We start from the raw sequence: 47,301 nt of genomic DNA, 5'->3' as shown, positions 1-47,301 counted from the left end.
GGCGGGATGCTGTTCGGGCTCAGGCGTCTGGCGAAATGACCGGGGCCGGGCGTTTGCGATCCTGCAGGCCCCGAACAACCAGGTACAACAACGGCCCGACTGATACAAACACCGCCGTCAGCAACAGATACGGCACCACCGACCAGCCCGACTGCCCACGCTTGCGCGCGTCCTTGTACATCCAGACGCCCGCCAGGGTTGCCAGCAGATAGAGATCGATCACCACCTGCGCAGTGTCGGGCCGAGACATCAGGCTGATGCCGAAGTCGATCAGCGACTGCTCGGCTTGCAGCATCACGGAAACGGTATAGCCGCTGAAGGCGATCAACGCGGTGAGGGGCAGGGCGATGGACATCATTAAATCCTTCCTTGGTCAGATGAATCGGAATTTCCAGCCGCGTAGCTGTCAGCCGTTGGCAGTTGCCAACGGCCTTGAAGTGTTCAGGGCAGCAGCGGACGCAGAAAACTGCGCTCGTAGCTGACGATGAATTTCTTTTCCAGCAAGTCCGCCACCAGTGCCGTGCTTTCCGGGTCTGTCAGTGCGATGTGGCGATAGCTTTCGTAATCCGCCAGCGACGGGAAACTGAACAGGCAATACGCGATGTTGCTCGCGCCTTCAGAGGGCAGGAAGTAGCCGTGATGGGTTCCGCCCAGCCGCTCGACAATGCCTAGCCAGGTCTTGGCGTAGGCTTCGAATGCGTCCAGCTGGTAGGGATCAATCACGTATCTGACGTGGCAAGTAATCAATGCCGATGCTCCTTGGTCAGTTACTCGGGAATGGCCACGCCAACCTTGTCCGAGGCCGACCAGATGCGGAAGCGCACTTCGACGTCCTGCGGTGCGTAGATCACGATCGGCAGCTTGCTGTTGTAGCGCACGGTGAAACCGTCACCGATCACCGGCACGAATGCGCGTTTTTTCTGGGTGCCGGGCGGGCAGGCCATCAGCGTGCTCATCGGGCCGCTGACTTTTTCCAGGCGGTAGAACGGATAGCCCCAGCCTTCGAGGTTTTTCTCTTCGAGGGTGCCGCCCAGGCGTTGGCGGTTGCAGTCGACTTCGAGGGTCTTGCCAGCGAGGATTTCGACTTTGAAGTTTTCTTCCTGGGCCTGCTGCGGCAGGTGGATGACTTGGCGAGTGAAGCCCGCTTCGGCCTTCGGATAAGGCGCGGTGTCTTCAAGTTTGGCGGCGTGGGTGAGGGTGGACAGGCTGGCGAGCATCAGGCCGGCGGTCGCGTAAACAGTGAAATTTCCCATTGAAGCCTCCTGGCGGGTGTACGTTGGTTGACGGGCATTCTCACTGCCAAGGGCGATGAATGCAAACCGCCAGCCGCATGCAAATTGCAGTGCCTGCACGAGCGAATCTTGCATTTTGCAACTGGCCAGTGGCCTGCCTTTTTCCCAAGCCTTTGATTTGCAAGGAGGTGAATGCAACCTGATGAAAGGCACGTTTTATGCGTTGATTTGGTGCGGCGCACCGAGTTCGGGCGCCTACACTCCAATGGGCATTTCGCAGTACAGCCGCTTGTCACAACCCAAGGATTCAGCGGGGACACACCCGTGGGAAGCCGTGGCAACGGTCGACGTGAATACTTGATTGGCAGTCTCACAGTAAGGAGAGGTTTCGCCATGTTTCTGTCTGCCTTGGAACTCCGCAACATCATAGAAAGCAGTTTTCTACCGAAACGCTGCCAATGCACGCTGTCCCCGGATCTGTCGATGACCGTCAAAGTGTATGGCGATCACCAAACCGATCAGGTTGAGCTGCAGGTGAGTGGCATCGATGCCAGTAATTTGAACAGCTGTCGCGAAATCAACGGCCTGATCGCCGGGTTGCGCTCGGATCTTGCGCAACAAACGGCAATCCATCATTCAGTGCCGCGATCCCGAGTCGTCTAACCGACTGTTTCACCCAGTTCGACCGTCACGCGCCGGGCCTGCAAGAAGCCAAGGCCCAGCGCGAACTCGACCAGCACCGCGAGCAGAATCCCGGGGCCGGCGTGGCCGTTGAGCCATTCAGCAAACCCCAGCACCGCCAGGCCAAAACAGCCGACGATAAAGCCGTTGCTCAGCGCATTGCGCGCGATCGACACCGGCGCGTTGCGCACCAGATAAAACATCACCCCCAAGGCTGCAAACAGCACCGCACTGCGCCGTGCGACAAATCCAGCTGCTTCCGAATACTCGATGCTCCAGATCGCCAGTAACATCTGTGGCGCCAGACCCCACGCCAAGGAAAGCAGAAAACACAGGCAGAAGGTGAGGGTCGAGAGCGTGCGGAACGACAACTGCATGGCGAATCCTTGCGGCAGTGAGGAGGGCCCCGAGCATACTCTTCGAGACCCGTGCTCGCCTACCGCAAAGCCGCAAATCAGAGCTTTCTGTCAGTTCTGGAAGCTGCACGCGTCAGATAATTTCCGATAACTGATTTCTTCCGGTTTGCCGGTGTTGTCGAGGTACTTCATGTCGGCGGTGATGACCTTGCACTCCTGCGTCTGCGGCTCGGTCAGGGAAACCACTTTGGCGACATGCAGCGGCATGCCGTATTCATAGGGAACAGCCTTGGAGGTGTCATTGGCCTGGGCCAGCCCGGCAAACGCGGTGCAGGCGAGGGCGGTGGTGAGCAGGAACGGACGAATGTTCATGATGGACTCCGGTGCGACGGAAATTGAGTTTGGCGGATTGCCAGCCAAACCTGCCGCACTCGGCGTCAGCCAGGGGCTGAGGGTGTGCGGTTCAGTAGAGTTTTTGACCGCGGCGTTAAGCGATGGTTAACCGGGCTGAACGCCGGCTGTCCGGGCGGGGATTGTTTCGCGGGGGAGACTCGGCGGATTCCTACAAGGGTGGATGCCTTGTCTGCTTTCGGGGGCTGGAGTGGGGCGGTTATGGTTTGGCGTCGCTGCAAAATCAGCGGCTTAGGTTTGGTCACCTAACGTAATCACCTGTGCATGTGTGCCATTATTCGCCCCGACGAACATTCGTGTCCGTGGAGTGCATTGCTGTGGCGGCTGTGTGCAGGGTCGCCTTCGGGCGAGCCGAGTCAGGTGGTTCTCGGTTGACCAAGCCTGTACACAGTCCGCCTCCCCATCGTTTGGTCACGGTGCTGGCGGTTACTTTCAAGCTGCCTTGAGTAATTCCAATGCCAATCCTGAAATTAAGCTCCGCCCGCTATCTCCCGCTCAACAGCGGCGTCACCGACAGCGCACCGCTGGTCATCGACACCCAAGCCAACCCGAAAGACCTCTTCGAAGCCGCCGTGCAACGCATCCGCGCCGCCAGCGACCTGCTCGAAACCTTGCACTGCCTGTGCTTCAAACACGCCGACGTCCAGGACATCCCCCACATCACCCATGCGCTGTACCTGCTGACGCAGGATGGCAGTGATTTGCTTCAGGTTGCGCAGCAGAAAATGTTGAACTGGCAGGCGCCGGTTTGATTTTTAGAGCGACGGCCTAGCATTCACGGGCAGAAAACTTGAATTATCTGCCCGTGCCTATGCCGGTTCAAAGTAGCTAGCAGAGTAATTTGGACTCTCACGGGGAGTGACCTTCTGGTCGACAGAACGCGAAGCCCAACGCAGAGTCATTATTTGAGATCGATGACTTTGAAACCTTTTTTATCGGGTACCGTATTCACTCCCTTGGGTTCTTCCGGCTGGCCTTTTGGGGTGATGTAGTCGTAAACGACAAATTTTTCGGGGATTTCATAGCCATCGTTGGGAATGACCAGGCGCATCTCCCGAGCACTCAGGTACAAAGAAACCGGCAGGGCCTTTTCGGCAAAATCGATGCGTTCCAGCGTTCCGCTGTCTGGATTCTTGCGTAAAACGGCGCCCTTCAAATAGGGAGAGCCATAGTTCATGGCGTAGATCAAAACGGAGCCCGTGCATTTTGCCAATGCAATTTCACCGACGAAGTCCGAGTCGGGCATGTCAGTGAAGGCAGTTTCTGTCTGGTTATTGAGTTTTACGAAGAGTCGCTGCCCGTCCTCACTTGAAGTGGACAGCAGTGAGGCAGTGGTTCCATCTGAAAGCGGGCAATCCAGTAGCGTTTTCTTCGTTTCGGCGAAAGCAGGAAGGCACACTAGAGCGAGGACAAAAGCGAATCCGGCTTTTATCATTTCAATGTATTCCTCAGAACATCCATCGAGTTGGGATTGGCGTCCAGTTTTTTGGCACAGTCACTGATTTTGCGGTAGTAAACGCCATTCGATTTCCCTCGATACTTCTTGTAAGCCTCCTCAGTGGAACTTGAGATGTCGAGCCAATATTGCATGTACTCCGTGCCGATCTTGATGTTCTCGGCCTCGTCCCAAATAGAAGGCGATGCGTAAAAAGCAGCCCCTGCACTGAAGGCCTCGTCTGTCTGGGCTTGGTTGGGCATCCGACCGAGCTCTTTTTTCTTTCGGTATTTATAGACCTGCTTGACCGCAGGCTCCTGCATTTGCATGAGGCCTCTGGCTGAGTGCTTACCACGACCGGCTTCGGGGTCGAAATGCGATTCCATGTATATCTGGCAGATCACCGTGTTGGTGTCGATCTTGGATTGATTATTGGCTTCCACCAGTTTCCGGATTTCTTTCAGGCGTCGGCTGTCATCCACAGCAACCTTCGCTGACGCCGTATCAGCTTTTGGCGTGAGTGGTTTCTGAGCGGTAGTCAGTGGCTTGTTCTTGGCCATTTCAATCGTCCCATCCAGGGTTAATAGGCGGAATATCGTCATAGACTTCAATGACGGCCGTTTCCGCTTCCGTGCTAGAGATTTTTGCTGTTCTTCCCTCATCGTTCGTTCGACCGACAATGCTTTTGCCGGAGGAGGTCTTAATCACGTAGGGGAAGTTCTTCAGTGGTAACCCTGTCTCTTGGCTGGTTACAAGGAAGTCCAGGTCGTGTTCGGTTTTCTCTGGAACGATTTTTCGCTCTAAAAGCTGCCCAACACTTCCGATGGCGGCAGCAATGGGAATGACGGGGGCCAAGATATTGATCCCAGTACCTACCCCTGGAGCACCGCCGGTGTTGGCCTTCACCTCGGCACCGCTGATGGTCACACCACCGGCATCAACCTTGACGAAACTGCCGCCAGCCTTGGCCGTGAGTTCCATGCCACCCTCGATCACGACCTTGTCGCCGGCGTGGTAGTGAATCTCCGTGCCCGCTTCCACGAACTGACCGGTGCCGACCTTCACATGCTGTGTCACGCCCACGGTCAGGTGGTCGTTGGCGCGCATTTCGCTCTTGCGGTCTAGGTGGGTGATGCGGTGTTCCTCGACCTTGAATTCACTTAAAACATTGGCTTCGACGGTGTCATGCCGTTCGTTGCCGACGCGGATCTTCTGGTCGTGCTCGATGTTTTCGTCCCAGTCGCGCTGGGCGTGGATGTAGATCTGCTCGACGCCTTTCTTGTCTTCGATACGGAACTCGTTGTAGCCCTTGCCGCCCGGTGAACTCAGGGTTTTGAAGGTGCTGCGGGTCTTGTTCGCCGGCAAGTCGTAGGGGACGACGTTTTCCTTGTGGTACAGGCAGCCGGTCACCAATGGCTGGTCGGGGTCGCCTTCGAGGAAGGTCACCAGCACTTCCATGCCGATCCGTGGAATGGCGATGCCACCGTAGGCTGCGCCGGCCCAGCCGCTGGCGACGCGCAGCCAGCAGGTGGTCTTGTCGTCGGCCTGGCCTTCTCGGTCCCAGTGGAATTGCACTTTCACGCGGCCGTACTGGTCGCAGTGGATTTCCTCGCCGGCGGGGCCGGTGACGATCGCGGTCTGGCTGCCGAGGGCTTTCGGTTTCGGGTGCTCGAGGGCAGGGCGGTAGTGGGCGTCCCACGGGGTGGCCACGAAGCTGTTGCGGTAGCCCTGGTGGAAATCGCTCTTGTTGTCGGTGACGTCGCTGGTGACGTTTTCGCCCAGCACTTGTGGCTGCTTGCCTTCGTGGAAGACTTCCAGCAACAACCACAAGTCGTTCCACTCGGCGCGCGGGTGTTCGGCCAGGGTCATGAAGTGGCCGCTGGTCAGGGTCGGTTCGTCACCCTTGCCTTCGGCGAGTTTGTAGTCGCTGCGATGACGTTCCAGCGCGCGGGTCGACAGGAACTTGCCGCGCTCGCGCGTGGTGAAGCGGCCGGGGTAGTCGTAGTCTTCCAGGTCCGGCATGAACGCGGATTTGGCCGCGCCTTCAGGCAGAATCTTCGGTTTCTCGAAATCATAATCGCGGCGGCTGACGCGGCTGGTGCGGGTTTCCAGGCGCAGATTGAAACGCTTGATCACCGGTTTGTCGGCGGTCATGCCCGAGTCTTGCTGGTAGTTGACCGGTTTCAGTTTGCGGAAAACGGTCTGGTCGTCGCCGAACACCAGTTTGTGGCCGCTGCTGCTGTGCTGGAAGTGGAAGTGGATGCCTTCCTCCTCGCACAAGCGCTGGATGAAATGCAGGTCGGACTCGTCGTACTGCACGCAATAGTCGCGTTCCGGGTATTCGGCGCTGAGCTGGAAGCTATAGGCGTTGGCCAGAACCCCGCGATCTTCCAGAACCTGGGCAATGATCTTCGGCACCGTCAGTTGCTGGAAGATCTGCTGGTCATGGTTGTGCCGCAGGTAGGCCAGTTGCGGCACCAGACTGATGCTGTAACGGGTCAGGGTCTTGCCGGAATCGCCTTGCTCGATGCGATACACCAGACCGTGAATCTTGCCCTCGCCGGTGGCGCCGAAGGTCAGGCAGCCGGGCTTGTGCAGGAGTTCTTCAAGTTTGAGGTCGGGGCGGGCGCTGACCAGTTCGATGTCGAAACGGAACGGCTCGTTGAGGGCTTCGCGACCGGTGAAGCTGAGGACTTGCAGGTCGGCGGAAGCGCCTTCGAGCGTGAGGGTAATGTGGGTAGCGTTGGCGTCCAGCATGCCTTGATTTCCGTCCTTTGGATTAGCGTGGGCGGATGGTGCAGGATTAAATCGCCTCGTTCAAGGCGCAAATGCCGTAGAGGCAGTGGTCAGAACCCATAGGGAAAACCCTTAGGCCCACGGTTTGGCCCAGTAAAACAGGCACTTGCGGACGAACCAATCTGTCGCGAACGCCGAATACCGCGTCCTGGAACAACCAGTCAGTTTCAGACTAAAGTCGCCTGTAGCACGTCAAAGCCATCTGCCATCATTGCCGCTCACCCCGCGTGTTCACTGCCTCCCGGTTCTTTATCGACCTGGGACGGGAGCTATTTCTGGTTGTTTGCGCCTCTGCGCAATCGTTGTTCTGTTGGAGTTTTCAATGCGTCCCCCATTTTCCCTCATCACCCCGCACCAGTCGCTTGGCTTCGGAGCCTTTGTGCTGTGCGCCGGTTTTACCGCACAGGTCCAGGCCAGCGGTTTTTTCGAAGACACCACGGCGAAGATCGAATCGCGCACGGTTTACTTCAACCGCGATTTCCGTGACGGGCACACCTCCAGTGATCAGGGCGCGTCCAAGCGCGAAGAGTCGGCGCAGGGCTTTATTCTCAATCTGCAATCGGGCTACACCGAAGGCACCGTGGGTTTCGGGATCGATGCGCTGGGCATGGCGGGTTTCCAGCTTGATTCCAGCCCGGATCGCAGCAACAGCGGCCTGCTGCCGTCCAGCGGCGACAACCCGCGCGGTTCAAAAGGTCAGTACGCGAAGATGGGTCTGACCGCCAAGGTCAAAGTTTCGGACACCGTGCTGAAGTACGGCGCGCTGCTGCCGGATCTGCCATTGCTCAAGTACAACGACGGCCGCCTGCTGCCGACTATGTTCAACGGCGCGATGCTGACCTCCAAAGAGGTGAAGGACCTGACCTTCATGGCCGCGCGTCTGGACAAGTACACCGCCCGGGACTCGACCGATTCGCAAGACATACGCGTGCACTGCAAGAACAAGCGTTATGCGTGCAACACCACCGCCGATCATTTCGACATGTACGGCTTCGACTACAAGATCAACGATCGCCTGACCGCGCAGTATCACTACGCCGAACTGGAAGACATCTATCGCCAGCACTTCGTGGGTCTGCTGGCCAATCAGCCGCTGGGTGACGGTGTGTTGAAAGCCGATCTGCGTTTGCTGAAAAGCGCCGACAGCGGTGATGCGAAAGCCGGTTCCATCGACAACCGCGCGTTGAGCGGCATGCTGTCCTACGGCATCAGCGGTCATACCTTCAGTGCCGGTTGGCAGCGCATGAACGGTGACAACTCGATGCCGTATCTGGATGGCAGCAACCCGTATCTGGTGAACTACGTGCAGGTCAACGACTTCGCAGCTGCCCAGGAGCGTTCCTGGCAGCTGCGTTATGACTATGACTTCAAGGCGATCGGCATCAACGGCCTGAGCTTCCTGACCCGTTACGTGAACGGCGATCACATCAAGGTCCCGGGCAGCGATCAGGATGGCAAAGAGTGGGAACGTGACAGCGAGCTGAAGTACGTGATTCAGACCGGGACGTTCAAGGATGTCAGCCTGCGGTTGCGTAATGCGACTTACCGCACCAACTACGAGAAGTTTGCCCGGGATGTGGATGAGACCCGTTTGATTGTGAGTTACAACTTTTCGGTGTTGTAACCCATCGGTTGGCGGTGTCTGAGCTGACGCCATCGCTGGCAAGCCAGCTCCCACAGGTTTCCTTGGTGACCACAATTTCGTGAGCACCGAGGAAACCTGTGGGAGCGACGGTGCGACGATTCGACTTGCTCGCGATGGCGTCCTTAAGAGCGCTGAGGATCAGAGCCAATGCCAGAACCGGCTCCAGAACCCGCGATTCAGATCATCCTTGCACGCCGCGTATTGCTGACCGTACATGTCCGAGCGGTTCTGCACCTTGCGCGCCACCGGCGGCAGCCACGCCTTGCTGGCGTAGGTCTTCTGGCGGAAACCGCCCCAGCCTTCGTGGTAATTGAGGTATTGGTTGTAGGCGTCGTACTTGTACACGCCGTTGATCGAGGTGGTCTTGTCCATGTACCAGCCGACGAAGTCGATGGCGTCGTCGAAGTCCTCGCGGTCGGCGCCATATCGGCCGGTGCTTTTCTGGTAGTCGGACCAGACTTCATCCTTGGCCTGCGCATAGCCCGAGGCCGTCGAAACCCGGCCCCACGGGATCACCCACAACAGGTATTTGCGCGGCGTCTTGGCGTCGTAGCGGTAGCCGGACTCCTGATACATGATCGCGAACGGCACCTGGATCGGTACGCCCCAGCGCTTTTGCGTGACTTGCGCCGCGTCGTACCAATCACTCTTTTCGCGGAAAATCTCGCAGAGGTTTTCCGGCGAACGCGGCGGCGATGTTCCGCAACCGCTCAACAGTGCCGCCAATACCAACAGTCCAACCGTGCGCCGCGAATTCAAAAGCCGTCATCCCGTCGTGCAAAAAAGGGCGCCAGTCTACGCGGTCAGGTCAACTGGTGGCGATAAGGCAAATCCGGACCTGTTTTACTGCATGTAAGGGCGGCGGCCTGTACGGCAAACCTGAGCATGCCGTCGATCTGCTCGCGGCTGAGGTGCTGAACGCCTTCCACCGAATCCAGCTCATGCTCGGTCAGCCAGGTGATCAGCGCGGCCTGGAAGGTATCGCCGGCGCCGACGGTATCGGCAATCTTCACCGAGGTTGCCGGTACCGACCATGAACCGTGAGCGCGACTGAACACGGTCGCGCCTTCACCGCCACGGGTCAGGAAAACGACCTGGCAGCGATGCTGCAACCAGCCTTCGATGACGCGCGCCGGATCTTGTTCGGGGTACAGCAGGCTCAAGTCTTCGTCGCTGACTTTGATCAAGTCCGCCAACGGCACCAGCGTAGCGATTCGTTCGCGCCACAGGTCGATGTTCGGCTCGGGGTTGAGGCGCACGTTCGGGTCGAGGCTGATCAGGCGTTTGCCGCTTTCACGCTGCACCAGCGCAAGCAAGGTATCGGCAATCGGCTGCACCACCAGTGAGAAGGAACCGAGGTGCAAGCCGCGCACTTCAGGGTCCAGCGTCGGCAGGTGCGCCAGGTTCAACTGGCGGTCGGCGCAACCCTCGCCACGGAAGCTGTAATGCGGCGAGCCATTGGCGCCCACCGCGACCATTGCCAGGGTGGTCGGCGCGGCGAAATCCACCAGGTAATCCGGGCGTACGCCTTCATCCTGCAGCACTTGCTGCAAGCGCCGGCCGAGGTAGTCGGTGGACAACCCGCCAAACAGCGCCGAATCCACGCCCAGTCGGCGCAAACCCACCGCCACGTTGAACGGTGAACCACCGGCAATCGCCTTGAAATTGACTTTCGATGCCTGTCCGCCGGCATCGTCTTCGCTGAAGAAATCGAACAGCGCTTCGCCACACACCAGGTACATAGTTGTTTGCTCTTTATAAGGTTGCGACATGCAGTCGATAGCGTTCATAGGCCTGCTGGAACGCCGCGACATTCGCGGCAACCGGCAGGGTTTCACTGTTCAGGTCGAGCTTCACGCAGCGTTCGCACAGATCGGCCAGGGTGTCTTCGTGGCCGTTCGACCACGACTTGCACCACGCCGCCTGAATCGCCGCGCCCAGGGCTGCGGCTTCGCTTTGCTCGGTGCAGATCACCGGGGTGTTCATGATGTCGGCGACGATCTGCCGCCACACCGCACTTTTCGAACCGCCGCCGATCAGGCAAATGCTGCGGCTTTGTAAACCATTCTGGCGTAGCAGATCCAGTCCATAACGCAGGCCGAAGGTGGTGCCCTCGACGGCGGCGCGGCACAGATTGGCCTGGGTCAGGTTATCGATCGTCAGGCCGTGCAGGCTGCCGGTGGCGTGGGGCAGGGGCGGCACGCGTTCGCCGTTGAGGAACGGCAACATGCTTACGCCTTCTGCGCCGATCGGGGCCTGGTCCACCAAGGCATTGAAGGCGTCGAGATCGAGGTTGAACAGTTCGCGGATCGCGCCGGTGGCGTTGGTCAGGTTCATGGTGCAGATCAACGGCAGCCAGCCGCCGCTTGACGAACAGAAGGTCGCGACCGACGCGTCCAGGCTGACCTTCGGTGCCTCGGCGTAGGCGTACACCGTGCCGGAAGAACCGAGGCTCATGGTGATCGCCCCCGGCTGAATATTGCCGGTGCCGATGGCGCCCATCATGTTGTCGCCGCCACCGCTGGACACCAGTGCGTTGGGGTTGATGCCCAGTTGTTCGGCGACCGCCGGCAGAATTGTGCCGACCGTTTGATGGGCATCGATCAGCTCTGGCAGCGCGGATTGCAGACGACCGCTGGCGTCGATGTCGCGCAGCAGCTGCAGATCCCATTGACGGGTGCGCACGTTGAAATAGCCGGTGCCGGACGCATCGCCGTATTCGCTGCATGCACGACCGGTGAGCCAGAAATTCAGGTAGTCGTGGGGCAGCAGAACTCGCGCGATGCGCGAGAACGCGTCCGGATGTTGTTCCTTGGTCCACAACAGTTTGGAGACGGTGTAGCCCGGCGCAATGACCACGCCAAGGCGTTCCAGCGAGCCTTGTTCACCGCCCAGGTGAGTCAGCAGGCGATCGTTTTCAGGCGTGGTTTCGGTGTCGCACCAAAGCTTGGCCGGGCGCAGGACCTGGCCTTGATCGTCGAGCAGCACCAGGCCGTGTTGCTGGCCGGAAACGCCAATGCCCTGGATCGACTGGCCGTCGACATTTGCCGCCAATAAAGCGCGGCGGGTGGCGAGGGCGAAGGCTTCCAGCCATTGCGCGGTGTCTTGCTCGCGACGGCCGTTGGCGCCGCTGATCATCGTGTGGGCGGCGGCGCCCTGGCCGAGAACCTGACCGCTGACAGCGTCGAGGATGATGGCTTTGGTGCCTTGGGTGCCGCAGTCGATGCCGAGGAATAGTTGTTGGTTGTTCATGAGTGAACCTGTTGATTCGCGGTGAAGATCAAGGGCCACCCCTCACCCCAGCCCTCTCCCCAGAGGGGAGAGGGGGGAAAGGGAGCAGATTTGTATCGGTTTCAAAACCTGAGTTCGACTCAAAACGTTCAGGTCGATGTACCTCAACAGTGCGCCTCGGTCGGCTCCCTCTCCCTCTGGGAGAGGGCTGGGGTGAGGGGCTTTTCAGGCCAGAATACGCTCGAGAGTCCGAGTGACGCCTTCTTCACGCAAGCTATTCAGGCACCACTCAAACGCCGCAACAAAATCTGGCGAACGCGGTATCGCCACGCCGAAAATCTCCTCAACCCCCAACAACCGCTCAGTAATCAGCGCATCCTCCGCCACCAACGCCTGACAAAACGCCGCCCGAGGATCCGGAATCGAATAAGTGTCACCATTCTCATCCACACCCTTCAAGTAAAGCGCCCAGGCCGCCACCACCAACGCTGCCCGTTTGGTCTCCTGCCCATCGGCAATCAACCGATTGATCGTCGGAATGGTGAACTTGGGAAACTTCGAAGAACCATCCGAACATACCCGCTCAAGCTGATCGGCAATCGCCTGATTGGAAAACCGCGCCACCAGCGTGTCCTTGTACTCGGTCAGGTCGATCCCCGGCACCGGCGCCAGTTGCGGGGTCACGTCCAGGTCCATATAGGCGCGCATGTAGCGCACGAACAGCGGGTCGTTCATGGTCTCGTGAACGAAGCGGTAACCCTTCAAAAAGCCCAGATAAGTCAGGGCCAGGTGACTGCCGTTGAGCAGTTTGATCTTCATCTCTTCGTAGGGCGAAACATCATCGGTGAACTGCACGCCGACCTTTTCCCAGGCCGGGCGGCCGTTGACGAACTTGTCTTCCAGCACCCATTGCACGAACGGTTCGCACACAACAGGCCAGGCGTCGTCGACGGCGTGTTTGTCCGCCAGTTGCAGGCGATGCGCGGTGCTGGTCATCGGCGTGATGCGGTCGACCATGGCGTTGGGGAAGCTGACGTTGGCGTCGATCCACTCGCGCAAGTCCGGATCCAGCAGCGCGGTGAACGCCAGCAGTGCCTTGCGGGTGACGGCGCCGTTGTGCGGCAGGTTATCGCAGGACATCACGGTGAATGCCGGAATGCCCGCCGCACGCCGTCGGGCCAGTGCGGCACAGAGGAAACCGAACACGGTTTTCGGCTGTTGCGGGTAGGTCAGGTCGTGCTGAATCTGCGGCAGGTGCGCCATGAACTCGCCGTTGCTGTCGTCGATGCAGTAACCGCCCTCGGTGATGGTCAGCGAGACGATGCGGATCTGCGGATCCGCGAGTTTGTCGATCAGCACCTGGGCGCTGTCCTCGGCCAGCAGCATGTCGCGGATCGCGCCGATGACGCGGACTTCGGTGTCGTCGCTGTCGCCCAGTTCGAACAGGGTGAACAGGTAATCCTGCTCCTTGAGGTCGTCCCGAGCGCGGCGGTCTTCGGCGCGCAGGCCGACGCCGCAAATGGCCCAGTCCAGCGCTTCACCGGTGTTCATCAGCGCATCGGTGTAATACGCCTGATGCGCGCGATGGAAACCACCGACGCCAATGTGTGCAATGCCCTGGCGGGTGTCGCTGAGGCTGTAGGCCGGAAGCTTCACTTCGGCGGCCAGGCGGTTGAGGTTTTGCTTGTTCAGTTTCATCGGGTCAGTCTCGAAATCAGGCGGCCGCGCGCAGCGGGCGGGTCAGCGCCACGCCGTCGGCATCGAACAGATGGCAGTGGGCAGCGTCCAGGTGCAGGTTCAGTTGTTCGCCGTAACGGCTCGCCAGATCACCGCGCACGCGCATGGTCAGGGCTTCGCCGGCGTTGGTCTTGACGTGGCAGAAAGTGTCGCTGCCCAGCCGCTCGCTGACGTCGGCGGTGACTTGCAGGGTGCAGTCGCCTGCTTGTGCCAGTTCCAGATGTTCCGGGCGAATGCCCAGGGTCACGGCGCTGCCGACGCTCAGGTTCGACGCGTTGAACGGCAGGGTGATGCGGGTACCGGCCTCCAGCGAGACTTCGCAGCTCGCGCCATCGATCCGCACGATCTGGCCTTTGAGGAAGCCCATTTTCGGCGTGCCGAGGAAGCCGGCGACGAACAGGTTGGCGGGGTGGTGGTACAACTCCAGCGGCGAGCCGACCTGCTCGATCTTGCCGCCATTGAGCACCACGACCTTGTCGGCCATGGTCATGGCTTCGACCTGATCGTGGGTCACGTAGATCATCGTCGCTTTCAAATCTTTGTGCAGGCGCAGCAGTTCCAGGCGCATCTGTACCCGCAGGGCGGCGTCGAGGTTGGACAGCGGCTCGTCGAACAGGAAGATTTTCGGGTTGCGCACGATTGCCCGGCCGATGGCAACGCGCTGACGCTGGCCGCCGGACAGTTGTTTCGGCTTGCGTTCGAGCATCGGGCCCAGTTCGAGTATGCGCGCAGCTTCGCCGACTTTCTTCTCGACTTCAGCCTTCGGTACGCCGGCCAGATCGAGGGCGAACGACATGTTTTTCTTCACGGTCATGTGCGGGTACAGCGCATAGGTCTGGAACACCATCGCCAGATCACGTTTGGCCGGGCTGACTTCGGTGATGTCTCGTCCGTCCAGTTCGATGGTGCCGCCGCTGACTTCTTCAAGACCGGCGATCAGTCGCAGCAGGGTGGATTTGCCGCAGCCCGACGGGCCGACGAACACCACGAATTCCTTGTCGTTCACCTCAAGGTCGATGCCCTTGATGATGGAAAAACCTTCGAAGCCTTTTTGCAGATTCTTGATTTTCAGGTTGGCCATGATGGCGCTCCTTTTGCGAATTCTTATTTGACGGCGCCGAACGACAGGCCGCGAACCAGTTGTTTCTGGCTGATCCAGCCGAAGATCAGGATCGGTGCGCAGGCCAAGGTTGAGACGGCCGACAACTTGGCCCAGAACAATCCTTCAGGGCTTGAGTAGGAGGCGATCAGCGCGGTCAGCGGCGCGGCTTTGGACGAGGTCAGGTTCAGCGACCAGAACGCCTCGTTCCAGCACAGGATCAGCGACAGCAGCACGGTCGAGGCGAGGCCGCCCTTGGCGATCGGCAGCAGCACGCGGAGCATTTCCTGGGCGAGGGTGGCGCCATCGAGGCGGGCGGCTTCGAGGATGTCCTTGGGGATGTCCTTGAAGTAGGTGTAAACCATCCAGACCACGATCGGCAGATTGATCAGCGTGTAGATCACGATCAGCGCAATGCGCGTGTCGAGCAGGCCGAAACTCTTGGCCAGCAGGTAGATCGGCATCAGCACGCCCACCGGCGGCAGCATCTTGGTGGAGAGCATCCACAGCAGCGTGCCTTTGGTGCGCTGGGTTTCGTAGAACGCCATCGAGTAGGCCGCCGGCACCGCAATCAGCAGGCACAGAGCCGTGGCGCTGAAGGAAATCACCACCGAGTTCCAGGCGAAACTGAAGTAGTCGCTGCGCTCATTGATGTGCAGGTAGTTCTCTAGCGTCGGCGTGAAGATGAACTGCGGCGGCGTTGCGAAGGCGTCGATTTCGGTCTTGAAACTGGTCAGCACCATCCAGAAGATCGGGAAGAAAATGATGATCGCGATGGCCCAGGCCAGCATGCCGAGCAGCAGGCTTTGCAGCCGGCGGGATTGTTGAAGAGTCATGGCAGGCCTCAGGCTTTGTCAGTCAGGTTTTTGCCGATCATCCGCACCAGAATGATCGCGGCGATGTTGGCGATGACCACGGCGATCAGGCCGCCGGCCGAGGCCATGCCGACGTCGAACTGCACCAGCGCCTGGTTGTAGATCAGGTAGGCGAGGTTGGTCGACGCGTAGCCGGGGCCGCCGTTGGTGGTGGTGAAGATTTCGGCGAACACCGACAGCAGGAAGATGGTTTCAATCATCACGACCACGGCAATCGGCCGTGCCAGGTGCGGCAAAGTCAGGTGCCAGAAAATCGCGATCGGGCCGGCGCCGTCGAGGCGGGCGGCTTCCTTCTGTTCCTGGTCGAGGGACTGCATGGCGGTCATCAGGATCAGGATCGCGAAGGGCAGCCATTGCCACGAGACAATGATGATGATCGACAGCAGCGGGTAGTGAGCGAGCCAGTCCACCGGCTGTGCGCCGAACAGTTTCCAGATGTAGGCGAGGATCCCGGACACCGGATGGAAAATCAGGTTCTTCCAGATCAGCGCACCGACCGTGGGCATGATGAAGAACGGCGAAATCAGCATCACCCGCACGATGCCGCGACCGAAGAACTCGCTGGCCTCCAGCAGCGCACTGATCAATACGCCGAACACCACGCTGATCAGCAGCACGCTGCCTACCAGCAGCAAGGTATTGGTAGCGCCGGGCATGAAGCCGGAGTCGGTCAGGAAGTAGGTGAAGTTTTCCAGCCCGACAAATTCGTTGGTGCCCGGGTCGAGCAGGTTGTAGCGGATCATCGAGAAATAGACGGTCATGCCCAGCGGCACGATCATCCACAGCAGCAACAGGGCCACCGAAGGGCTGACCAGAAACCAGCCGGGATTGGCCACACGGCTTTTGCGCCGGGGCTGCGACAGGTCGATGTGGGCTTTGGCAGTTGAAGTATTCATGGTGATCACAACCGAGTCATACAGACCTATGGAGATCCCGTGCGGGAGCGAGCAATCTCGCTCCCGCAGGAGGCAGAAGAGGCTTTCGCAGGATTACTTCGGATAACCCGCGCGCTTCATCTCGCGTTCGGTGGTTTGCTGGGCGGCGGTCAGCGCCTGGTCGACCGTGGTCTGGCCGATCAGTGCGGCGGAGAACAGCTTGCCGACCTGAGTGCCGATCCCCTGAAACTCGGGAATGGTCACCAGCTGGATGCCGATGTAAGGCACAGGCTTGAGGGAGGGTTTGCTCGGGTCAGCCGCTTTCAGCGATTCCAGCGTGACCTTGGCAAACGGCGCGGCGCTCATGTAAGCATCGCTGTAGGTCGAGGCGCGAGTGCCCGGCGGAACGTTGGCGATGCCGTCGGTCTTGGCGACCAGTTCGCCGTATTCCTTTGAGGTGGCCCAGGCGCTGAATTCTTTGGCGGCGTCCTTGGCCTTGGAACTGGTCGGAATCGCCAGCGCCCACGAGTACAGCCACGCCGAGCCTTTGTCGGTGACCTGATGCGGCGCGTAGGTGAAGCCGACGTGATCGGCGACCTTGCTTTGAGTCTTGTCGGTGACGAACGAGCCGGCGACGCTGGCATCGACCCACATTGCGCATTTGCCGCTGTTGAACAGGGCGAGGTTTTCGTTGAAACCGTTGCTGGAGGCGCCCGGCGGGCCGGATTTCTTCATGGTGTCGACGTAGAAGTTCAGTGCGTTCTTCCATTCCGGACCATTGAATTCCGGTTTCCACTGCTCATCAAACCAGCGCGCGCCGTAAGCGTTGGCCACGGTGGTGATCAGCGCCATGTTCTCGCCCCAGCCGGCCTTGCCGCGCAGGCAGATGCCGTACTGCTCCTTGTCCTTGTGGGTGAGTTTTTCGGCGAAGCCGGCAATCTGTTCCCAGGTTGGACGCTCCGGCATGGTCAGGCCGGCGTCCTTGAACAGGTCGGTGCGGTAGTAGGTGATCGAGCTTTCAGCGTAAAACGGCAGGGCGTACAGCGAACCCTTGACTGACAGGCCTTCGCGTACGGACGGGAACACGTCATCGAGGGCGTAGCTGGCCGGCAGATCCTTCATCGGCTCCAGCCAACCCTTGGCACCCCAGAGTGCGGCTTCGTACATGCCGATGGTCAACACGTCGAACTGACCGCCCTGGGTGGCGATGTCGGTGGTCAGGCGCTGACGCAGAACGTTTTCTTCCAGCACCACCCAATTGAGCTTGATGTCCGGATGCTCGGTCTCGAAGTTTTTCGAGAGCTTTTGCATGCGGATCATGTCGCTGTTGTTGACGGTGGCGATGGTCAGGGTCTGGGCGCCAAGGCTGACGCTGCTGAGGGTCATGCAGGTGAGGGCCAGCAGAGCTTTTGCAGTGGGTTGCATCGTGCACTCCTTTTCTGCACCCGGCGGGGGCAGAAGGACAGTTATTGTTTTTGTGTTCTTCCGGCGGGGGAAGAATGTGCACTGATTACAGCCTTCTGGCGCAGGGCTGACAAATCATCCCTAGCACTCGAATCGATACTTTTTTGCACTCTGGATTGGCGCGATAAACGCAGGGAAGGGCGTTTCAGCAGGGCGAGAGGCGCGAAACCGTACAGATTTTCCTGTTCAGCCGTGGTTTTGCTCGGTCAGGCGCTGCACCACCAGCCGCCGGTAATGCGAAGGCGTCATGCCTTTGAGCTGCTGAAAGCGCCGATTGAAATTGGAAATATTATTGAAGCCCGACTCAAAGCACACTTCGGTCACCGGCTTGTCGCCATCAGCCAGCAACTCGCAGGATTTACTGATGCGCAGGCGATTGACGAATTCGATGAAGTTGCGCCCGGTCGCCTGCTTGAACACGCGGCTGAAATAGGTGGGTTTCATGCCCAGGTGCTCGGCGACCTCCTCAAGGGGTAGTTCGCGGGCGTAGTGGGCGAAGATGTAATCCACCGCGCGGTTGGTGCGGTCGATGTTGTGCTCGTCGGCCAGTTGCGGGGTGGTTGCGCCGGACAGCAGTTGGTAGTCGTCGCAGGCCGCCAGCAATTCCATCAGGATGAAAAAATGCCCGAGACGGGTGATGCCGGTTGAATCGGCGATGCGTTGCATCAGGGTCATGGCCTGACGGATTGTCTGCGGGGAGCGGAATTCGATGCCGTACTGCGCACGCTCAAGCAGTGGCGCCAGGGTCTTGAGTTCGGCGAACACCTGATGACCGCTTTCGAACAACTCATCGGTGAAGTTGACCAGCATGTCGCGTTTCTCGACCGCCTCGTCTTCGGCCACCTGGCTGATCCAGTTGTGCGGCAGATTGGGCCCGGTCAGGAACAGCGTCTGCGGGTAGAAGTTGCCGATGTAATCGCCGATGAACACCTTGCCCGAACTGGCGACGATCAGGTGCAGCTCGTATTCCTTGTGAAAGTGCCAGCGCACCAGCGGGCAGGGGAAACCATGCTGGCGATAGATGATGGATAACCCGTTGTGGTCATCCATCAGTTCATAGGAAGGGTCGGTGACGCGGGCTGTTCGGGTCATGGTCGGACGCTTTTTTGTTATCGCCCGGCGATCATGCCTCTTTGCGCGGCCGTTACGCCAGTAGGCGATCAGCAGGGCGCAGGTGCGCCTTCGTCTGATTCACTGCCCGGCAGAACGACACGATGTTGGTCTCTTCGATGAAGTCGACGTTGATCACGTTGCACTTCATTGCCCAGTCACTGTTGTTCGGGTCGAACCACTCGTTCAACTCCTTATGAATATCGACCGGCCCGCCCAGCGCCGTGTAACTGGTGGCGGACAACGACCAGGGTTTCCAGGAGCCCGGTGGGGACTTCAGGACATTGCCGATGAATTGCTTCAGTTCCGCCGTTCCGGTCAGGTCGTTACCCGACCATTGATGGTTGATGTAATCGATGAACACGCTGCGATCCAGTTGCCAGTGCGAACGGGCGGCAACGAATATACGTTGCTCATTGTTGATTTGTTTAAGCTGGCCGAGGCTGGCACTCAGATTTCGACTCGGAATCAAACGGTGGCCGAGAAAGTGAATCATCATGTTATTGAAATAGACATAATCGAAGTCGTTGCCATCCAGACTATGGAAGTCAAGAACAATGAACTCATCCGGGTTTTGTTTCAGGAAACTTTCCAGGTCGGTGATCAGGTTCCCCAGGGTTCGGGAGTTGCGGTGCCCGCCATGGTGAGCACGAAACTTGCCGACGCCTTCTGCCTTGGAGTCGTAGATCAGGCGAATGTCCAGCACCCTTGCGCCATGGTGTAGCTGAGCGTGGAACGAATCATGCTGGCAGGCGAGCCAGTGGCGGGGTGGGCCGAAAACTGGATAGTCGGCGCGCCAGTCGCTGCCGGCGTTGTGGGTTCCTGGCAGCGTCAGCTCAGAAATGGAAAGAGAATCGATGGAAGGTGTCGCCGCCATCCAGTCATGGGTGGCGAAGTTGTTGTTGTCGATCATGTATGCATCCTGCACTAGTTGATTGATTGCACCACTTTCAAATGATGAGAGTGGTGAAGGCAGGATGTTTATAGTGTTTAATTTGTTTATTTGCCAACGATGGATTGATGCAATTTATTGGCTCTTGTGTTTATACATTTCGAGAGCGAATTACTTGTTCAGGTTTTTTGCTTCAATCCACTGCGCCATGTATTGCGTACTTTTATGTGAATGATGTCGCAGCATGCTGCCGGTGAAATTGTTCCTTCTTAGTTGAGCAAGATTTTTACGGCAGTCCAACAGTTTATTGATTAATGCCGGACCATGTATCGCTTGCTGATAAACGTCCTCGAGTAGCGTTTGCCCATGGGACCGGGCCGCTTGCCAGGCAATGTCATCGCTATAAAGCTTCACTGCGGCATTGGCCAGATCCTGCGCGGTGCGGCAGATCGCCCCCGGCCATGGCTGATCGGTATGCATGCCTTCAGCCCCGATCGGCGTGGTGACACTCGGTGTGCCGCAGAGCATGGCATCAATCAATTTGCCCTTGATTCCGGCGCCAAAACGCAAGGGCGCCAGGCAGATGCGCGCATCGGACATGACCTGCAACGCATCCTCGGCCCAGTTCATGATGTGAAAACCCTGCGCGGCATTGTGCAGTGCTGCTGCCTTGGGCGGCGTGTAGGCGCCGTACAGATGCAATTGGGCTTTTGGCAGTTGCTCGCGGATCAGCGGCCAGACGGTGGATTTCATCCACAACACGGCGTCCCAGTTCGGCGCGTGACGGAAGTTGCCGATACTGAGGAAATGCGCGCGCTCCTCGAAGGGTTTCGCTGGCGTACTCGGTGGCTCGACCATCAAGGGACACCAGTGCAACAGCTCGGGCGGCAGCTTGAACTGCTGCACCAGCAACTCGATTTCCAACTGCGAGATCATCAGGTTCAGGTCGCAGCGATACAGGGCGGCGATCTCGCGTTTGGCCAGATCGGTGTCCGCCATCAGCTCGAACTCTTCAGCCAGCGCCGGGGCAAATAGCTCAGCGAAGTCGTTGGCGTCATCGCTGAGCTTCAGCCGGTTCTTCAACCGCTGATGCCGTGCATGCCGCAAGCTTTGCAGGTCCGAGGTTTCCAGTACCCGCAGGGCATCGGGGCAATGTTTCTCCACGCGCCAGCCGAATTGCTCTTCGATCATGAACTGGTCGAACAACACGATATCCGGCATCAGTTCGCTGATGAATGTGTCGAAACTGCTGTTGTTCAGTTCGATCGGGACTTCGCGGATGCCCAGCGCGGTCAGGTCGGCGCGGTGTTCGCCAGTGCCGGCCGGGCTGGCAAAAGTGATTTGCCAGCCCTGTTGCAGGAACGTCTCGAGAATCTGCATCACATGCCCGCTCGCAGCGGAGGAGCGGGGTTCCGGCCAGACGTAACCAATGACGAGGACTTTGGTTGCGGGCTGACTCATGAGAAACGGTTCCTGAAACGAAGAGACGGAAAAAAGGCGCGCGGATTAGACCATAATCCACGTGTCGGGTGATCCGTGTTTATTGGGTGTGCATCGGGCAAGACCGAGCAAGAAGACCACCGGCAGGGCGCGTGACAGCGTCATTCAGGTATTGAAGTCTCGCGTTCAGGATTGCCCGAGTACGGATTTGACCTTGTCACGCAGTTGATCAATGGAAAAAGGCTTGCCGATTACGTGCATGTCCTTCGGTACTTCAATCGTTTCTGCATAACCGCTGGCAAACAGAATCGGCAGGGCGGGGCGAATGTTGCGGGCTTCGGTGGCCAGTTGACGGCCATCCATGATCGGCAGGCCGACGTCGGTCATCATCAGGTCGATGTGCTGGTTCACGTCCTTGAGGATTTCCAGCGCCTGTTCGCTGCCGTCCGCTTCCAGGACCTTGAACTCCAATTCCTCCAGCACGTCGACGATCAGCATGCGCACGATGGCATCGTCTTCTACTACAAGGATGGTGGACACAGGGCTGGACATAATGGCGGCTCTCAAGAATGGGGGACGGGGCACCGGTCGATCAAAAATGCCGGGCTCTTGCATGAGTAAGTGGCGCATAGCCACAAGTTCCCGAATGGATACAAAAAAGAATAGGCGCAAACGGGGGGGGGCAAGGATAACCGTTGGCCTTGGATTAGGCGCAGGCAATTGTGGGAAAACAGTACTAAAGCTGTGAGAAAAATGGATCCATGGTGCCGTTTTGGGGCAAACTCCCTGGTTTTCACCAGTTCGACAAGGCTGCCACATGTCCTCTCCGTCTTCGGTTGATGAGCAACGGTTTCGCAAACTCTTGAGCCGCAACGTCAGTTTGCCGTTGGGCGTCGGCGTGATCAGTGCGGTGTTTTTCATCTCATTGATCACCTATTTGTTGTCCGTGATTCAGTGGGTGGAACACACCGACCGGGTGATCAATAACGCCAACGAAGCGGTGAAACTCACCGTGGATCTGGAAACCGGCATGCGCGGGTATCTGCTCAGCGGCGACGAGCACTTCCTCGACCCGTACGAGACGGCCAAGCCCCGCATCGCCGTGGCACTGAATACCTTGCTTGAACTGACTGCCGACAATCCGGCTCAAACCGACCGCCTGCGTCGTCTTCAGGCGCTGCAAACCGAGTGGGCGACGTATGCGCAGTCGATGATCGATCTGCAACGCGCGAGCGGTGATTACAAGTCCGCGGTCAAAGCGGGGAAGGGCAAGCGCCTGACCGACGAAATACGTAAACAGTTCGAAGATGTAATTGAAACCGAGCAGTTGCTGCGAGCTTCACGCAACGAAGACGTGCGCCGCACCACGATCTGGAGCATTAGCCTTTATCTGCTGTTCGTGGCCGGCATCAGCGGTCTGCTGGCCTATGTCGGTCGGCGCGATCTGGTCAACCTGTCGCAAAGCTATGGCGCGACCCTGGCGGCGCAAGAGGCCAGTGCAAAACGTCTGGAACAGCAAGCCTGGTTGCGCAACGGCCAGACCCAGCTCGCCGAGCAAGTGCTGGGGCAACTGACGGTCAATCTGCTGGGGCGCAATATTCTGCAATTCTGCGCCCAGTACCTCGGCACCGCCGTGGCCGCGTTGTATGTGCGCGAGGAACATGGCGGCCTCAAACGCGTGGCGACTTACGGATTCTCCCGCGAACAGGAACAACAGAATCAAGTGATCTACAGCGATGAAGGCCTTGTCGGGCAGGTCGCCCAGCAGGCTCGGCTGATTCGTCTCGATTCGGTGCCTTCCGACTACTTCAAGGTCAGTTCCGGCTTGGGTGAAGGCCTGCCGCACAGTGTGCTGGTGGTGCCTACCAGTGATGACGAACGAGTCAACGGTGTGATCGAGCTCGGTTTCCTGCGTCCGCTCACCGATCGCGACGTGGCGCTGCTGGAACTGATCGCCGGCAACATTGGTACGTCCATCGAAGCGGCGCGCTATCGCCAGCGTCTGCAGGAAGTGCTGGCCGAAACCCAGCAACTCAATGAAGAGTTGCAGGTGCAGCAGGAAGAGTTGAAAACCGCCAATGAAGAGTTGGAGGAGCAGTCGCGCATTCTCAAGGAATCCCAGGCCCATCTGGAAACCCAGCAAGTCGAGCTGGAACAGACCAACGAGCAACTGGCCGAACAGGCCCAGACCCTGGCCGAGCAGCGCGACGCCATGGATCAGAAGAACACCGAGCTCAATCAGGCCCAGGCACAACTCGAAGAACGCGCCGAAGAGCTGCAGCGTTCGAGCAAGTACAAATCCGAATTCCTCGCCAACATGTCCCACGAGCTGCGCACGCCGCTCAACAGTTCGCTGATCCTGGCCAAGCTGCTGGCAGAAAACCCGCAGGACAACCTCAGTGCCGAGCAGGTCAAATTTGCCGAATCGATCTATTCCGCCGGCAACGATCTGCTCAACCTGATCAACGACATTCTCGATATTTCCAAGGTGGAAGCCGGCAAACTCGAAGTGATGCCGGAAAACACCAGTGTCGCGCGCCTGGCCGATGGCCTGCGCAGCGTGTTCGAACCGTTGGCGGCGGACAAGAAACTGACGTTCACCGTCGAATTGCAGCCCGATGCGCCCATCACTCTGTTCACCGACCGCCAGCGTCTGGAACAGATAATCAAGAACCTGTTGTCCAACGCCGTAAAATTCACCGAGCAGGGCACGGTCAGCCTGACCATCGCCGGCCAGCCGGACGATCGCATCGCTTTCATTGTGCGCGACTCGGGGATCGGGATTGCGCAGGATCAGCAGGAAAGCATTTTCGAAGCCTTCCGCCAGGCCGACGGCACCACCAACCGCAAATACGGTGGCACTGGCCTGGGCCTGTCGATTTCCCGGGATCTGGCGACCTTGCTGGGTGGCTCGATCAGCGTCAGCAGCGCGCCGGGGCAGGGCAGCACCTTTACGCTGGTATTGCCGCAGCAATACAACGAACCAGGTGATACGCCGGTTGCACCGCTGACCTTCAGCCCGCCGGCCTCTGCGCCGGTCATCGCCCCTGTCGCAGCGGTTTCGCCTTTGGCGCCCGTAGACATCCCGCGCTTCAACGACGACCGCAACAAGGCACCGTTCACTACCCGCTGCATTCTGGTGGTGGAAGACGAGCCGAATTTCGCTCACATCCTCTACGACCTGGCCCATGAACTGGGCTATCAGTGCCTGGTCGCCCACGGCGCCGATGAAGGTTACGACCTGGCGAAAGAATTCGTGCCGGACGCGATCCTGCTGGACATGCGCCTGCCGGATCATTCGGGCCTGACCGTTCTGCAACGCCTGAAAGAACACGCCGAAACCCGCCATATCCCGGTGCACGTGATTTCCGTGGAAGACCGCGTCGAAGCGGCGATGCACATGGGCGCCATCGGTTATGCGGTCAAGCCGACTACCCGCGAAGAGCTCAAGGACGTGTTCGCCCGTCTCGAGGCCAAGCTGACCCAAAAGGTCAAACGCGTGCTGCTGGTGGAGGACGACGATCTGCAACGCGAAAGCATCGCCCGTCTGATCGGTGATGACGACATCGAAATCACTGCTGTCGGCCTGGCGCAAGACGCACTGGAACTGCTGCGCACAACGATCTTCGATTGCATGGTCATCGACCTGAAGCTGCCGGACATGCTCGGCAACGACCTGCTCAAGCGCATGTCGACCGAGGATATTTGCTCGTTCCCGCCGGTCATTGTCTACACAGGACGCAACCTGACCCGCGACGAAGAAGCCGAACTGCGCAAGTATTCGCGCTCGATCATCATCAAAGGCGCCCGCTCGCCGGAACGCCTGCTGGACGAGGTCACACTCTTTCTGCACAAAGTCGAATCGCAGTTGTCCCATGAACGGCAGAAGATGCTCAAGACCGCCCGCAGCCGCGACAAGGTCTTCGAGGGTCGCAAAGTGCTGCTGGTGGACGACGATGTGCGCAACATCTTCGCCCTGACCAGTGCGCTGGAAACCAAGGGTGCAGTCGTGGTGATCGGCCGTAACGGCCGTGAAGCGATTGAAAAACTGAATGAAGTCGAGGACATCGACCTGGTGCTGATGGACGTGATGATGCCGGAAATGGATGGTTTCGAAGCCACCATGGAAATCCGCAAGGATCCGCGCTGGCGCAAGCTGCCGATCATCGCGGTGACGGCCAAGGCCATGAAGGACGATCAGGAGCGCTGCCTGCAGGCGGGCGCCAATGATTACCTGGCCAAGCCCATTGACCTGGATCGCCTGTTCTCGCTGATTCGCGTGTGGTTGCCGAAGATGGAACGCATTTAGTGGAACGTAGTAATCCCGTTGAACGAAACAGTGAAATCGAACTGCGGCTGTTGATTGAGGCGATTTATCTCAAGTACAGCTATGACTTTCGCGATTACTCCGGCGCCTCGATCAAGCGCCGGGTGCAACACGCGCTGAGCCAGTTCGAGTGCGCGACCATCTCGGCCTTGCAGGAGAAAGTCCTGCACGACCCGACGGCGTTCATGCAGTTGCTGCAATTGCTGACGATCCCGGTCAGCGAGATGTTCCGCGATCCGTCGCACTTCCTGGCGATCCGTCAGGAAGTAGTGCCGCTGCTCAAGACCTATCCGTCGATCAAGATCTGGATCGCCGGCTGCAGCACCGGCGAGGAGGTCTACTCGATGGCGATCCTGCTGCGCGAAGAAGGCCTGCTCGACCGCACGATCATCTACGCCACCGACATCAACCCGCGCTCGCTGGACAAGGCCAAGCAGGGGATCTTTTCGATGGAGAACGTGCGCGCCTACACCGCCAACTATCAGCAGGCCGGCGGTCAGCGCTCGTTTGCCGACTACTACACTGCAGCCTATGGCTACGCGATTTTCGACAAGAGCCTGTGCGAGAACGTGACCTTCGCCGATCACAGCCTGGCGACCGATAGTGTATTCTCCGAAACTCAATTAATTTCGTGTCGTAACGTGTTGATTTACTTCAACAAAAAACTTCAGGATCGAGCGTTCGGGTTGTTCCATGAATCATTGTGCCACCGTGGATTCCTGGTCTTGGGCAGCAAGGAAACTTTGGATTTTTCCGGCTACTCCAACCAGTTCGAACCGCTGGTGAAACAAGAACGGATCTACCGTAAATCATGAACAGTGCAGCGGATTTGCCTCGTGTCGGGGCGATTGTGGTCGGAGCTTCCGCCGGTGGCGTTGAGGCTTTGCTGACCTTGCTTGGTTCACTGCGTGCCGGGTTCGGTCTGCCGATCATCATCGTCCTGCATTTGCCGGAAGAGCGCCGCAGCCAGCTCGCCGAGGTGTTTGCCCGGCGAGTGGCGCTGCCGGTCGCAGAGGCCATCGACAAGCAGGACATCACCCCCGGCACCGTGTATTTCGCGACGCCGGGTTATCACTTGTCGGTAGAACAGGATTTCAGCCTGTCGCTGAGCCTTGAAGACCGCCTGCATCATTCGCGGCCTTCGATCGACTTTCTGTTCGAATCCGCCGCCGATGCCTACGGGCCGGCGCTGGCCGCCGTGTTGCTGACCGGCGCCAACCACGATGGCGCACGGGGCCTGGCGCAAGTCAAACGCCTGGGCGGCCTGACCATCGTGCAGGACCCCGACGAGGCGCAGGTCGCCACCATGCCTCGCGCGGCACTGAAAACGCATCAACCGGATTACATCCTTCCCATAAACGGCATCGGCCGTCTGCTTGTCGAGCTGGAACGAATCGCATGCTGAGTAATATCCAGGCAAAACTGCTGATCGTCGACGATCTGCCCGAGAACCTGCTGGCCCTCGAAGCGCTGATCAAACGTGAGGATCGCACCGTCTACAAAGCATTGTCGGCGGACGAAGCACTGTCGCTGCTGCTGCAACACGAATTCGCCATGGCCATCCTCGACGTGCAGATGCCCGGCATGAACGGCTTCGAGCTGGCCGAGCTGATGCGTGGTACCGAGAAAACCAAAAACATCCCGATCATCTTCGTCAGCGCCGCCGGCCGTGAACTCAATTACGCGTTCAAAGGCTATGAAAGCGGTGCTGTGGACTTCCTGCACAAGCCGCTGGATATCCATGCGGTGAAGAGCAAGGTCAACGTCTTCGTCGACCTGTACCGCCAGAGCAAGGCGATGAAGCAACAGGTCGAAGCCCTGGAGCAGAGTCGTCGCGAACAGGAAGCGCTGCTGCAGCAACTGCAAAGCACCCAGGGCGAACTGGAGCAGGCGGTGCGCATGCGTGACGATTTCATGTCGATCGTCGCCCACGAAGTGCGCACGCCGCTCAACGGCCTGATCCTCGAGACCCAACTGCGCAAGATGCACCTGGCCCGGGACAACGCCGCCGCGTTCACCCTCGACAAGATGCACGCCATGGTCGACCGCGACGAGCGCCAGATCAAAAGCCTGATCCGGCTGATCGAGGACATGCTCGACGTGTCGCGGATCCGCACCGGCAAGCTGTCGATCCGACCGAGTCGCTTCGATCTCGCGCAACTGGTGGGCACTCTGCTGGAGAATTTCGCCCAGCAGATCGAAGCTGCCGAGACCGAAGTCAGCTTCACCGCGACCGAGCCGGTGGAAGGGCAGTGGGATGAATTCCGTATCGAGCAGGTGGTGTCGAACCTGCTGACCAACGCGTTGCGTTATGGCGGCAAAAGTCCGATCCAGGTTCGGGTTTATCGCGAAGGCAATGAGGCTCGGGTCGAAGTTCAGGATCAGGGCATCGGCATCAGCGAGGAGAACCAGAAACGCATTTTTCAACAGTTCGAACGGGTCTCCGCCAAGACGGTGGTGGCCGGCCTCGGGCTGGGTCTGTTCATTTCCGAGCAGATCGTCGCCGCCCATGGCGGCTCCATCGTCGTCGAAAGCAAGATCAACGAGGGCGCCCTGTTTCGCGTTTGTCTGCCGCTCCAGGAAAACGGCAAAACAAACGCAACCTCTGAGTGACCACACGGTCGTATCAGCAGCTATTGACCGAACAAAGGCTTCCCATGAGCGTAGATGCACAAGATGTAGTACTCGTCGTCGAGGACGAACCGGTGATCCTGATGGTCCTGACCGATTATTTGTCAGGCCAGGGCTATCGCGTATTGCAGGCCGAAAACGGCGAGCAGGCGTTCGAGATTCTGGCGAGCAAGCCGCATCTGGACATGTTGATTACTGATTTCCGCCTGCCTGGCGGGATCTCCGGCGTGCAGATCGCCGAGCCTGCCGTCAAATTGCGCCCGGATCTGAAGGTGATCTTCATCAGCGGCTATCCGCAGGAAATCCGCGAGACCGGCAGCCCGATCACTCGTCGGGCACCGATCCTGGAAAAACCGTTCGATCTGGATGTGTTGCAGGAGAAGATTCAGGAACTGCTGGCCTGAGGCGTCAACCGCCTCAGCTCTTGATCATTTCCCGCACCTTCGCCGTCAACAGATCGAAGGTGAACGGCTTGGTGATCATCTGCATGCCAGAGTCGAGGAAGCCGCCGCGCACCGCCGCGTGCTCGGCATAACCGGTGATGAACAGGACCTTCAAGTCTGGCCGGTATTGCCGGCCGATTTCCGCCAGTTGCCGACCGTTCATGCCCGGCAGGCCGACGTCACTGATCAGCAGATCGATGCGTTGCTCCGAATCCAGAATCGGCATGGCACCGTCAGCGTCGCCGGCCTCGACAAACCTGTAACCCAATTCACTCAATACCGCACTGACCAGCACGCGCACGGCCGGGTCGTCCTCGACAATCAATACGGTTTCGCCTTCCACGGCGTCCGGCGCCTGCTCCATGTCAACCGGTGCGTGAGGCAGTGATTCACCCTGGAAGCGCGGCAGATAGAGTTTGACTGTGGTGCCCTCATCGATTTTGCTGTCGATCGACACATGACCACCGGATTGCTTGCTGAAGCCATAAATCATCGACAGACCCAGCCCCGTGCCCTGGCCGATTGGCTTGGTGGTGAAAAACGGGTCGAACGCGCGATTGATGACGCTTTCCGGCATGCCGCAGCCATTGTCAGTCACGCTCAATACGACGTAATCACCGGGCTCCAGATTGCTATAGGTCGCGGTGTAGTCGCGATCCAGCACCTGATTCTTCGTCTCGACCACCAGATTGCCGCCGTCGGGCATTGCGTCGCGCGCGTTGATGACAAGGTTGAGCAGGGCGCTTTCCAATTGATTGGGGTCGGCCTCGGCCACCCACAATTTTTCGTGCAGACGCATGTCCAGCTGAATGCTTTCGTTGAGGCTGCGTTGCAGCAGCTCGCCCATCGACTGCACCAGATCGTTCATATGCACGGCTTTGGAGTCCAGCGACTGGCGACGGGAAAACGCCAGCAGCCGATGGGTCAGGCCGGCGGCGCGGTTGGCCGAAGTCACACCGAGGTCGATCAGGCTGTCGAGATCATCCAGGCGGCCACGGGCCAACCGACGGCGTAGCAATTCAAGACTGCCGATGATGCCGGTCAGCATGTTGTTGAAGTCGTGGGCGATACCGCCGGTGAGCTGGCCGACCGCTTCCATCTTCTGCGACTGTCGAAGGGCTTCCTCGTTGTGCCGCAGCTGTGCGGTGCGCTCTTCGACTTGTTGCTCGAGGGTTTCGAGGGTCGATTGCAGGCGCCGTTCGCTATTGCTCAGATCGATCAGGCGATCGCGGGCTTCGTATTGTCGTCGTCGCCCGCGCAGGGCGGTGGAAATGAGGCTGACCAACGTTGCCGGATGAAAAGGGCGTTCAAGGAACGTCACGTTGCCCAGTAATTTGCTGAGCTGCGACGAGGGCCCTTGTTCGGATCCTCCGTGATGGGTGAGCAAGACAATTGGCAAGTCAGACCACGCCGGTTGTTGCTCCAGGTACAGCAGCAGGCCTTCGAGTTCCGGACCATTCAGGGCCTCGGCCGCGATCAGCAGCAGCCCGGCGCCAGGCTCGAGTTCGGTGCACAGGGTGGCCAGATCGGGCGTGATCAGGCCACCGTATCCGGCCTCGTTGAGGATCATCAGCGCCACTTGGCTGTCGCGACCCTGGGGCGCAAGAATCAACGCCCGTTCCGACAGCGGTACGGTGAGTGTCACAAGTTGTCATCCTTGAGCAGCGGGTTACTCGCGCCGAGGTAGGTGGGGACTCCGCGCAGCACACCCTGGAAGGCTTCCAGCGGTTCACCGATGGTCATGCCTTGCTTGGAAATGCGGAATTCACGAATGGTCGATTCGTGGCTGCCGGTGCGTTTCTTGATGATCGAAATCGCCCGACGCACTTTACCGAGGGCTTCGAAGTAGCGCAGCAGAATCACCGTGTCAGCGAGGTACGTGATGTCGACCGGAGCCTGCATGTCGCCGACCAGTCCATGCTGGGCGACGGTCATGAACGTCGCGGCGCCCTTGCGGTTCAGGTACAGCAACAGTTCGTGCATGTGCAGTACCAGCGCGTTCTCTTCCGGCATCGCGGCCTGATAGCCGTTGATGCTGTCGATCACAACGGTCTTGATGTCACCTTCATCGACGCAGCGTCGCACCCGGTGGGAAAACTCGCCAGGAGAAAGCTCGGCAGCATCCACCTGCTCGATCAGCAGATTGCCGGTGGCCTGCAGGGCCTTGAGGTCGATGCCGATGTTATTCATGCGCTCGAATAGCAGGCCCAGTTCTTCGTCGAAAATGAACAGCGCGGCCTTTTCACCACGCGCCACGGCGGCTGCCGCGAAAATCATGGTGATCAAGGATTTGCCGGTCCCCGCCGGGCCCAGAATCAGCGTGCTGGAGCCAGTCTCGATACCGCCACCCAGCAGGGCGTCCATTTCCTTGATGCCGCTGGACAGTTGCAACCGCGGGTAATCGCCCCGGTGCTCCGCCGCCACCAGACGCGGGAAGACGTGCACGCCATCGCCCATGATGGTGAAGTCATGGAAGCCGCCACGGTATTTCTGGCCACGATACTTGATCACCCGCACGCGACGGCGTTCGGCGCCATAGTTGGGGGTCAGTTCTTCGAGGCGGATCACGCCGTGCGCGACACTGTGAACGGTTTTGTCGAGGGATTCGGTGGTCAGGTCGTCCAGCAGCAATACCGTGGCGTCGTAGCGCACGAAGTAATGCTTGATCGCCAGGATCTGTCGACGGTAGCGCAGGGAGCTTTGCGCCAGCAGGCGGATTTCCGAGAGACTGTCGAGCACGACCCGCGTGGGTTTGAACCGCTCGACCACTTCGAAAATCTGCTTGGTCGCTTCGCCCAGTTCAAGATCCGAGGAGTACAGAAGGCTCTGATGATGCTCGGCGTTGAGCAGGCTTTCGGGCGGCGTCAGCTCGAAAATTTCGATGTTTTCGTTCAGTTCCCAACCGTGGGACGCCGCGCCCTGGCGCAATTCGCGCTCGGTTTCGGACAGCGTGATGTACAACGAACGTTCGCCGGCACGGGCGCCGGCCAGCAAAAAATGCAACGCGACTGTGGTTTTACCGGTTCCAGGCTCGCCCTCCAGCAAGAAAACATGACTGCGGGACAAACCACCAGCCAGGATATCGTCGAGACCCTCGATGCCGGTGGCGGCTTTTGCACTGATCAACGCGTTCGATGTAGACAAAAAATGCCCTCTCATGACTAGGGGAAACGCGGCAGCGGGCGCCGGACGCCGTTTTGGCACTGCCTGTTTACTTGACCTTTTGCCGTGACGACGGTTCCGATTTTCTTGCGGGATGTCGAGAAGGCCGCTAGAGGCCTTGCTGCAAAGAGGGATCGTCCGGGTTCATCTGTTCGAGCTGCGCCAGCAGAATCTGCACGTTCTGCAACTGACCGCTTTCTTTCCAGTAGTTGATCAGCAACACCCGCGCCTTACGATCGGCAGGATGACGCTGGACGATTTCCTGCAACTGCTTTTGCGCCGCTTCCAGTTCTTCGGCGCTGTGCAGGGTCGTGGCGAGGTCGTAGCGATAGTCCTTGTTATCGGGCTCAAGCTCCACGGCTTTGGACAAACCGAGCAGGGCGTACTCGCGTTGATCGTGGTGCAGCAGCCAGAGTCCCAGCGCATGTTGCAGATAAGCCGAGTCAGGCTGGGCCTTCAATTGTCGGGCGAGCAATTGTCGCGCGGCGTCGCTCTGACCCTGACGATCGAGCACTTCGATCTGCATCACCAGCGCCGGCAGGTTGCCGGGGTCGACACGCAAGGTCTGTTCCAGCGCTTCCTGTGCCTGTTTCAACTCGGCGTTGTGCAGATACAGGCGCGCCAGTTGCACGTAGTTGGCGGCGCTTTCCGGCTGACTCTTGAGCGCCTGCTCCCACACATCGATGCCTTGCTGAAGCGGGGCGAAATACAGGCCCAGTTGATCCGGCGACAAGCCGAGCAGGGCGTTGATTGCCGCAAAACGAACGTTCTGATCTTCATCCTCGAGCAACGGGCCGAGCAGCAGGCTGCGCTGGCCACCGGGCACCAGACCGGTCACGCTCCTGATGGCTGCCATTCGCACGTCGGGAGATTCATGCTGCAGATCGGCATCCGCCAGTTTCAAGGCTTGCGGACTCGGGTAGTTGGGCAGTTCGGCATGCAGCCAGACCCGCCGCTTGGCGGACAAATCCGGACGTCCCAGCTGTTGATACAGAACCCGCGCGGCACCCGGCTGACCGGCACGAGCGGCGTCCAGCGCTTCACTGTAACCATGCCTGATCGCTTCTGGCACAACCGGCACTGTGCTGCGAAAAGACAGCCACCCAACGAGCAGGACCAACACAAGGCCGAGGCTGATGAGCAAATAGCGGCGAGACTGAGGCATGCGAATTTCCGAAACTTTCGTTTTGTAGCGGAGGTCGCAAGCTTCTGTCAGCTCGCGCCGTGAGTCAAACCCTCTGCCCGATATGGCCTACTACAGGCGTTGAATCGACCTACAGCTTGTGTCGACTCTGTTTGCCGTCATGCCCTCCATGCAGTGTCTACGCTTGCAGAAGTTGTTTCGAAGAGGCTACCCATGCAATCCCTGCTTGTTTATTTCAAGGCGGTGATCCACCCCAGCCAGGCCGTGCTGCTGTTTGGTTTACGCACCATTGCCGCCGGATTGCTGACCTTGTACCTGGCGTTCCTGTTCGACCTGGATCAGCCGAAGTGGTCGATCATGGCCGTGGTGATCATCAGCCAGCCACTGGCCGGGATGGCGCTGGCACGCAGCTTCGGACAAATCATCGGGACAACCCTTGGCGCGGTGGTGGCGGTGGTGCTGATGGCGATCTTTCCCCAGGCGCCGTTGCCGTTCATCACGACCCTGGCGCTGTGGCTGGCCCTGTGCACGGCGGGCGGCACGTTGCTGCGCTACACCAGTTCCCAGGCGTTCGTGTTGAGCGGGTATACCGCCGTGGTGGTGGCGCTGCTGGCGATTCCGGATCAGGACGGCACCTTTCTGCTGGCGGTGACCCGGGTTACCGAAACCTTGCTGGCGGTGGCGTGCGTATGCGTGGTCAGCCTGCTGACGGCGCGGCCCGAGGCGGTATCACGCAACTATTTCGCGAAGGTCGATCAGGTGATCAAGCTCGCCGCCACCCATGCCGCCGCTGTGCTTCGCACCGAAGAAAGCGAAGCGGACTTTCAGCGTCGGCAAATGCAGCTGCTGGGGGAGATCAGCGCCCTCGAAGGCCTGCGCCGGCACTTGTATTTCGATGCTCCACGCCTGCGCAGTGCCAACAATCTGGTGCTGTTGCTGGGCAATCAGCTGATGCTGCTGACCTCGCGCCTCACCGCGTTGCGTCACCAGCGGGAACTGCTCACCGAACGCTGGGAGGGCGATCTGCCGCTGGACATCCAGCAATTGCGTGCCGAGGAGCTGGCACTGCTTGATCAGCTCGCACAGCAAGGACGCTCACTGCCAGCCGAGGTGCGGCACCAGTTCGTCGCGCTGCAACAGCAATTCGAAGCGCTGGCCTACAAGGCCGAACAACTGACGGAAGACATGAGTGCAACCCTGCGCTCGCTGGCCTGGGCATTGCGCTGGGAACAGGCGCGGCTGTTGCAGCAACTGGAGCAGATTCTCGAACTGAGCGATGCGATACAGGAAGGCCGGGAGGCCAGCTGCATGTTCCGTGGCCAGTCCAGCCCCTTGCACCTGGATTTCACGCTCGCGACGATGAACGCCATCCGCGCATTCAGCGCGTTATTGGTGGCCGGACTGATCTGGATCGAAACCGCCTGGGACGGCGCGCGGGGCGGGATGATTCTGGTGGGGATTCTGTGTTCGCTGATGGCGACGTTTCCGCGCCCGTTGGTTGCTGCGCAGAGTTACGCGCGAGGGTTGGGACTGGCCCTGGTGGTTTCGGCGTTTTATCAGTTCATGCTGGTCCCGGCGATCAGTGATTTCGAAATGTTGGCCTTGTTGCTCGCGCCTTTGCTGTATGTGATCGCGGTCGGACTGTCCAGCCCGGCCACCGCCGGTATCGGAATGGGGCTGGGGCTGTCGAGTTTCCTGATGCTCGGTCCGCAGAACGTCGGCACCGGGCAGAACACCGCCATTCAATGGTTCGAATTCGCCGGGGCCTATGTCAGTGCGGCGATGCTGGCTTTGATTGTCTACGCCTGGATCTTCCCTTTTCGCCCGGCCTTTCGAATCAGGCGCTTTTATAACGAGGCGCGGGAGCAGGTCTATCAACTGACAAAAAGCCCGGCTACCGACGAAGAGCAATTCGCCTTCGAAAGTCGAATGGTCGATCGCCTGACTTCAATGCTGGGCGTGTTACCCGCCGCCAACGATCGGGACATGCAGCGCCTGTATGAAATCAGTCTCGCCTGCGTGGCGCTGGGCGTGGCCATGCACCAACTGAGGCAACAGGCACAGAACAACGCCTTGCTCACGGACGCTTTCGGTCGGCAGCTGTCGCCGGCGCTGCGTCAGACCGGTCGTTTCGTCGCCGGCCGACCGGATGTGCGCCTGACACCGTTGCTGACTACGCTGCATTCGCTCGGCGATGAGCTGGATGCCTTGCATGTCGCCACCCATGAACACCTATGGTCGGTGTTTCGCATGCGAGTGGCCCTGTTGATCGTGGTGTCGTTTCTGGAGCGGCATGGCGAACATTTGCAGCCCGACCGTTCTGAAGGAGAGTCCGTCCTTGCCCATTGATTTCGAGATCGGCGGCGTTTACTTGCCTCCTATCGCCCAGGCCTTGTTGCTGGCCATACCGGTTTTTCTGCTGCTCGACTGGGGTTTGCGCCGGCTTGGCGTCCTGCGTTTTGTCTGGCATGAGGCGCTGTTCGAGGGCGCCTTGTACGCCTGCGTGTGCGCCACACTGATTTTGCTGATGGGAGCCTGAAACCTTGAAGACGTTGCTCACTCGATTGACGACCTTGGCAGTGGTGCTGCTGGCAATCGTGCTTGGCTGGTTTGCCTGGGAACATTACACCCGAGCTCCGTGGACGCGGGATGCGCGGGTGAGGGCGGATGTGGTGACGCTGTCGGCGGATGTTTCGGGCCGCATCGTCACACTGGCGGTGCAGGACAATCAGCATGTCGACAAGGGCCAGTTGTTGCTGGAGATCGACCCGGCTCGTTACAGCCTCGCGGTCGAGCATGCGAAACGCTCGGTGGAGGTCTCAAAGGCCACGCTCGGGCAGTCGCAAGCGGCGATTGTCGCCAGCGAAGCGTTGCTCAAACAGCGCCAGAGCGAAGAACGCCGGCGACGCACGCTCAAGCAAGGGTTCGCGATTTCCGGGGAGGAGTGGGAGAAGTCCAGTACTGACGTGGCGGTTGCCCAGGCCGATCTGTTGCGCAATCAGGCCAATCTCGGTCTGGCTGAAGCCAACGTGCAACTGGCGATAGCTGCATTGACCCAGGCCGAACTGGATCTGCAACGTACCCGAGTCGAAGCGCCGGTCAGCGGTTACGTCACAAATCTGCTGACCCGTCAGGGGGATTACGCGGTGGCCGGTAGCGCCCTGCTGGCACTGGTGGACAGCGGCTCCTTTTATGTCAGCGGCTATTTCGAGGAAACCAAACTGCCACGGATCGAGGAGGGTGATCGTGTGCGGATCGAATTGATGAGCGGGGAAAAATTCGGTGGAACCGTGCAAAGCATCGCCTTCGCCATTGCCGACCGGGAAAACGCCCCGGGAAGTCGATTGCTGGCCAACATCAACCCCAGCTACACCTGGGTGAAATTGGCGCAACGGGTACCGGTGCGGATCGGCATCGACCCTGATTACGCAGGCAAGGATCGATTGAGAGCCGGCACCACGGCGACGGTCACAGTGCTGGAAAACCGAGAAAGACAGGTACAAAAAAGCCCCGCGACCGAATGATACGCGGGGCAAAAAATTTGGTTGGTTGCGGCCAACCAAAGGAGCTCTTTAAAAACCTGTTACTTGCTGGCGACCGTCTCCGGCTGCCAACCGCCACCGAGGGCCTTGTAGATCGCTACGATGCCGCGATACAGATCCACTTCGGCCTGGGCCTGACTGTCCTCGGCGTTCAAACGTTCACGCTGGGCGTCGAGCAACACCAGGAAGTCGGTGGTGCCTTCGCGGTAGCGAATTTCGGCGAGGTCGGCAGCCTTGCGGCTTGATTCGCTCTGGCGGATCAGCGAGATCAGCCGTTGCTGACGTTTGCCGTAATCGCTGAAGGCGTTTTCCGACTCTTCCAGCGCGAGCAATACTTGCTGCTCGTAGGTCGCCAGTGCGCCTTCGGCATCGGCATCGGCGCCGCGCAGACGGGCCCGCACGCTACCGAGGTCGAACGCTGCCCAGGTGATGCTTGGGCCCAGTGCCCAGGCGTTGGCCGCCGAGGAACCGATCTGCGAACCACGCCCGGCCGTCCAGCCGAGGAAACCGCTAAGGCTGACCCGAGGGAACAGATCGGCCTTGGCCACACCGATACGCGCCGTGGCCGAAGCCAGTTTGCGTTCGGCGCTGAGGATGTCCGGACGACGCTGCAGCAGTTCGCCCGGATCACCGATCGGCAAGGCCTTGGCAATCGCCGGCAGGTCTTTCGGGCTCAGGTCGACGGTCAGCTTGTCCGGACGTTCACCCAGCAGGGTGGCGATGCGGTTTTTCTGCCGGGCCTGTTCCGCCTGCAACTGCGGCACGCTGGCTTCGACCGACGCCAGACGGGCATCGGCCCGTTCAACATCGAGCTGATCGCCAACGCCGGCGTCACGCAGGCTGATGGTGATCTTGCGCGACTCCTGCTGGTTGTTCAGGTTGGCCAGGGCGATCTTTTCCCGAAGCTGGGCGCCGCGCAGTTGACCGTAAGCGTCCACCAGTTCGGCAATCATGGTGACTTGCAGTTGATACAGATCGGCTTCGGCCGCTTGCTGGTCGGCGTCGCTGGCTTCCAGATTACGCTGGATGCGTCCAAACAGGTCCAGCTCCCACGCCATGTCCAGACCCAGGTCGTAGCGTTCGCTGTTGACCCGTTTGGTGGTCTGGCCCGGAATCTGACCTTTGGCCAGGTCGCTGCTGGCGCGGCTGGTGATGGTCGGCATTGCGTCGTTGCTGACGTCGTCGCGGATTGCCCGGGCGGCTTTCCAGCGGGCGAATGCCACGCGCAGTTCACGGTTGCCTTGCAGCGATTGGGTCACCAACTGGTTGAGAGTCGGATCGTCGAACTGCTGCCACCAGATGCCTTCGAATTTCGAACGGTCGAAGTTCTTCTGGCCGGCGGCGCCATCGGTGGCGGACGTGATATTCGCCGCCTCCGTCGTCGGGGTCTTGTAGTCAGGGCCGACGGCGCAGGCACTCAGGGCCAGCACCAGCAGGCTCGGCAGGAAGACTTTCAGACTCATTGGTGCGCCTCCAGTGGCTTTTGAAGATTGTTCGCCTTCGCCGCTTTGCGCGCTTCGCTGCGCTCCACGAAGTTGCGGATCAGCACGTAGAACACGGGGGTCAGCAGCAGACCGAAGAAGGTCACACCGAGCATCCCGGAGAACACCGCCACACCCATGGCATGACGCATCTCGGCACCGGCACCGCTGGAGAACACCAGTGGCACCACACCCATGATGAATGCGAACGAGGTCATCAGGATCGGCCGCAGACGCAGACGGCAGGCTTCCAGTACAGCGGCCAGCGGATCGAGGCCTTCTTCCTGCTTATCCTTGGCGAACTCGACGATCAGAATCGCGTTCTTACACGCCAGGCCAACCAGTACGATCAAGCCGATCTGGGTGAAGATGTTGTTGTCGCCACCAGAAATGATCACACCGGTGATGGCCGACAGCAGGGTCATCGGTACGATCAGGATTACCGCCAGTGGCAGGCTCCAGCTTTCGTATTGAGCCGCGAGTACCAGGAACGCCAGCAATACGCAGAGCGGGAACACGAACAGCGCAGTGTTGCCGGACAGAATCTGCTGGTAGGTCAGGTCGGTCCACTCGTAGGTCATGCCGTTCGGAAGTTCATCCTTGAGCAGTTTCTCGATGGCTTTTTCGGCCTGGCCGGAGCTGTAGCCCGGAGCTGCCGCACCGTTGATTTCAGCGGTGATGAAGCCGTTGTAGTGCATCACGCGATCCGGGCCCGAGGTGTCGCTGACCTTGATGAAGGTCGCCAGCGGGATCATTTCGCCTTTGTTGTTGCGTACTTTCAGCTGGCCGATCTGGTCGGATTCGAGGCGGAACTGCTGCTCGGCCTGAACGTTGACCTGATAGGTACGACCGAAGCGGTTGAAGTCGTTGGCATACAGCGAACCCAGGTAGATCTGCAGGGTGTCGAAGATGTCGCTGACGGCCACGCCGTGGGTCTTGGCTTTTTCCCGGTCGATGGCGGCATCGACCTGCGGCACGTTCACGGTGTAGCTGGTGAACAGGTTGGCCAGTTCCGGAACGTTATGGCTCTTGGCAATAATGTTCATGGTCTCCTTGTACAGCTCTTCGTAGCCCAGGTTGCCCCGGTCTTCGATTTGCAGGCGGAAACCACCAATGGTGCCCAGACCTTGTACCGGTGGTGGCGGGAAGATCGCCATGTAGGCTTCCTGAATCCCGGCGTACTGGCCGTTCAAGGCACCGGCAATCGCACCGGCAGACATGCTCGGGTCTTTACGCTCGTCGAACGGTTTCAGGGTCACGAACACGATGCCGGCGTTCGGGCTGTTGGTGAAGCCGTTGATCGACAGGCCCGGGAACGCTACGGCGCTTTCCACGCCCGGCTGTTTCAGTGCCAGGTCGGACATGCGCTTGATCACATCTTCGGTGCGGTCGAGGCTCGCGGCGTCCGGCAGTTGCGCGAAGGCCACCAGGTATTGCTTGTCCTGGCCGGGTACGAAACCGGTCGGCGTGCTGGAGAAACCGAAGAAGGTCAGCACCATCAGGCCTGCGTACAGGAAGAGGGCGATGCCGCTGCCACGGATGACCCGGCGCACGGTGCCGACGTAGCCATGGCTGGCGCGGTCGAAGAAACGGTTGAACGGACGGAACAGCCAGCCACCGAAGATCTTGTCCAGCACTCGCGAGAAACGGTCTTTCGGTGCGTCGTGACCTTTAAGCAACACAGCGGCCAGCGCTGGCGACAGGGTCAGCGAGTTGAAAGCCGAGATCACGGTCGAAATGGCGATGGTCAGAGCGAACTGCTTGTAGAACTGACCGGTGAGGCCCGAGATGAATGCCGCCGGTACGAACACCGCACACAGCACCAGCGCCGTGGCAATGATCGGGCCGGTCACTTCGCCCATGGCCTTTTTGGTCGCATCGAAGGGGTTGAGCCCCAGTTCAATGTTCCGCTCGACGTTCTCGACCACCACGATGGCGTCGTCCACCACGATACCGATCGCCAGTACCAGGCCGAACAGCGACAGGGCGTTGAGCGAGAAACCGAACAGGTGCATCACCGCAAACGTACCGATCAACGATACCGGCACCGCCACCAAGGGAATGATCGAGGCGCGCCAGGTCTGCAGGAACAGAATCACCACCAGTACCACGAGAATCAGTGCTTCGAAGAGGGTATGAACCACCGCTTCGATGGAGCCGCGCACGAAGATCGTCGGGTCATAGACGATGCTGTAGTCCATGCCTTGCGGGAAGCTTTTCTTCAGTTCTTCCATCTTGCCGCGAACTTCGTTCGAGATTTCGATGGCATTGGAACCAGGACGCTGGAAGATCGGGATCGCTACGGCCGGCTGGTTGTTCAGCAACGAACGGAGGGCGTACTGGCTGGAACCCAGTTCGACGCGGGCGATGTCCTTCAGACGAGTGATTTCACCGTTATCGCCAGCGCGAATGATGATGTTCTCGAACTCTTCCTCGGAGACCAGACGGCCTTGAGTGTTGACCGACAGCTGGAAGCTCTGGGCATTCGGCGCAGGGGGCGCGCCCAATTGGCCGGCGGCCACCTGACGGTTCTGCTCGCGAATCGCGGTCACCACATCAGTTGCGGTCAGATTGCGCGAAGCGGTCTTGTTCGGGTCGAGCCATACACGCAGCGAGTAGTCGCCCATACCGAACAGCTGCACGTCACCGACACCGCCGAGGCGAGCGAGCTCATCCTTGATGTTGAGGATCGCGTAGTTGGACAGGTACAGCATGTCGTAGCGTTTGTCCGGCGAGGTCAAGTGCACAACCATGGTCAGGTCGGGCGAAGCCTTGTCGACGGTGATACCGATGCGCGTCACTTCTTCTGGAAGTTTCGGCTCGGTCCGGGTCACGCGGTTCTGCACCTGCACCTGCGCGTTGTCCAGGTCAGTGCCCAGAGCGAAGGTGATGGTCAGGGTAATCTTGCCGTCAGCGGTGGACTGCGAGGACATGTACAGCATGTTCTCGACGCCGGTGATGGCTTGCTCCAGCGGAGCCGCCACGGTTTCACCGATGACTTTTGGGTTGGCGCCCGGGAAGTTGGCACGCACCACCACGGTCGGTGGCACGACTTCCGGGTATTCGCTGATCGGCAACTGGAACAGCGAAATCGCACCGGCGATCAGGATCAACAGCGACAGCACCGCTGCGAAGATCGGCCGTGAAATGAAGAATTGGGAAAAATTCATCGGAGTTGTCGTCCCTTAACCGCGTGGGGTCGCAGCAGCCAGTTTCACAACCGAACCCGGCGCGCCTTTGGCAGGTGCGACTTTGGGCAGGTTGCTGGCTTCCAGCGCTTGTCGTTGTTGAGCGAGAGCGGCAATGGTTTGCTCGCTGGCCATCGGGATCACTTCAGGCGAAACCGGGGAGCCAGGACGAACCCGTTGCAGACCCTTGACGACGATCGTGTCGTCCTTGTTCAGGCCGCTGCGCACGATACGCAGGCCTTCGATCTTCGGACCGAGTTCGACGGCGCGGTAGGCGGTCTTGTTGTCGCCATCCATCACCAGCACGAACTTCTTGCCGAGGTCGGTACCGACCGCTTCGTCGTTGATCAACATGGCGTTGTAGGTGCCGCTGCCGACCAGTTTCAGGCGTGCATACAGACCCGGGGTGTAGCTGCCGTCGCTGTTGTCGAACACCGCGCGACCACGGATGGTGCCGGTCTTCGGGTTGACCTGGTTGTCGATAAAGTTCATCTGGCCCAGGTGCGGGTTGCCGTCTTCATTGGACAGGCCCATGTACACCGGAGTAGTTGCACCGCGCTGACCTTGACGGGCGAGTTGGGTGTATTTGAGGAACACACGCTCGTCGGCGTCGAAGTAGGCGTAGACCTTGTCGGTGGACACAACGCTGGTCAGCGGAGTGGTGTCGGCGGTCACCAGGTTACCGGCGGTGATCTCGGCACGGCTGACGCGGCCGCTGATCGGTGCGGTTACACGGGTGAAGCTCAGGTTCAGTTTGGCCAGATCCAGTTGCGCTTGTAGCGCGCCGACAGCAGCACGAGCTTCTTGTGCAGCGCTGGTGCGCGAGTCGGCCAGTTCAGCGGAGATGGCGTTGCTGGCACGCAGGCGTTCGCCACGGCCGGCTTCGTTTTCACTGCGGGTGGCGTTGGCGCGGGCCTGGGCAACCAGAGCTTCGAGGCGGCGGACCTCAGCCTGGAACGGACGCGGGTCGATCTGGAACAGCAGGTCGCCTTTCTTGACCAGCGCACCTTCGGTGAAGGCGACTTCGTCGATCTGGCCGGAGACCCGCGGACGGATTTCAACGGTTTCCGGCGCCTCGAGGCGCCCGGTGAATTCGTCCCACTCGTTGACCGGTTGTTCCAGCACCTTGGCCACGCTGACCTTGGCAGCGGGCATGGTGGCGGCGGTTTCCGGAGTCTTGCCGCACGCGCTCATCACCAGCACGGCCAATAGAGCCAACGGGAAGCGCAAATGTTTGAGTGATTGTTCCATGGATGCATCCGCCAATGTATTGAAGATGGGCGGATGATGCTCGGCGGGTAGATGGCAAACGAATCGAATGACACGAAGGTAACTATCATTCGGAATGATATAAGCCCGAGGAAAGCCCTCTAGCATGCACCTTTCGTTAGGAGGCTATCAATCGATTCGATGACAATTCTGTGTTGCGTGATCGGCAACTGTCGCAGGCGAAATTACGCGGTGAGGATTATGCGGCGATTAAATATTCCGCTGAAGTTACCGAGCCTCGACATCCTTGCGGAGCATATGGCGCTTGTTTACAAAGACCTCGCCTGGCTGCTGGAGCAATACGCCAACATCAAGAGTCTTGTTACCTGGAACAGGCAACCCACAACATTTCGCTCTAACATGACCTGATACTCATGCCTCGATGTTTTGCCATTCCCGGACCCTGTGTTTATGAGAGATCTACCCCCGACCGCGACCTTGCGGGCTTTCGAAGTATCCACCCGGCACCCGACGTTCACCGCCGCCGCGCAGGAACTGCATGTGACCCAGAGCGCGGTCAGCCATCAGCTGCGGCATCTGGAAGAACTTTGGGGCTTGCAGCTGTTTGAACGGGGCAAGTCGTTACGCCTCACACCTGCGGGCGCTACGCTGGCGCCGATTGTGCGCGAGTTCTTTATGAGCCTTGAGGCGACGCTGGCCGATCTGCGCGAGCAAAAGGGCAGGGTGCGGCTCAGCGTCAGCACGACCTATTCCTTTGCGTTGAAATGGTTGCTGCCACGCTTGCCGAGCCTGGCCCGCCAGCACCCGGAACTGTTGGTGTCATTGGACACCACGGACAAGATCATCCACTTCGCCAGCAGCGAAGCCGATGTCGCGATTCGCTTGGGCAAGGGCGACTATCCCGGTCTGTATTCACAGTTTTTGTTCGGTGAGCAGGTTTTCCCGGTGGCCAGTCCCGAACTGCTGCAACGCGTCGGAATGCCCGGCAGTCCCGCCGGTTTGTTGCAGTTGCCGCTGCTGGCTCGCGACGGTGCCGAACTGGCGCCAAAATGGGAAGCGTGGTTCCAGTCCGTCGGGCTGGCGTTTTTGCCGCTGCGGGAAAGCGTCAGGTTTGGCGATACCAATATGACGGTCGAGGCGGCTTTGCTCGGCCATGGCATTGCTCTGGTGCGCAGCGGGCATGTCGAGAAGGAAATTGACAATGGCCGTCTGGTGCGGCTGTTCGATGTGCCGTTTCAGTCACCGCTTGCCTACTACTTCGTCTGTCCCAAGGGCGTTGAGGTACAGCCGCACATTGTGAGTTTTCGCGAGTGGTTACTCAGCGAGGCAATTAAAGTGCGGGGCGAGCTCGTTTGAAGTATGAAGAATCGCTCATGGCACAGTGAGGAGTCTTCTCTGTAATCCGGCCGTTCGGGCTGCCTAAAATGGCCAATGCCTACTCATCTCGTCCTCCTTGTCCTGTTCGCCGCGCTGCTGCACGCCAGCTGGAACGCGCTGCTGCGCGGCGGTGCCGATCGGCTCTGGTCGATGACGGTGATGTGCGTTGCCATCGCCTTAGTCTGCGCAGTCGCTGCGATGTTCATGGTGGCGCCTGCACCTCGGAGCTGGGGATATGCACTGCTGTCGGCATTGCTGCACGTTGGCTACAACCTCTTTCTGGTGCGCAGTTACCGGGTCGGCGATCTTGGGCAGATTTATCCGATTTCGCGCGGTTCTTCGCCCGCGTTGATCACGCTGGGCGCCGCATTGTTTGCCGGCGAAACCATCACCCCCGGCGAATTGCTCGGCATTGCACTGGTGTCTGGAGGGATCATGTCGCTGGCTTTTCGGGGACGCAGCCTGTCGGTGCCCAGCCTGCCTTACGCATTGGGAACCGGCTGCTTTATCGCGGCTTACAGCGTGGTCGATGGCATTGGCGCGCGGCTTTCCGGTGCACCGCTGGCCTACACGGTGTGGATGAGCGCCTTGTGGGGCGTGCTGATGCCGGTGGTCTACATCGGTTTGCGCGATGCCCGCAGCCTGTTTTCGATCCGGCCCGGAATGTTCGCTGCGGCAATGGGCGGGCTGGTCTCTCTGCTTGCCTATGCAATCGTTATCTACGCGATGAACGAAGCCCCGCTGGGCGCGGTGTCAGCCCTGCGTGAAACCAGCGTGCTGTTTGCGGCGCTGCTTGGCTACCTGTTCCTCGGCGAAACACTTACCGTCCGCCGGATGCTGGCCTGTGTGGTGATCGCCAGCGGCGCGATCATCATCGGCTGATTCGGCTTTATTTGCTCAGGAGTAGTTTTCATGGTCAACGTCTCGCAGGCTCCGCTGATTCTGATCACGGGTGGCAGTCGTGGAGTAGGCGCCGCCACCGCCCGACTCGCTGCTGCCCAAGGCTACGATGTCGCGATCAGTTACGTTGCCAATGAGTCCGCCGCGCTGGCGGTGGCGACGGATATCGAAGCGATGGGGCGCAAGGCGTTGGCGATGCGCGCCGACAGTGCCGATCCCGAGCAGGTCGCGAGTCTTTTTACCGAGATCGACCACACGTTCGGGCGAATCGATGTCCTGGTCAATAACGCTGGGGTGCTGGCGCAACAGTCACGTCTGGAGAACCTCGGCTTCGAACGCATGCAACGCATCTTTGCGGTCAATGCGCTCGGGCCGATTCTGTGCGCCCAACAGGCCGTTAAGCGCATGTCTCTGCGGCACGGCGGTGCGGGCGGCGTGGTGATCAATGTGTCGTCGGCCTCGGCCCGTCTGGGCAGTCCGAATGAATATGTCGACTACGCAGCATCAAAGGGTGCGCTGGAAACGTTCACCATCGGATTCGCCAAAGAGGTCGCCCGGGAAGGAATACGCGTCAACTGTATTCGACCCGGACATATCTATACCGATATGCACGCCAGCGGCGGCGAACCGGGGCGGGTCGATCGGGTCAAGGACTCAATCCCGATGGGCCGGGGCGGGCAGCCAGAGGAAGTGGCGCGGGCCATTTTGTGGCTGGCCAGCGCAGAGGCATCATTTGTGACCGGTACATTCCTCGACGTAACGGGCGGTAAGTGAGACAGGGGCAAGGATCATCGATTCCTTGCGCTCGACTTCAAGTAATCGCGGGCTGCCTCGCCTTGCGACTCAAGCCCGGTGTCCTGCCCGTAATACGCTTGAATGCACGACTGAACGCAGCCTGGGAGGTATAACCCAAACGCTGCGCCACCTCTTCAATCGGCAGCCTTTCGAGCGTCAGCCACTGGCTTGCAAGCCGCATTCGCAGTTCGGTCACGTAGCGCAGTGGAGTCATGCCAATCGTGACCTGGAAGCGCTCCGCGAATACCGAACGTGAGGTATTGCAGTGCTCTGCCAACTGCGCAACGGTCCAGTCGCGGCCCGGTTGTTGATGGAGCGCAAGCAGTGCACCGGCCAAGCGTGGATCGCGCAAGGCGGCGATCAGACCAGAAGCATTGCCGCAGGCGCATTCCACCCAGCCGCGAACGACCATGGCGGCCACCACGTCGGCCAACCGCGCGAGGATGCCGGCAAAGCCCACGCGGGCGGCGCTGACCTCCCGTTCCATGGCAGTCAGGATCGGTACCAGCCCGGGGTAACGCTGGCCGCCGGCATCAATCAGCATCAGTCCCGGCATCAGCCGACCGAGCCCATGGATACTGCCCAGTTCAAACTCCATGCAACCACTGAACAAGAGAGTGCTCGGTGTGGGGCTGGCATCGGTTCCGGTATCCACCGCACTGATGGTGTCACCCAAGGTTTCGCCGTCTAGACCGTCGATGTCTTGAACAGGCGCGTCCGGATGGGAAAACAGTTGATGGGCCGCACCATGGGAGATGAACACGGCGTTGCCGGCAGACAGCGCGTAGGAGTTGCCGTCCTCCATTCGCAGTTCCGCATTGCCCACGGCCATGAAGTGGAACCAGGCGTGCCCAGGCTTTTGCGCGAAGCCCAATCCGAACGTGGGACCCGCCTGGATACGCCGGTATTCAACGCCACGCAGGCGCATGCCGCGCAATAGCTCATTGATGAGGTCCGAGGAGAGAGCAAACTGATCTGCAGACATTGTTCAGGTGTTTTGATCAAAAAGTAGAGACTTTGGATCATAGATCATCCGATTTCCGGCGCCTAGACTTCGGCTCGCAATGAACATTGGGAGATCCTTGCAATGACTGACTGTTTAAGTAACACCGTATCCGACCGCCATTGCGGCGTAGGAGCGGACTTGGAACCTTCGACGCCCGCGTGGATGGCCGTCTTCTCGTTGGCAATGGGTGTGTTCGGGTTACTGACCGCTGAATACCTGCCGGCGAGTTTGTTGACGCTGATGGCTAACGATCTGGGAGTGTCCGAAGCGCTGGCTGGCCAGGCGGTGACGGTAACAGCCGTGCTGGCGCTGTTCGCTGGCTTGTTGGTGCCAGGTCTGACCCGCAGCATCGACCGACGTTGGGTGTTGCTGGGCTTTTCCACGTTGATGGTCGCCTCGAATCTGTTGGTCGCCGTTTCTTCCAGCTTCGTGGTGCTGTTGTTGATGCGCATCTTGCTGGGTATTGCCCTTGGCGGGTTCTGGAGCATGGCGGCAGCGGTAGCGATGCGCCTGGTGCCGAATGCTCTGTTGCCTCGGGCGTTGTCGATCATTTTCAGCGGCATAGCCATTGGGACGGTGGTGGCAGTGCCGCTGGGCAGTTATCTGGGCGGGTTATATGGCTGGCGCAGCGCGTTCTTTGCCGCGGCGGCGGTAGGCCTGGTGACCCTGGCTTTCCAGTCGCTCACTCTGCCGCGCCTCGCGCCGCGCCGGCCGGCAAGACTGCGCACCGTTTTCGAGGTGTTGCAGCGTCCGGGCATCGCCATCGGCATGTTCGGCTGTGTACTGGTGCACAGCG

Annotated in this window: 43 protein-coding genes (1 of these 43 running past the window's edge); 16 read left to right on the top strand and 27 right to left on the bottom strand. The window is 59.6% G+C overall.

Annotated features, from left to right (window positions below; all coding sequences use genetic code 11):
• Positions 1 to 19: 19 nt before the first annotated feature.
• From C1X29_RS03455 to eco, 3 genes are all read right to left on the bottom strand, one after another.
• Positions 20 to 358, bottom strand: coding sequence for a DUF2834 domain-containing protein (locus C1X29_RS03455; protein WP_102686224.1), 339 nt, complete (start codon positions 356 to 358; stop codon positions 20 to 22).
• 83 nt (positions 359 to 441) lie between these two features.
• The gene (locus C1X29_RS03450; protein ID WP_102686223.1) at positions 442 to 747 is read right to left on the bottom strand and encodes an NIPSNAP family protein; all 306 of its coding nucleotides are present in this window, start codon (positions 745 to 747) and stop codon (positions 442 to 444) included.
• A gap of 20 nt (positions 748 to 767) precedes the next feature.
• On the bottom strand, positions 768 to 1,253 hold the full coding sequence (gene eco / locus C1X29_RS03445; protein WP_085745761.1) for a serine protease inhibitor ecotin: 486 nt from the start codon (positions 1,251 to 1,253) through the stop codon (positions 768 to 770).
• Between the two features lie 372 nt (positions 1,254 to 1,625).
• Here eco and C1X29_RS03440 point away from each other — a divergent pair, with 372 nt between their 5' ends.
• Positions 1,626 to 1,895 carry a DUF1652 domain-containing protein gene (locus C1X29_RS03440; RefSeq protein ID WP_102716873.1) on the top strand — a complete coding sequence of 90 codons (270 nt, stop codon included), beginning with the start codon at positions 1,626 to 1,628 and terminating at the stop codon, positions 1,893 to 1,895.
• On the opposite strand, the gene C1X29_RS03435 is transcribed toward C1X29_RS03440, so the two are convergent.
• Positions 1,892 to 2,290 (bottom strand): hypothetical protein, encoded by a 399-nt coding sequence (locus C1X29_RS03435; RefSeq protein WP_064596409.1) that lies wholly within the window; start codon positions 2,288 to 2,290, stop codon positions 1,892 to 1,894. The genes C1X29_RS03440 and C1X29_RS03435 overlap by 4 nt on opposite strands.
• A gap of 90 nt (positions 2,291 to 2,380) precedes the next feature.
• Positions 2,381 to 2,641 (bottom strand): DUF2790 domain-containing protein, encoded by a 261-nt coding sequence (locus C1X29_RS03430; RefSeq protein ID WP_011334038.1) that lies wholly within the window; start codon positions 2,639 to 2,641, stop codon positions 2,381 to 2,383.
• Between C1X29_RS03430 and C1X29_RS29235 the strand changes: the two genes are divergently transcribed.
• Both C1X29_RS29235 and C1X29_RS03425 read left to right on the top strand, forming a co-directional pair.
• Complete coding sequence (locus C1X29_RS29235) at positions 2,634 to 2,771, top strand: hypothetical protein (RefSeq protein WP_158247896.1); 138 nt, start codon at positions 2,634 to 2,636, stop codon at positions 2,769 to 2,771. The two genes, C1X29_RS03430 and C1X29_RS29235, sit on opposite strands and share 8 nt — an antisense overlap.
• A gap of 364 nt (positions 2,772 to 3,135) precedes the next feature.
• On the top strand, positions 3,136 to 3,432 hold the full coding sequence (locus tag C1X29_RS03425; RefSeq protein WP_074690670.1) for a hypothetical protein: 297 nt from the start codon (positions 3,136 to 3,138) through the stop codon (positions 3,430 to 3,432).
• A gap of 149 nt (positions 3,433 to 3,581) precedes the next feature.
• On the opposite strand, the gene C1X29_RS03420 is transcribed toward C1X29_RS03425, so the two are convergent.
• From C1X29_RS03420 to tssI, 3 genes are read right to left on the bottom strand one after another with little or no spacing between them, the layout of a single operon-like run.
• The gene (locus C1X29_RS03420; RefSeq protein WP_232253667.1) at positions 3,582 to 4,115 is read right to left on the bottom strand and encodes a hypothetical protein; all 534 of its coding nucleotides are present in this window, start codon (positions 4,113 to 4,115) and stop codon (positions 3,582 to 3,584) included.
• The gene (locus C1X29_RS03415) at positions 4,112 to 4,675 is read right to left on the bottom strand and encodes a transglycosylase SLT domain-containing protein (protein ID WP_102686221.1); all 564 of its coding nucleotides are present in this window, start codon (positions 4,673 to 4,675) and stop codon (positions 4,112 to 4,114) included. The genes C1X29_RS03420 and C1X29_RS03415 overlap by 4 nt, the downstream gene beginning before the upstream one ends.
• A gap of 1 nt (position 4,676) precedes the next feature.
• Positions 4,677 to 6,872 (bottom strand): type VI secretion system tip protein VgrG, encoded by a 2,196-nt coding sequence (gene tssI / locus C1X29_RS03410; RefSeq protein WP_102716872.1) that lies wholly within the window; start codon positions 6,870 to 6,872, stop codon positions 4,677 to 4,679.
• A gap of 361 nt (positions 6,873 to 7,233) precedes the next feature.
• Here tssI and C1X29_RS03405 point away from each other — a divergent pair, with 361 nt between their 5' ends.
• Positions 7,234 to 8,535: an OprD family porin gene (locus tag C1X29_RS03405; protein WP_102716871.1), complete on the top strand. Its 1,302-nt coding sequence runs from the start codon at positions 7,234 to 7,236 to the stop codon at positions 8,533 to 8,535.
• A 159-nt stretch (positions 8,536 to 8,694) separates the two neighbouring features.
• Here C1X29_RS03405 and C1X29_RS03400 read toward each other — a convergent pair whose 3' ends face one another.
• The 12 genes from C1X29_RS03400 to C1X29_RS03345 form a co-directional block, all read right to left on the bottom strand.
• Positions 8,695 to 9,315 carry a hypothetical protein gene (locus C1X29_RS03400; protein ID WP_102716870.1) on the bottom strand — a complete coding sequence of 207 codons (621 nt, stop codon included), beginning with the start codon at positions 9,313 to 9,315 and terminating at the stop codon, positions 8,695 to 8,697.
• 44 nt (positions 9,316 to 9,359) lie between these two features.
• Positions 9,360 to 10,298, bottom strand: a complete 939-nt coding sequence (locus C1X29_RS03395; protein ID WP_102716869.1) for a carbohydrate kinase — start codon at positions 10,296 to 10,298, stop codon at positions 9,360 to 9,362.
• 13 nt (positions 10,299 to 10,311) lie between these two features.
• Positions 10,312 to 11,808, bottom strand: coding sequence for a xylulokinase (gene xylB, locus C1X29_RS03390; protein WP_102716868.1), 1,497 nt, complete (start codon positions 11,806 to 11,808; stop codon positions 10,312 to 10,314).
• 204 nt (positions 11,809 to 12,012) lie between these two features.
• Positions 12,013 to 13,485: a mannitol dehydrogenase family protein gene (locus C1X29_RS03385; protein WP_102716867.1), complete on the bottom strand. Its 1,473-nt coding sequence runs from the start codon at positions 13,483 to 13,485 to the stop codon at positions 12,013 to 12,015.
• A 16-nt stretch (positions 13,486 to 13,501) separates the two neighbouring features.
• The gene (locus C1X29_RS03380; protein ID WP_102716866.1) at positions 13,502 to 14,605 is read right to left on the bottom strand and encodes an ABC transporter ATP-binding protein; all 1,104 of its coding nucleotides are present in this window, start codon (positions 14,603 to 14,605) and stop codon (positions 13,502 to 13,504) included.
• 23 nt (positions 14,606 to 14,628) lie between these two features.
• Positions 14,629 to 15,459, bottom strand: a complete 831-nt coding sequence (locus C1X29_RS03375; RefSeq protein WP_102716865.1) for a carbohydrate ABC transporter permease — start codon at positions 15,457 to 15,459, stop codon at positions 14,629 to 14,631.
• Between the two features lie 8 nt (positions 15,460 to 15,467).
• Entirely contained in the window at positions 15,468 to 16,394 is a 927-nt protein-coding gene (locus C1X29_RS03370) for a carbohydrate ABC transporter permease (protein WP_039768250.1), read from the bottom strand.
• A gap of 93 nt (positions 16,395 to 16,487) precedes the next feature.
• Positions 16,488 to 17,798, bottom strand: coding sequence for a sugar ABC transporter substrate-binding protein (locus C1X29_RS03365; protein ID WP_102716864.1), 1,311 nt, complete (start codon positions 17,796 to 17,798; stop codon positions 16,488 to 16,490).
• Between the two features lie 225 nt (positions 17,799 to 18,023).
• A complete protein-coding gene (locus C1X29_RS03360) occupies positions 18,024 to 18,929 on the bottom strand; it encodes an AraC family transcriptional regulator (RefSeq protein WP_102716863.1) in 906 nt (301 codons plus the stop codon).
• Between the two features lie 52 nt (positions 18,930 to 18,981).
• Positions 18,982 to 19,857: a phospholipase gene (locus C1X29_RS03355; RefSeq protein ID WP_102716877.1), complete on the bottom strand. Its 876-nt coding sequence runs from the start codon at positions 19,855 to 19,857 to the stop codon at positions 18,982 to 18,984.
• A gap of 153 nt (positions 19,858 to 20,010) precedes the next feature.
• Positions 20,011 to 21,300 carry a glycosyltransferase gene (locus tag C1X29_RS03350; RefSeq protein ID WP_102716862.1) on the bottom strand — a complete coding sequence of 430 codons (1,290 nt, stop codon included), beginning with the start codon at positions 21,298 to 21,300 and terminating at the stop codon, positions 20,011 to 20,013.
• 165 nt (positions 21,301 to 21,465) lie between these two features.
• Positions 21,466 to 21,831 carry a response regulator gene (locus C1X29_RS03345; protein WP_085745746.1) on the bottom strand — a complete coding sequence of 122 codons (366 nt, stop codon included), beginning with the start codon at positions 21,829 to 21,831 and terminating at the stop codon, positions 21,466 to 21,468.
• 265 nt (positions 21,832 to 22,096) lie between these two features.
• Between C1X29_RS03345 and C1X29_RS03340 the strand changes: the two genes are divergently transcribed.
• Genes C1X29_RS03340 through C1X29_RS03320 form a run of 5 tightly spaced genes read left to right on the top strand, consistent with a single transcriptional unit; the run spans position 22,097 to position 28,641 of the window.
• A complete protein-coding gene (locus tag C1X29_RS03340) occupies positions 22,097 to 25,588 on the top strand; it encodes a response regulator (protein ID WP_085745745.1) in 3,492 nt (1,163 codons plus the stop codon).
• Positions 25,588 to 26,421: a protein-glutamate O-methyltransferase CheR gene (locus C1X29_RS03335; protein ID WP_085603817.1), complete on the top strand. Its 834-nt coding sequence runs from the start codon at positions 25,588 to 25,590 to the stop codon at positions 26,419 to 26,421. Before C1X29_RS03340 ends, C1X29_RS03335 begins: the two co-directional genes overlap by 1 nt.
• Complete coding sequence (locus C1X29_RS03330; protein WP_085745744.1) at positions 26,418 to 27,011, top strand: chemotaxis protein CheB; 594 nt, start codon at positions 26,418 to 26,420, stop codon at positions 27,009 to 27,011. Before C1X29_RS03335 ends, C1X29_RS03330 begins: the two co-directional genes overlap by 4 nt.
• Positions 27,005 to 28,219, top strand: coding sequence for a hybrid sensor histidine kinase/response regulator (locus tag C1X29_RS03325; RefSeq protein WP_085603811.1), 1,215 nt, complete (start codon positions 27,005 to 27,007; stop codon positions 28,217 to 28,219). Before C1X29_RS03330 ends, C1X29_RS03325 begins: the two co-directional genes overlap by 7 nt.
• A gap of 44 nt (positions 28,220 to 28,263) precedes the next feature.
• Positions 28,264 to 28,641 (top strand): response regulator, encoded by a 378-nt coding sequence (locus C1X29_RS03320; RefSeq protein ID WP_007954537.1) that lies wholly within the window; start codon positions 28,264 to 28,266, stop codon positions 28,639 to 28,641.
• Between the two features lie 13 nt (positions 28,642 to 28,654).
• Here the strand turns inward: C1X29_RS03320 and C1X29_RS03315 are convergent, their stop codons facing one another.
• From C1X29_RS03315 to C1X29_RS03305, 3 genes are all read right to left on the bottom strand, one after another.
• Positions 28,655 to 30,325 (bottom strand): ATP-binding protein, encoded by a 1,671-nt coding sequence (locus C1X29_RS03315; RefSeq protein WP_085745743.1) that lies wholly within the window; start codon positions 30,323 to 30,325, stop codon positions 28,655 to 28,657.
• Positions 30,322 to 31,824, bottom strand: a complete 1,503-nt coding sequence (locus C1X29_RS03310; protein WP_102716861.1) for an ATPase domain-containing protein — start codon at positions 31,822 to 31,824, stop codon at positions 30,322 to 30,324. Before C1X29_RS03310 ends, C1X29_RS03315 begins: the two co-directional genes overlap by 4 nt.
• Before the next feature lie 127 nt (positions 31,825 to 31,951).
• Positions 31,952 to 33,007, bottom strand: a complete 1,056-nt coding sequence (locus C1X29_RS03305; protein ID WP_102716860.1) for a tetratricopeptide repeat protein — start codon at positions 33,005 to 33,007, stop codon at positions 31,952 to 31,954.
• Positions 33,008 to 33,199: 192 nt separating this feature from the next.
• On the opposite strand from C1X29_RS03305, the gene C1X29_RS03300 reads away from it, so the two are divergent.
• From C1X29_RS03300 to C1X29_RS03290, 3 genes are read left to right on the top strand one after another with little or no spacing between them, the layout of a single operon-like run.
• Positions 33,200 to 35,335 (top strand): FUSC family protein, encoded by a 2,136-nt coding sequence (locus C1X29_RS03300; RefSeq protein WP_102716859.1) that lies wholly within the window; start codon positions 33,200 to 33,202, stop codon positions 35,333 to 35,335.
• On the top strand, positions 35,325 to 35,525 hold the full coding sequence (locus C1X29_RS03295; RefSeq protein ID WP_085745740.1) for a DUF1656 domain-containing protein: 201 nt from the start codon (positions 35,325 to 35,327) through the stop codon (positions 35,523 to 35,525). The genes C1X29_RS03300 and C1X29_RS03295 overlap by 11 nt, the downstream gene beginning before the upstream one ends.
• 4 nt (positions 35,526 to 35,529) lie before the next feature.
• Positions 35,530 to 36,510, top strand: a complete 981-nt coding sequence (locus C1X29_RS03290) for an HlyD family secretion protein (RefSeq protein ID WP_085745739.1) — start codon at positions 35,530 to 35,532, stop codon at positions 36,508 to 36,510.
• Positions 36,511 to 36,569: 59 nt separating this feature from the next.
• Here C1X29_RS03290 and C1X29_RS03285 read toward each other — a convergent pair whose 3' ends face one another.
• From C1X29_RS03285 to mexE, 3 genes are read right to left on the bottom strand one after another with little or no spacing between them, the layout of a single operon-like run.
• A complete protein-coding gene (locus C1X29_RS03285) occupies positions 36,570 to 37,991 on the bottom strand; it encodes an efflux transporter outer membrane subunit (protein ID WP_011334070.1) in 1,422 nt (473 codons plus the stop codon).
• Positions 37,988 to 41,179, bottom strand: a complete 3,192-nt coding sequence (locus tag C1X29_RS03280; RefSeq protein ID WP_085745737.1) for an efflux RND transporter permease subunit — start codon at positions 41,177 to 41,179, stop codon at positions 37,988 to 37,990. The genes C1X29_RS03285 and C1X29_RS03280 overlap by 4 nt, the downstream gene beginning before the upstream one ends.
• Positions 41,180 to 41,194: 15 nt before the next feature.
• A complete protein-coding gene (gene mexE, locus C1X29_RS03275; protein WP_011334072.1) occupies positions 41,195 to 42,448 on the bottom strand; it encodes a multidrug efflux RND transporter periplasmic adaptor subunit MexE in 1,254 nt (417 codons plus the stop codon).
• Positions 42,449 to 42,877: 429 nt separating this feature from the next.
• Here mexE and gcvA point away from each other — a divergent pair, with 429 nt between their 5' ends.
• The 3 genes from gcvA to C1X29_RS03255 all read left to right on the top strand — a co-directional run bounded on the left by gcvA (position 42,878) and on the right by C1X29_RS03255 (position 45,478).
• Positions 42,878 to 43,783 carry a transcriptional regulator GcvA gene (gene gcvA, locus C1X29_RS03265; RefSeq protein WP_102716857.1) on the top strand — a complete coding sequence of 302 codons (906 nt, stop codon included), beginning with the start codon at positions 42,878 to 42,880 and terminating at the stop codon, positions 43,781 to 43,783.
• 75 nt (positions 43,784 to 43,858) lie between these two features.
• A complete protein-coding gene (locus C1X29_RS03260; RefSeq protein WP_102716856.1) occupies positions 43,859 to 44,686 on the top strand; it encodes a DMT family transporter in 828 nt (275 codons plus the stop codon).
• A 30-nt stretch (positions 44,687 to 44,716) separates the two neighbouring features.
• The gene (locus C1X29_RS03255) at positions 44,717 to 45,478 is read left to right on the top strand and encodes an SDR family oxidoreductase (protein WP_102686202.1); all 762 of its coding nucleotides are present in this window, start codon (positions 44,717 to 44,719) and stop codon (positions 45,476 to 45,478) included.
• Positions 45,479 to 45,515: 37 nt separating this feature from the next.
• Here C1X29_RS03255 and C1X29_RS03250 read toward each other — a convergent pair whose 3' ends face one another.
• Entirely contained in the window at positions 45,516 to 46,484 is a 969-nt protein-coding gene (locus C1X29_RS03250) for an AraC family transcriptional regulator (RefSeq protein ID WP_102716855.1), read from the bottom strand.
• Positions 46,485 to 46,586: 102 nt separating this feature from the next.
• Here C1X29_RS03250 and C1X29_RS03245 point away from each other — a divergent pair, with 102 nt between their 5' ends.
• On the top strand, positions 46,587 to 47,301 hold the 5' portion of the coding sequence (locus tag C1X29_RS03245; RefSeq protein WP_102716854.1) for an MFS transporter. 536 nt of this gene lie beyond the right edge of the window; the window shows 715 of its 1,251 coding nt (coding positions 1-715); it begins with the start codon at positions 46,587 to 46,589; the stop codon falls past the right edge of the window.

It is taken from the genome of Pseudomonas sp. GW456-12-10-14-LB2 (assembly GCF_002884345.1).
GTDB lineage: Bacteria > Pseudomonadota > Gammaproteobacteria > Pseudomonadales > Pseudomonadaceae > Aquipseudomonas > Aquipseudomonas paraglycinae.
The sequence above is the reverse complement of the archived record's forward strand: the minus strand, read 5'-3'. Positions and strand labels throughout refer to the sequence as shown.

Coding starts and splice junctions, on each gene's coding strand:
- C1X29_RS03455 (WP_102686224.1), bottom strand. CDS start 358: ATGATGTCCATCGCCCTGCCCCTCACCGCGTTGATCGCCTTCAGCGGC.
- eco (WP_085745761.1), bottom strand. CDS start 1,253: ATGGGAAATTTCACTGTTTACGCGACCGCCGGCCTGATGCTCGCCAGC.
- C1X29_RS03440 (WP_102716873.1), top strand. CDS start 1,626: ATGTTTCTGTCTGCCTTGGAACTCCGCAACATCATAGAAAGCAGTTTT.
- C1X29_RS03435 (WP_064596409.1), bottom strand. CDS start 2,290: ATGCAGTTGTCGTTCCGCACGCTCTCGACCCTCACCTTCTGCCTGTGT.
- C1X29_RS29235 (WP_158247896.1), top strand. CDS start 2,634: ATGTTCATGATGGACTCCGGTGCGACGGAAATTGAGTTTGGCGGATTG.
- C1X29_RS03430 (WP_011334038.1), bottom strand. CDS start 2,641: ATGAACATTCGTCCGTTCCTGCTCACCACCGCCCTCGCCTGCACCGCG.
- C1X29_RS03425 (WP_074690670.1), top strand. CDS start 3,136: ATGCCAATCCTGAAATTAAGCTCCGCCCGCTATCTCCCGCTCAACAGC.
- C1X29_RS03420 (WP_232253667.1), bottom strand. CDS start 4,115: ATGATAAAAGCCGGATTCGCTTTTGTCCTCGCTCTAGTGTGCCTTCCT.
- C1X29_RS03415 (WP_102686221.1), bottom strand. CDS start 4,675: ATGGCCAAGAACAAGCCACTGACTACCGCTCAGAAACCACTCACGCCA.
- tssI (WP_102716872.1), bottom strand. CDS start 6,872: ATGCTGGACGCCAACGCTACCCACATTACCCTCACGCTCGAAGGCGCT.
- C1X29_RS03405 (WP_102716871.1), top strand. CDS start 7,234: ATGCGTCCCCCATTTTCCCTCATCACCCCGCACCAGTCGCTTGGCTTC.
- C1X29_RS03395 (WP_102716869.1), bottom strand. CDS start 10,298: ATGTACCTGGTGTGTGGCGAAGCGCTGTTCGATTTCTTCAGCGAAGAC.
- xylB (WP_102716868.1), bottom strand. CDS start 11,808: ATGAACAACCAACAACTATTCCTCGGCATCGACTGCGGCACCCAAGGC.
- C1X29_RS03385 (WP_102716867.1), bottom strand. CDS start 13,485: ATGAAACTGAACAAGCAAAACCTCAACCGCCTGGCCGCCGAAGTGAAG.
- C1X29_RS03380 (WP_102716866.1), bottom strand. CDS start 14,605: ATGGCCAACCTGAAAATCAAGAATCTGCAAAAAGGCTTCGAAGGTTTT.
- C1X29_RS03375 (WP_102716865.1), bottom strand. CDS start 15,459: ATGACTCTTCAACAATCCCGCCGGCTGCAAAGCCTGCTGCTCGGCATG.
- C1X29_RS03370 (WP_039768250.1), bottom strand. CDS start 16,394: ATGAATACTTCAACTGCCAAAGCCCACATCGACCTGTCGCAGCCCCGG.
- C1X29_RS03365 (WP_102716864.1), bottom strand. CDS start 17,798: ATGCAACCCACTGCAAAAGCTCTGCTGGCCCTCACCTGCATGACCCTC.
- C1X29_RS03360 (WP_102716863.1), bottom strand. CDS start 18,929: ATGACCCGAACAGCCCGCGTCACCGACCCTTCCTATGAACTGATGGAT.
- C1X29_RS03350 (WP_102716862.1), bottom strand. CDS start 21,300: ATGAGTCAGCCCGCAACCAAAGTCCTCGTCATTGGTTACGTCTGGCCG.
- C1X29_RS03345 (WP_085745746.1), bottom strand. CDS start 21,831: ATGTCCAGCCCTGTGTCCACCATCCTTGTAGTAGAAGACGATGCCATC.
- C1X29_RS03340 (WP_085745745.1), top strand. CDS start 22,097: ATGTCCTCTCCGTCTTCGGTTGATGAGCAACGGTTTCGCAAACTCTTG.
- C1X29_RS03330 (WP_085745744.1), top strand. CDS start 26,418: ATGAACAGTGCAGCGGATTTGCCTCGTGTCGGGGCGATTGTGGTCGGA.
- C1X29_RS03325 (WP_085603811.1), top strand. CDS start 27,005: ATGCTGAGTAATATCCAGGCAAAACTGCTGATCGTCGACGATCTGCCC.
- C1X29_RS03320 (WP_007954537.1), top strand. CDS start 28,264: ATGAGCGTAGATGCACAAGATGTAGTACTCGTCGTCGAGGACGAACCG.
- C1X29_RS03305 (WP_102716860.1), bottom strand. CDS start 33,007: ATGCCTCAGTCTCGCCGCTATTTGCTCATCAGCCTCGGCCTTGTGTTG.
- C1X29_RS03300 (WP_102716859.1), top strand. CDS start 33,200: ATGCAATCCCTGCTTGTTTATTTCAAGGCGGTGATCCACCCCAGCCAG.
- C1X29_RS03285 (WP_011334070.1), bottom strand. CDS start 37,991: ATGAGTCTGAAAGTCTTCCTGCCGAGCCTGCTGGTGCTGGCCCTGAGT.
- C1X29_RS03280 (WP_085745737.1), bottom strand. CDS start 41,179: ATGAATTTTTCCCAATTCTTCATTTCACGGCCGATCTTCGCAGCGGTG.
- mexE (WP_011334072.1), bottom strand. CDS start 42,448: ATGGAACAATCACTCAAACATTTGCGCTTCCCGTTGGCTCTATTGGCC.
- gcvA (WP_102716857.1), top strand. CDS start 42,878: ATGAGAGATCTACCCCCGACCGCGACCTTGCGGGCTTTCGAAGTATCC.
- C1X29_RS03260 (WP_102716856.1), top strand. CDS start 43,859: ATGCCTACTCATCTCGTCCTCCTTGTCCTGTTCGCCGCGCTGCTGCAC.
- C1X29_RS03255 (WP_102686202.1), top strand. CDS start 44,717: ATGGTCAACGTCTCGCAGGCTCCGCTGATTCTGATCACGGGTGGCAGT.
- C1X29_RS03250 (WP_102716855.1), bottom strand. CDS start 46,484: ATGTCTGCAGATCAGTTTGCTCTCTCCTCGGACCTCATCAATGAGCTA.